The 57671-nt window shown below is 53.2% G+C and carries 52 protein-coding genes (1 of these 52 running past the window's edge); 15 read left to right on the top strand and 37 right to left on the bottom strand.

Annotated features, from left to right (window positions below):
• Positions 1–996, top strand: partial view of an aminopeptidase P family protein gene (locus GX030_01595; GenBank protein NLV91074.1) — the 3' portion only. Its footprint begins 201 nt before the window's first position; the window shows 996 of its 1197 coding nt (coding positions 202–1197); its start codon lies off the left edge, out of view; it ends in the stop codon at positions 994–996.
• Positions 997–1013: 17 nt separating this feature from the next.
• Here the strand turns inward: GX030_01595 and GX030_01590 are convergent, their stop codons facing one another.
• Positions 1014–1436 (bottom strand): NUDIX hydrolase, encoded by a 423-nt coding sequence (locus GX030_01590; protein ID NLV91073.1) that lies wholly within the window; start codon positions 1434–1436, stop codon positions 1014–1016.
• 165 nt (positions 1437–1601) lie between these two features.
• Here GX030_01590 and GX030_01585 point away from each other — a divergent pair, with 165 nt between their 5' ends.
• On the top strand, positions 1602–2822 hold the full coding sequence (locus tag GX030_01585; protein NLV91072.1) for a sulfatase: 1221 nt from the start codon (positions 1602–1604) through the stop codon (positions 2820–2822).
• 187 nt (positions 2823–3009) lie between these two features.
• Here GX030_01585 and GX030_01580 read toward each other — a convergent pair whose 3' ends face one another.
• Together GX030_01580 and GX030_01575 are read right to left on the bottom strand one after the other, a co-directional pair.
• Entirely contained in the window at positions 3010–3273 is a 264-nt protein-coding gene (locus tag GX030_01580; GenBank protein ID NLV91071.1) for a hypothetical protein, read from the bottom strand.
• A 285-nt stretch (positions 3274–3558) separates the two neighbouring features.
• Positions 3559–4344, bottom strand: a complete 786-nt coding sequence (locus GX030_01575) for an HAD family phosphatase (protein NLV91070.1) — start codon at positions 4342–4344, stop codon at positions 3559–3561.
• A 276-nt stretch (positions 4345–4620) separates the two neighbouring features.
• Between GX030_01575 and GX030_01570 the strand changes: the two genes are divergently transcribed.
• Positions 4621–5682 carry a hypothetical protein gene (locus tag GX030_01570; GenBank protein ID NLV91069.1) on the top strand — a complete coding sequence of 354 codons (1062 nt, stop codon included), beginning with the start codon at positions 4621–4623 and terminating at the stop codon, positions 5680–5682.
• Positions 5683–5777: 95 nt separating this feature from the next.
• Here GX030_01570 and GX030_01565 read toward each other — a convergent pair whose 3' ends face one another.
• The 13 genes from GX030_01565 to GX030_01505 form a co-directional block, all read right to left on the bottom strand.
• Positions 5778–6626 carry a carbohydrate ABC transporter permease gene (locus GX030_01565; GenBank protein NLV91068.1) on the bottom strand — a complete coding sequence of 283 codons (849 nt, stop codon included), beginning with the start codon at positions 6624–6626 and terminating at the stop codon, positions 5778–5780.
• Positions 6627–6712: 86 nt separating this feature from the next.
• Positions 6713–7999 (bottom strand): ABC transporter substrate-binding protein, encoded by a 1287-nt coding sequence (locus GX030_01560; GenBank protein ID NLV91067.1) that lies wholly within the window; start codon positions 7997–7999, stop codon positions 6713–6715.
• A gap of 141 nt (positions 8000–8140) precedes the next feature.
• Complete coding sequence (locus GX030_01555; GenBank protein NLV91066.1) at positions 8141–8995, bottom strand: sugar ABC transporter permease; 855 nt, start codon at positions 8993–8995, stop codon at positions 8141–8143.
• Positions 8996–9214: 219 nt separating this feature from the next.
• A complete protein-coding gene (locus tag GX030_01550; protein NLV91065.1) occupies positions 9215–9898 on the bottom strand; it encodes a PAS domain-containing protein in 684 nt (227 codons plus the stop codon).
• 45 nt (positions 9899–9943) lie between these two features.
• Entirely contained in the window at positions 9944–10456 is a 513-nt protein-coding gene (locus GX030_01545; GenBank protein NLV91064.1) for a ferritin family protein, read from the bottom strand.
• A gap of 100 nt (positions 10457–10556) precedes the next feature.
• The gene (locus GX030_01540; GenBank protein ID NLV91063.1) at positions 10557–11354 is read right to left on the bottom strand and encodes a class I SAM-dependent methyltransferase; all 798 of its coding nucleotides are present in this window, start codon (positions 11352–11354) and stop codon (positions 10557–10559) included.
• Positions 11355–11511: 157 nt separating this feature from the next.
• The gene (locus GX030_01535; protein NLV91062.1) at positions 11512–12462 is read right to left on the bottom strand and encodes an aldo/keto reductase; all 951 of its coding nucleotides are present in this window, start codon (positions 12460–12462) and stop codon (positions 11512–11514) included.
• A gap of 81 nt (positions 12463–12543) precedes the next feature.
• Positions 12544–12915, bottom strand: a complete 372-nt coding sequence (locus tag GX030_01530; protein NLV91061.1) for a CoA-binding protein — start codon at positions 12913–12915, stop codon at positions 12544–12546.
• Between the two features lie 115 nt (positions 12916–13030).
• The gene (locus GX030_01525; GenBank protein ID NLV91060.1) at positions 13031–13813 is read right to left on the bottom strand and encodes an ABC transporter permease subunit; all 783 of its coding nucleotides are present in this window, start codon (positions 13811–13813) and stop codon (positions 13031–13033) included.
• A complete protein-coding gene (locus tag GX030_01520; GenBank protein NLV91059.1) occupies positions 13806–14744 on the bottom strand; it encodes an ABC transporter ATP-binding protein in 939 nt (312 codons plus the stop codon). Before GX030_01520 ends, GX030_01525 begins: the two co-directional genes overlap by 8 nt.
• 71 nt (positions 14745–14815) lie before the next feature.
• Entirely contained in the window at positions 14816–15709 is an 894-nt protein-coding gene (locus GX030_01515) for a GNAT family N-acetyltransferase (protein NLV91058.1), read from the bottom strand.
• Positions 15710–15837: 128 nt separating this feature from the next.
• Positions 15838–16482, bottom strand: coding sequence for a hypothetical protein (locus tag GX030_01510; protein ID NLV91057.1), 645 nt, complete (start codon positions 16480–16482; stop codon positions 15838–15840).
• A 218-nt stretch (positions 16483–16700) separates the two neighbouring features.
• Entirely contained in the window at positions 16701–18056 is a 1356-nt protein-coding gene (locus GX030_01505; protein ID NLV91056.1) for a hypothetical protein, read from the bottom strand.
• 244 nt (positions 18057–18300) lie between these two features.
• On the opposite strand from GX030_01505, the gene GX030_01500 reads away from it, so the two are divergent.
• From GX030_01500 to GX030_01490, 3 genes are all read left to right on the top strand, one after another.
• Positions 18301–19188 carry a transglutaminase domain-containing protein gene (locus GX030_01500; GenBank protein ID NLV91055.1) on the top strand — a complete coding sequence of 296 codons (888 nt, stop codon included), beginning with the start codon at positions 18301–18303 and terminating at the stop codon, positions 19186–19188.
• A gap of 189 nt (positions 19189–19377) precedes the next feature.
• Positions 19378–19908, top strand: a complete 531-nt coding sequence (locus tag GX030_01495; protein NLV91054.1) for a DNA topology modulation protein — start codon at positions 19378–19380, stop codon at positions 19906–19908.
• Positions 19905–20864, top strand: coding sequence for an aminoglycoside phosphotransferase family protein (locus tag GX030_01490; protein NLV91053.1), 960 nt, complete (start codon positions 19905–19907; stop codon positions 20862–20864). Before GX030_01495 ends, GX030_01490 begins: the two co-directional genes overlap by 4 nt.
• Before the next feature lie 86 nt (positions 20865–20950).
• On the opposite strand, the gene GX030_01485 is transcribed toward GX030_01490, so the two are convergent.
• Both GX030_01485 and GX030_01480 read right to left on the bottom strand, forming a co-directional pair.
• Entirely contained in the window at positions 20951–21757 is an 807-nt protein-coding gene (locus tag GX030_01485; protein ID NLV91052.1) for a GNAT family N-acetyltransferase, read from the bottom strand.
• Between the two features lie 51 nt (positions 21758–21808).
• Entirely contained in the window at positions 21809–22756 is a 948-nt protein-coding gene (locus GX030_01480) for an amidohydrolase (protein NLV91051.1), read from the bottom strand.
• Positions 22757–23025: 269 nt separating this feature from the next.
• Between GX030_01480 and GX030_01475 the strand changes: the two genes are divergently transcribed.
• From GX030_01475 to GX030_01465, 3 genes are read left to right on the top strand one after another with little or no spacing between them, the layout of a single operon-like run.
• Entirely contained in the window at positions 23026–24261 is a 1236-nt protein-coding gene (locus GX030_01475; protein ID NLV91050.1) for an MFS transporter, read from the top strand.
• The gene (locus GX030_01470; GenBank protein NLV91049.1) at positions 24258–24710 is read left to right on the top strand and encodes a hypothetical protein; all 453 of its coding nucleotides are present in this window, start codon (positions 24258–24260) and stop codon (positions 24708–24710) included. Before GX030_01475 ends, GX030_01470 begins: the two co-directional genes overlap by 4 nt.
• A 15-nt stretch (positions 24711–24725) precedes the next feature.
• The gene (locus GX030_01465) at positions 24726–25916 is read left to right on the top strand and encodes an MFS transporter (GenBank protein ID NLV91048.1); all 1191 of its coding nucleotides are present in this window, start codon (positions 24726–24728) and stop codon (positions 25914–25916) included.
• A 39-nt stretch (positions 25917–25955) separates the two neighbouring features.
• On the opposite strand, the gene GX030_01460 is transcribed toward GX030_01465, so the two are convergent.
• The 9 genes from GX030_01460 to GX030_01420 form a co-directional block, all read right to left on the bottom strand.
• Positions 25956–27242, bottom strand: coding sequence for a four-carbon acid sugar kinase family protein (locus GX030_01460; protein ID NLV91047.1), 1287 nt, complete (start codon positions 27240–27242; stop codon positions 25956–25958).
• A complete protein-coding gene (locus GX030_01455) occupies positions 27239–27904 on the bottom strand; it encodes a class II aldolase/adducin family protein (protein NLV91046.1) in 666 nt (221 codons plus the stop codon). The genes GX030_01460 and GX030_01455 overlap by 4 nt, the downstream gene beginning before the upstream one ends.
• Positions 27905–27907: 3 nt before the next feature.
• Positions 27908–28822, bottom strand: coding sequence for a class II fructose-bisphosphate aldolase (locus tag GX030_01450; GenBank protein NLV91045.1), 915 nt, complete (start codon positions 28820–28822; stop codon positions 27908–27910).
• A complete protein-coding gene (locus GX030_01445; GenBank protein NLV91044.1) occupies positions 28815–30317 on the bottom strand; it encodes a carbohydrate kinase in 1503 nt (500 codons plus the stop codon). Before GX030_01445 ends, GX030_01450 begins: the two co-directional genes overlap by 8 nt.
• Positions 30318–30327: 10 nt before the next feature.
• Positions 30328–30984 (bottom strand): hypothetical protein, encoded by a 657-nt coding sequence (locus GX030_01440; protein ID NLV91043.1) that lies wholly within the window; start codon positions 30982–30984, stop codon positions 30328–30330.
• A gap of 246 nt (positions 30985–31230) precedes the next feature.
• Positions 31231–32304, bottom strand: coding sequence for a hypothetical protein (locus GX030_01435; GenBank protein ID NLV91042.1), 1074 nt, complete (start codon positions 32302–32304; stop codon positions 31231–31233).
• 27 nt (positions 32305–32331) lie between these two features.
• Complete coding sequence (locus GX030_01430; GenBank protein ID NLV91041.1) at positions 32332–32712, bottom strand: cytidine deaminase; 381 nt, start codon at positions 32710–32712, stop codon at positions 32332–32334.
• 25 nt (positions 32713–32737) lie between these two features.
• Positions 32738–34222, bottom strand: coding sequence for an arylsulfatase (locus GX030_01425; protein ID NLV91040.1), 1485 nt, complete (start codon positions 34220–34222; stop codon positions 32738–32740).
• A gap of 79 nt (positions 34223–34301) precedes the next feature.
• The gene (locus GX030_01420) at positions 34302–36203 is read right to left on the bottom strand and encodes an ABC transporter substrate-binding protein (protein NLV91039.1); all 1902 of its coding nucleotides are present in this window, start codon (positions 36201–36203) and stop codon (positions 34302–34304) included.
• 351 nt (positions 36204–36554) lie between these two features.
• Here GX030_01420 and GX030_01415 point away from each other — a divergent pair, with 351 nt between their 5' ends.
• Positions 36555–36746 carry a 50S ribosomal protein L28 gene (locus tag GX030_01415; protein NLV91038.1) on the top strand — a complete coding sequence of 64 codons (192 nt, stop codon included), beginning with the start codon at positions 36555–36557 and terminating at the stop codon, positions 36744–36746.
• 105 nt (positions 36747–36851) lie between these two features.
• Here GX030_01415 and GX030_01410 read toward each other — a convergent pair whose 3' ends face one another.
• From GX030_01410 to trkA, 6 genes are all read right to left on the bottom strand, one after another.
• A complete protein-coding gene (locus tag GX030_01410) occupies positions 36852–37727 on the bottom strand; it encodes a GNAT family N-acetyltransferase (GenBank protein NLV91037.1) in 876 nt (291 codons plus the stop codon).
• Between the two features lie 120 nt (positions 37728–37847).
• Positions 37848–38657 carry a hypothetical protein gene (locus tag GX030_01405; GenBank protein NLV91036.1) on the bottom strand — a complete coding sequence of 270 codons (810 nt, stop codon included), beginning with the start codon at positions 38655–38657 and terminating at the stop codon, positions 37848–37850.
• Positions 38658–38898: 241 nt separating this feature from the next.
• Complete coding sequence (locus tag GX030_01400; GenBank protein NLV91035.1) at positions 38899–39732, bottom strand: mechanosensitive ion channel family protein; 834 nt, start codon at positions 39730–39732, stop codon at positions 38899–38901.
• Between the two features lie 27 nt (positions 39733–39759).
• On the bottom strand, positions 39760–42495 hold the full coding sequence (locus GX030_01395) for a calcium-translocating P-type ATPase, SERCA-type (GenBank protein ID NLV91034.1): 2736 nt from the start codon (positions 42493–42495) through the stop codon (positions 39760–39762).
• 96 nt (positions 42496–42591) lie between these two features.
• Entirely contained in the window at positions 42592–44031 is a 1440-nt protein-coding gene (locus GX030_01390; protein NLV91033.1) for a TrkH family potassium uptake protein, read from the bottom strand.
• Complete coding sequence (gene trkA, locus GX030_01385; protein NLV91032.1) at positions 43982–45379, bottom strand: Trk system potassium transporter TrkA; 1398 nt, start codon at positions 45377–45379, stop codon at positions 43982–43984. The genes GX030_01390 and trkA overlap by 50 nt, the downstream gene beginning before the upstream one ends.
• A gap of 212 nt (positions 45380–45591) precedes the next feature.
• Between trkA and GX030_01380 the strand changes: the two genes are divergently transcribed.
• The 4 genes from GX030_01380 (at position 45592) to GX030_01365 (ending at position 50395) form a co-directional block, all read left to right on the top strand.
• Entirely contained in the window at positions 45592–47031 is a 1440-nt protein-coding gene (locus tag GX030_01380; protein ID NLV91031.1) for a L,D-transpeptidase family protein, read from the top strand.
• Positions 47032–47051: 20 nt separating this feature from the next.
• Entirely contained in the window at positions 47052–47609 is a 558-nt protein-coding gene (locus GX030_01375; GenBank protein ID NLV91030.1) for a spore maturation protein, read from the top strand.
• 30 nt (positions 47610–47639) lie between these two features.
• On the top strand, positions 47640–48173 hold the full coding sequence (locus GX030_01370) for a spore maturation protein (GenBank protein NLV91029.1): 534 nt from the start codon (positions 47640–47642) through the stop codon (positions 48171–48173).
• A 1538-nt stretch (positions 48174–49711) separates the two neighbouring features.
• Positions 49712–50395 carry a hypothetical protein gene (locus tag GX030_01365; GenBank protein ID NLV91028.1) on the top strand — a complete coding sequence of 228 codons (684 nt, stop codon included), beginning with the start codon at positions 49712–49714 and terminating at the stop codon, positions 50393–50395.
• A gap of 294 nt (positions 50396–50689) precedes the next feature.
• Here the strand turns inward: GX030_01365 and cadA are convergent, their stop codons facing one another.
• From cadA to GX030_01350, 3 genes are all read right to left on the bottom strand, one after another.
• Positions 50690–52876, bottom strand: coding sequence for a cadmium-translocating P-type ATPase (cadA, locus tag GX030_01360; GenBank protein NLV91027.1), 2187 nt, complete (start codon positions 52874–52876; stop codon positions 50690–50692).
• A gap of 10 nt (positions 52877–52886) precedes the next feature.
• On the bottom strand, positions 52887–53261 hold the full coding sequence (locus tag GX030_01355) for a helix-turn-helix transcriptional regulator (protein ID NLV91026.1): 375 nt from the start codon (positions 53259–53261) through the stop codon (positions 52887–52889).
• Positions 53262–53440: 179 nt separating this feature from the next.
• Positions 53441–54547 carry a LysM peptidoglycan-binding domain-containing protein gene (locus GX030_01350; GenBank protein ID NLV91025.1) on the bottom strand — a complete coding sequence of 369 codons (1107 nt, stop codon included), beginning with the start codon at positions 54545–54547 and terminating at the stop codon, positions 53441–53443.
• A gap of 311 nt (positions 54548–54858) precedes the next feature.
• On the opposite strand from GX030_01350, the gene GX030_01345 reads away from it, so the two are divergent.
• The gene (locus GX030_01345; GenBank protein ID NLV91024.1) at positions 54859–57243 is read left to right on the top strand and encodes a hypothetical protein; all 2385 of its coding nucleotides are present in this window, start codon (positions 54859–54861) and stop codon (positions 57241–57243) included.
• 94 nt (positions 57244–57337) lie between these two features.
• Here the strand turns inward: GX030_01345 and GX030_01340 are convergent, their stop codons facing one another.
• A complete protein-coding gene (locus GX030_01340) occupies positions 57338–57511 on the bottom strand; it encodes a heavy-metal-associated domain-containing protein (protein ID NLV91023.1) in 174 nt (57 codons plus the stop codon).
• Between the last annotated feature and the right edge of the window lie 160 nt (positions 57512–57671).

Below are 57671 nucleotides of genomic sequence, written 5' to 3'. Positions count from 1 at the left end.
GACGGTGACATGCAAGCGGTACAGACCATAGGTTCCTTCCAGGAAGTCATCGGGTATACACAAGGGATCAAAAGGCCACTGGTTGACACACTGCGGCGGCTAAACCCCAGACACATTGCCCTAAACTATTCCCTGGACAACGTCGCTGCCGATGGACTAACCCATGGCATGTATTTGCTCCTTTGCAACCTGTTGGAGGACACGGAATTTCCCCATCGCTTTGTTTCCTCAGACCCCATCGTCACCGCAGTGCGGGGGCGTAAGACCCCGGCAGAGATAGAGGCCATCGGAAAGGCCATCGCGGTGGCTGAGAAAATCCTAGACGAGGTCTCTACCCACATCAAGCCAGGAATGTCGGAGCTAGACATTTTCCGTTGGTTCCACCAGCGAATGGAGTTTTATCAAGTGGAGCCGGCTTGGTTTGCTGCCTCCTGTCCAGGGGTGTACTGTGGACCGGATTCACCGACGGGGCACGCCTTTCCCGAAGCCGATATCATCCTCCAAGGGGGCCAGACCCTGGTAGTGGATTTTGGAGTTAAGGTGGAGGGATACTGCTGTGATTTGCAGCGTACCTGGTATGTGCTCAAACCCGGTGAAACAGCGGCCCCTCCCAGGGTGCAGCGTGCCTTCCAAGACATGTTGGCCATCCTGGAAGCCGGCGAAAAGGTAATTCGACCGGGGATTACCGGCGTAGAGGTGGATACGCCCATGCGTCAAGTCATCGCCGACCGGGGCTATCCCGAGTGGGGCTACGCCATGGGACATGAGATTGGCCGCTCAGCCCATGACGGCTCCCTCGTTCTTGGGCCTAAGTGGGAACGGTATGGCAGCAGTGTTCTGCTTCCCTTGGAGGTAGGCAACTGCTTTGCCGTCGAATGCGGCATCAAGCTGCCCGACGTAGGGATGTTCAATTTCGAGCAAAACATCCTGGTGACCGAAACTGGATTCCAGTATTTGTCCACGAAGCAGGAGGAATTGCTCTATATCACAGGATAGCAGAAGACGACGAAAAACTAAGGGGTAACGGCAAGGACTCGGTCCTGGTAGATCCGCACCTGCTCGACAATATGCCCGAGGTTACCTTCCCCGGCATACCGGGAGGTATCAAAGAAGTTTTCCGTCAACTCTACCCAGAGCAGTTCGTTTTTCTCTGGGGTCAAGGTCACCGGGCAGCGCAGTCGCCCGACATAGACCTCGAGATAAAGATCAGAAGCGTAGTAGGTCAAATCCATGAAGTGGTAGAGGGTTACGTCTTCCTCGGTTATCCCCGTTTCTTCATAGAGTTCCCGATAGGCGGCAGCCAGCCCCGTCTCCCCGGGCTGAATTTTGCCGCCTACCACATTACAAAGCCCCTTGTAAGGCTCCTTCGCCCGTTTGCACATCAACAGCTTCTCCCCAGAGGGATTGTAGATCAGGATTAGGTTATAGCCTTGCATATGTCCACTCCTTGCCTTGAGGTCCCATACTCCTTCCCGATAACCCCGATACCTTCCTGCGAAGGTAAGGAGGTCCCCAGGGGCTCTGGTCGTAAGAATACACCAACGCACTCTTGCCAAGTTCCAAGTCAAGGTACAAACCTTTCTGCCCAAGGAGTGACTAGTATGCCTATGGCAAAACCTAACATGATCCTGATCTTCATGGATGATATGGGTTACGGCGACATGAGCTGTTATTCCAACACACCCATCAGGACCCCAAATATGGACAAGGTAGCCGGGGCCGGAGTGAAGTTCACCCAGATGTACGCTGCGGCACCCATCTGCACACCATCCCGAGTGGGTATTTTAACCGGTAGATATCCCCAGCGCAGCGGACTGTCACGGGTGCTCTTTCCCGAGGACGAAGAAGGCTTAACCCAAGCCGAGGTGACCATTGCCGATTGCCTCAAAGCCCAGGGCTACGCAACCTGCGCCCTAGGCAAATGGCACGTAGGTTGCCGACCAGAGCATATGCCCCGTCAACACGGCTTTGACTACTTCTTCGGACTTCCCTACAGCAACGACATGGACCCCCTTCCCCTCTACGAAAATGAAAGGGTCATCGAGTCACCACCGGATCAAGCCACCCTCACCCGCCGTTACACCGACAAAGCCATTGAGTTCATCCAAGAGCACAAGGATCAGCCCTTTTTCATCTACTTAGCCCATACCATGCCCCACATCCCCCTGCATGTAGAGGAAGAGTTTCGCGGTAAATCAGCGGCAGGCACCTACGGAGATACCATTGAGTGTATTGACTGGCATTTGGGACGACTTATGGATACTTTAGAGGAACTTGATCTCCTGGATAACACCCTGCTGATGATCACCAGTGACAACGGGCCGTGGTATGAAGGAAGTACCGGGGGATTACGAGGACGGAAGTTTGACGTGTATGAAGGGGGCGTGAGAATGCCCTTCGTAGCCCAATGGCCCAGGGTCATTCCTGCCGGCACCCTCTGTGAACAACCAGCCAGCCAGATGGACCTACTACCCACCCTGACCAAACTAGCCGGCGGAGAGGTGCCCCAGGATCGCATCATTGACGGTCGGGACATTTGGCACCTATTCCTCAACCAAGGCGGCAGCCCCCACGAAGCCCTCTACTTCTATGCTGCCGACAGTCTCAACGCCATTCGGGTGGGCAAGTGGAAACTCCATGTGGCTCGAGGCTTTCGTGGGGAAGACCGCAGGGAGATGCCCCAACTCTTTGACCTCAGTATCGATCCCGGAGAAAGCTATAACCTAGCGGATCGCTATCCCGGCTTAGTTGAGAAATTAATCGCCAAGATGGAAGTCTTCGATGGAGAAATTAGAGAGCAGCGTCCTGCTGGGAAGCACTAAAACTACAAAATGCGGATAGGCTCAGGCAGCCTATCCGCATTCCCCTAACGGAGTCAAAGCCTATTAGGCCTCACTCCACCTCGGGTTGATCATATCAACCACCTCCTCGTCGGGACCAATCTCGGCCTGATCCCAATGATAGCTTACCAAGAATCCGCAACTCCAGCGTACCCAGTTTTCGTAGGAATCATTCTTTCGCTCTGACAATCTTGCGAATACTGTCATAGCTGAGATGATATGCCTCCATCAAGGCATGAATCGGCTCACCTTCCTGGTAACGCCTGCGAATCTCCTGGTTGCGCAACTGCAGCTTTCTTCTGGTTCCGTTGCGCTGTCCCCATCCGACCCGTTCCCCGGATTCCCGAGGGATATAAAGTTCCCGTCCACTAACATACTTTTGTACCTGTCGGAGGAGACTCGGTGGTAAGACATCTTCTGCGTTCAAGTACATGGGCCAACATCCTCCTGTAGATTGTTGCTGCGTTGGCCCCCACTAGACTGCGACGACGCAGTCTATCTGTGATGGATCCCTTCCATCACCTTGATTTCGGCGGGCCAATCCATTGTGTTTGCTTTAGCGACAAGGCCAAAAACTCTCACCCTGGCCCACCTCCTTTCTGCGTATACTCTGCCTTTATCTCTATTTATACTTTATTTCCAAGCGTCCTTCACGGAAAATCCCCTTCGGAGCTATTTTTTCCGGAATTAGCTTCTGGAAATACTCGGCGCGTTTTCGCTAGGCAATCTCTTCTAGGCGGGTGACAATCATCTCGAGGACATCACCCACTCCTTCACTGCGCTCTCGCTGAGCAATAATACCGCCCCGGGCTTCTACCAACTCCTTAACCTCTTGGTCAGCATTCCCGGTAGTTGCCGGAAGGAATCGCTGCAGCATTCCCATATCGTTTTGTGAGTCACCCATGGCCAGCACCAACTCCGGGGGAATACCGAGATGTTCGCTGAGTTTGGCTAGAATGGGGCCTTTGCCAAGGATGGGAAACCGCAGGGCGATCCCGCGATGGTTTCTTACCGGGCGCAGGTTATCGGCACCCATTAAATCCAGTAGTTTGGTATGAGCCGCTAAAGCCGTCTCGGGATCGGGAAAGACGGCTTCAACAAACCCCCTTCTCTCCTGGGTCGCCTCGTCGTTGAGCCTAAAGGTGAGGTGGGGATACTGCCGGGAAAACTCCTGGATAATCTCCCGGGCCCGAGGCAGCAGGTCCCTTTCCGTGGTCAAAGCCTCCTGATTCCAGGGGCACCAGGGTTGATACTGACCATCCTTCAACTCATATATATCTCTTTCCTCACAGATCAGAAACTCGGGATAACCGGTGCTTCCACCGATGCCATTGCCCTCCATAAACCTAAGGGTATCCTCGGCTGGTCTTCCGGTGGCAATAGCGATAATAACTTGGTGCTTGTGCAGTCTTGCCAGCTGCTGCAGGGTCTTGGCTGCAATGGTGGCGTCGGGGTTAATCAGGGTTCCATCCAAATCCAGTGCAACAAGGTGTGGGATTTCCATCTTTGTTCTCCTCCTGGTTCCATGCTATGGACTTATTTAGCAGCAAGGCAAAAGGTTCCTGCTAGGCCAGTCATCAGTCGCATTATCACCTGGTCTCAATCCCTTTTTGGTCGGCCAGAAGCCATCATGCAGATCTTCGTTGTAATTTTACCATTATTGGCAATCTTTCCAGGGTTTTGCCCCGGGAAGCGGAACCCTATAGGCAAACCTACGTCCCAGCAACCAGGGATGTAGAGAGCGCTACGGCACTTTCATATCTGAGTAAGAGGTGAGATTATGTCACTAACGCCCCGGGAGCGAGTGTTAGCCGCCCTATCCCATCGCCGTCCCGACCGAACTCCCTTTGAACTGAGCTTTACCCCGCCCATGTTAGATAAATTCCGGGAGGAAACCGGTGCCACCGATCCCGACGACTACTTTGACCTGGATATTCGCACGGTAGGATTACAACCCACCAAACACATGAGTGACTTCAGCCGCTATCTGCCGGAGACAATGCCCGAGGGAACCGTCGTTGACGAATGGGGAGTAGCCCACCGACCGGGATCGATGTATCACTTCACGAAAATGATCCACCCCCTCCAGGCCATGACAACGATGGCTGAGCTGGAGGAGTATCCCTTTCCCGATGTAACTGCAGAGTATCGCTATGCACACCTCCCGGAGCAGGTAGAAGGGCTGCATTCTGCCGGTTACTTTGTCCAAGGCTTTGCCGGCCATATCTTTGAGATGGCCTGGTATATGCGGGGCATGGAAAACCTCTTGGCCGATCTCGTTCTCAACCCAGAATTTGCCACTGCCCTTCTGGACAGGATCACCGACATCAACAGTGTGACCGCCAAGAAGCTGGCCCAGGCCGGAGTGGATATGCTCAAGACCGGAGATGACGTCGGCACCCAAAAGGCAATGCTGATGAGCCCCGATATGTGGCGTCAGTGGTTCAAGCCTCGCCTGGCCAGGGGCATTGCCGCCGCTAAAGGGGTAAACCCCGATATTCACGTGTGGTATCACAGCGATGGCATGATCCTACCCATTATTCCCGACCTGATTGAAATTGGGGTTGACGTTCTCAACCCCATACAACCAGAGTGTATCGACCCAGAGATGATCAAGCGAGAGTATGGGGACCAAATCAGTCTCTGGGGCACCATCGGAACCCAAAGCATCATGCCCTTTGGTACCCCTCAAGAAGTGCGGGAGTACACCAAGGACCGCATCCGACGCCTAGGTTACAACGGCGGGCTGGTACTGGCCCCCACCCACGTCCTTGAACCCGATGTGCCTTGGGAGAATGTAATCGCCTTTGTCGAGACGGCCAGAGAGTTTACCGACTTTTAATCCCCAACCAAGGGACAACACAACAACAGGGATGCCACCGCCTTTTGGGCGGTAACATCCCTGTTTTTCCTTGTCACGTTGGATCAGCGTCCTTCTTATCCCTTGATGCCAGTCAAGGTGATTCCCTGGATAAAGGTCCTTTGGGTGAAGAAGAACAGGACGATAATCGGCACCGTCATCATGGTGGCTGCTGCCATCAGCAAGGCCCATTCTGTCTGATAACCACTTTGAAACTGCTGCAGTCCCAGGGACAGGGTGTATAGGGTCTGATCTTTGAGGTAAATCAAGGGCCCGAGGAAATCATTCCAGGTCCAGATAAATTGAAAGAGGGCTACTACCGCCAAGGCCGGCTTGGCCAAGGGCAGAATTACCCGGCGGAAAATACCGAACTCCGTACACCCATCAATCCGGGCCGCATCCGATAGTTCCTGGGGAATGGTCATAAAGAACTGTCTTAACAGGAAGATGAAGAAGGGGCTCCCAAAAAAGCTAGGGACAATTAAGGGCAGATAGGTATTGGTCCAACCAAAGGCGTTGAACAACAGGTAGACGGGAATCATCGTCACCTGGTAAGGAATCATCATCGTAGAGATGATTATGATAAACAGGATATTGCGTTCCGGCCAATCAATCCGGGCCAACCCATAGGCCACCAAGGGACTGGACAGGGTTACCCCGATCACACTAAGGGCAGTGATGGTAACGGTGTTTTTCGCGTACACCAGCATGGGGACAAAGGTCAAGGCCCGAGGGAAGTTGCTCCACATCAGCGGACTGGGAATCCAAACGGGAGGCCAAGCAAAGATCTGTTGGTCTGGTTTCAATGCCGTTGTCACCATGGTGACCAAGGGTAGGATAAAAACAAGGCCAAAGGTGATGAGAACAAAATGGGAAAGCACGCGACGAATTAAGTCCCGTTGTTTGATGCTGGTTCTAGCCGACATAGTGTGTCCCTCCTAGTTCCTCACTGATGAAAGCACCGGAGTAGGTATGACCGATATGGTCATACCTACTCGCGGCCCGAAGCAGCTTATTTCAGTTTCGCCAGTTCTGCCTCTACCTCTCTATCTACCTGATCTAGGATGCTCTGGGGAGTACCGCCCTGCAAGAGGCGAATGCGGTCCCGAGCGTTGTTGATTCGGTCGAGGTAGAAGAGCTCAACGGGAGTGGCAAATCCTGTGGGCTCGGTATTGCGAAGAATCTCGCTGAATACGCCCAATTGCGGATACTGCCGGATATAGTCTTGGTAAATCGGCTCCTCGGTGACTTTGTCCGCCAGCGGGAACCATCCACCCATCGTAAAGATCTTGGCTCGCTGCTCCTCAAAGCCCTTGCCTACCCAGAAGAGCAGGTACTGCAGAGCTTCCCGAGGATGCTTGGCGCCCTTGGGAATTAAGCCGTATCCCGAGGGAACAATCATCGCGTTCTTCCGCCCTCCTGGAGGTGCAGGTAGGGGAACGACGCCATAGTCGAAGTCGTCGGCGGCGTAACGGGCAATGTCCAGTACCTTCCACTGACCCATCAGCTGCATGGAGAACTTCTCAGAGATGAAGGGATCCAGCGCCTGGGAACGCTCAGTGGCCAGGCTGGAGTTAAAGGCTACAATCCGGCGGACATCGTACTTCTTCGAATAGGAGGCAATCCACTCAGCCGCCTCCACGTTCTTGGGATGGTTGGCGGTGATCTCTTCACCATCTAACCACTGACCGCCGAAAACGTTGGCCCACTGGTACAAATCATCGGGAAGGAATCCTGCCCGCTCGATTTGCCTAGCCTGGTTATACTTCGTTAGCTTCTCGGCATAGAGATCCAGGGTAGCGATATCCGTCGGTGGGCTATCGGGGTCCAGACCCACTTCCCGGAAGTGGTTCTTGTTGTAGTACAAGCCCATCACATCGACAAACCCGTGGAAGGACCACAAATGCCCAGCATACTCGTTGGCAGTCCACAGGGGATACTGATACTCCTTGTACTCCCGCAGCTCATCCTCGGTCATCAGCTCATCGATGGGAATGATGGCTCCCCGAGCTGCATAGGAGATGACGTTCCCCATGGTGTAGATAATGTCCGGGGGATCTCCCGCGGCAATGGCTGCCATCAACTTCGTATCCCGCTCATCATAGGGAACCACGAGGGCATTGACTTTGATCCCAGGATGGGCCTCCTCAAACATCTCAATGACCTCGTCGATGACGTGGGTCCAGGCACCGGTCCAACCGTGCCACAATGTAATAGTTACTTCCTCCGCTGCGGCGACGACGGTGGTTGCCAGCAGCAATACCAAGAGAATCGGAACCAACAGGCTAATCCGTTTCACTGCATGCTCCTCCCTTTCCTTGTGATATGGTGAAGACAAGAATGACCAACTAGTGTCCGATGTCTCACCTCCCACCCTTAGAGCAGTCTTCCGGCTTGACGAGATCGAAAGAGCTTTCTTTCTTGACCCGTTTCCAAAGCCCTAGCGCTCACCGGCGTAGTACACCCAGGATCGAGAACTGCGCAGTAGCAGCAAGGTGAAAAACATAATGATCACAAACAGGATCCAGGCCTGGGCCGATGCATATCCCATTTTGAAGTAACGGAATGAGTTGTTATATAGGTAGAGGGAATAAAAGAGGGTTGAATCCGCGGGCCCTCCGTTGGTCATGATATAGGCTTGGGTGAAATACTGGAATGAGTTAATTAGACCCATGATCACGTTGAAGAGAATGGTGGGTGTGATCATAGGGATGGTAATGTGGATGGTCTTGTGCCAGGCACTGGCTCCATCAAGTTCCGCCGATTCATACAGGGAAACGGGAACATCCTGCAAAGAGGCTAGATAAATCAAGGTTGCATTTCCTACTCCCCACAAGCTCATGATAATCAACGCGGGTTTTGACCACGCCGGATCGGCAATCCAGCCGGGACCTTGAATCCCAACCAACTCCAGCAAAGCGTTGATCACACCGTAATAGGGGTTAAAGAGCCACATCCAGACAATAGACGAGGCTACAATGGGAACGATGGACGGTAAGTAATAAACCGTTCGATATACCGCCATTCCCCCGACGTTCTGATTTAACAACAGGGCCAGGAGCACGCCGATGATGGCACCCAAGGGTACCGAAAAGGCACAGAAGTAGAAGGTATTGTATAATGAGGTCCAAAACAAGTTGTCCCCAAAGAGAGTTCGGTAATTGTCCAACCCAATAAACTCGGCAGGGGCCAAGACACTATACTTGGTCAAGCTTAGGTAGATGGACATCACAAAGGGATAGAGAGTAAAAACAGTAAATCCGATGATCCAAGGAGAGACGAAAAGCAGACCCATGAGTCGATTTCGTTTGGTTATAGCAGACCCTCGTTTAATGGCAATCAACCCCTTCCGGATAGCTTTGAGGATAAGGTTCCGTCCCAAGATTCATATTCCTTTAATCTTCTCACAATTTTTTCTATTCAGTTATCCGCTTTGCTATGGGGCCCTCAGAATTGCATAATAAAAAGCCCTCCGCAACAACGGAAAGGGCTATGACCGCCTAATTAGATTCCCCTAGCACTGCCTCGAAAGGATAGATTGGGCTGCTGCGCGCAAATCACTGAAGTCCAAACCGGCACAATGGTCTTCTATCGACTGAGAGAATCGGTTAATAATTCCCGTCATCTTGTCAAGTTCTGCGATGACTGAAGCTAAGGTGTCTTCGAGGTCACGATGGCGACGCTGGAGAATAATTAACTGCAGGACACTCCTCATGCTGGCTAAGGGATTGCGCAATTCATGCTCCACGATCGGAAGTAAACTGTGGAGTAAACGTAATCCTTCTAGACGACGCACCTCTCGCTCCAGCTTCACTCTTTCAGTCACTTCGTTAAGAGACAGCACCAGGTACTCCACCTCGCCGTCAGAAGAAAGCAGCGGAACTAGTGTCCAATCCCAAAAGGTTTCGCCCTGTTCTGGGCTGTTTTCATACACAAAGGGGCGCTCGTAGGCTGTAAAGGGGCGTTTGGTAGCGACAACTTTCTCGAAGATCTCCCGAGCATCGGAGGGGTAAAGCTCAAAATGGTTGAGCCCAGGGAAATCCTCCGGACGCCTTCCGTCTCTCCGAGCGTACAGCTCATTAACTTCTATAAAGTTAAAATCTCGATCTAAGATTGCTATTGCGGTCAAAGAATGATACCGAAACCATTTCTGCACACAATCTCTATTGATTTTGGGTCCGTGCCTAGCTACAAACAATTCCCTTCTCCTCAAGTGCATAGTGTTCATCCTATCACAAGCTACCTACTGGGCCAGGGCTTGCCACTGCAGAAATTCTTCGCTCTCTGTCCAGCGCAGAGGTTCCGTCACTGTCTTGAATAGGATATCTACGAGGATCATATGGCGGGCTTCTTCGTCGGCTAACTCTAGGAAAACATTTTCTGCAATCTTATCCTTCTTCTCCCGGGCCTTGGCGGCAAAGTCGAGATAAACATCTCGATTCTTCCTCTCCACCTCATAGGCATGCCGATATGCCTTGGCATACTGCATCGCCAGGGGCGTTGTCGGATCCACTTCAAAGCCTTCATCGATGATTGCCGCAAAGGCAGCCTTGGCCTCGGGAATTAGGTCGCTTTTAGGGCCCCAGGGCCGTTTTTCAATGAGACAGTAGATGGCATGAATATGACGTTCCTCTTCCTCTGCCAAGACCTCGAAGATGCGTCTGAGCCGCCGATGGGGGGCTTGTTTAGTCAGTTTCCGATAGTATTCGATCCCCTCTTCCTCCATTTCAATTGCAAAGGTGTAAATATCCCTCACCTTATAAGCCTCCTTCTTGATCCTCTACGGTCGCCAAAAGACCATATCGGTATCGGTTCGTGCTTAGAGACTGGATCCCTGCTTGTTCTCCCCTAGCTTATTAGCGGCTCTTTGCTATGGCCATTCCTGTAGCCGTCGGCAGAAGAAAATGACCATCATCGGATCTCTTGGTCTCCAAGAAACTGGCTAAGCTATCTAACTTGGCGGCTATCTCGGCTAGTTGCTTCTGAGATAGCATCGACAGCGCGTAATCAAGTAATGACTCCAAGGAGGGTACTTTGAGTTCATTGGGAAACAGCCTAACTTCAACATCCTCAAAGTGACGCAGCAGGCTATCTTGGCAGTTTTCCAAGGTGAAGGGGGAAAGGAGCAGAGAGTCGATCACCAATCGGGAGTCGAATTCCTGCAGCCACTCCTTAATGTCGGCCAAATGTCTATTACCCACGGTAGTTGCGTACAACACCCCTCCAGGCTGCAATACCCTGCAAAATTCCGATAAAGCCACATCTAGATCCGGCACATGATACAGCATGTGATTGGCGATTACTACCTGGAAGGTCCCAGCCTCATAGGGAATGTCCATGGCATCGATGATCCGGTAGCTAAACCGAGGATCGTCGCTGCTGAGATCCTGTCGGGCTTCCTGCAGCATCCCCGGCGAGAGATCGGAGAGAACTACATCCGCATCCTCGGGAAGGGTACCCAGCAGGTGCTTCCACAAAGCACCGGTCCCACAACCCAGCTCCAAAACCCTACTTCCCAGATCAATCTTAATGTTATCGGCCACCCAATTAAACCAGGGCTGAGGATTGGTGGAGTAGCGGTAAATCTGTGCCCTGGCCGACAATCGAGAGCTATCCCGGTACTGCTCCTTGCTCAAGTCAAAATTTGCAGTCATTGCTCTCCATCTCTCCCCCTTGCGGGAAGTCAACCACTTTATGTAGACAATCATTCTATCGCAACTAGGTTCGTCTCAGGTTACCGACTTCCTTGAGAAAAATAGCCAGGCACTGGGCCCGGCTATTGCAGCAAGATCTTACAGTATGTTACATCAACTATCCTTGCATGATGTTTTCAATTCGCTCCAGTACTTCGGAGGAAAGCTCGATATCAATGGCCTTGACGTTCTCCTCCACTTGACTGGGTTTGCTGGCGCCAATCAAAGCACTGCTAATTCCCGGTTGATGCAGAATCCAAGCCAAGGACAGTTGAGCCAGAGTAACGCCTAGTTCCTCAGCGATTTTGATTAGCTGCTCCACCTTCTCCAGATTAGCATCGGTCAACATCCGGGTAATGGACTGGTTGGCCTTGGGGTCCGCGGCCCGGCTGTCCTGGGGAATCTCCTGACCCTTACGATACTTACCGGTCAACAACCCCTGAGCCAGCGGGGAAAAGACTATCAACCCGATGCCATTGTCAAGACAGGTGGGCACTACAGACTCCTCGATGTACCGGTTGAAGAGGTTGTAAACCGGCTGGTTAACCACGATCCGGTCCAATAAGTACCTATCCTGCACCCGAAGTCCCTCGACGATCTGGGCTGCAGTCCATTCACTGACGCCCATGTAGAGCACCTTACCCTGCCGGATCATGTCCTCAATGGTTCTAAGGGTTTCCTCCAGTCTCACCGTGGGATCGAAGCGATGGCAATAGAGGATGTCGACATAGTCGTGTTCTAGCCGTCTGAGGCTGTGGTGCAGCTGCTCAAAGACGTGTTTTCTCGACAGACCGCGATCATTGGGGCCATCACCCATGGGCCAGAAGACCTTGGTTGCCAGGACATAGGAATCCCGATTAAACTGTTTTAGGGCCGGTCCGACAATCCTCTCGGCCTCACCCTGGGCATAGACATTAGCGGTATCAAAGGAGTTGATTCCAAGTTCGTAGGCCTTCTCGATGGTTCTGACGGCAGTGTCCCTTTCCACGGAATTGCCATAGGTCAACCAGCTACCGAGACTAATCTCACTAACCTTGATCCCAGCTTTCCCCAGCTGTCTGTACTTCAAACCATACACCTCCGCGTGTGTCTTGAAAAACCAAGTTCCCACCACCGAAGGAATTAATTCTTGAAGGGTTAACTCCCTCGGTTACTCAGACTTCCCCAGTTGCACCAGAACACAGTCATACACCGTGTTCATTCCTAGTTCCTTGGCCTTTTCCTTAACGGCCTCATCGTAGGTTCCAGGTTGAAACCACACATTCTTGATCCCCAGTTGATGGGCCTCCTGCAGTGTCTGCAGGGTGATGTTCCGTCGAACGACAAAGTCGATGACCGCCGGCTTTACGGGAAGCGCCGACAAAGAAGAGTAGCAGGGTTCTCCTTCGATCGACTCATATTTGGGATTGACGGCATAGACATCGTACCCCCGGTCCTTGAGCCGCTTCCAAATCTTGTAGCCAAACTTATCGGTATTGGGAGTTACCCCGATTACCGCCCAGGTTTTCTCCGCCAACATCATTGCTATGTTTCCATCCATCGGAAAATCCCCCCTTACTGACAGCTACGATCATACTTACCCAGCTTCTCTTGGTTTAACCATTTAGCTGCCTACCCATCCGATAAGTCTTAAATGCTCACTTGTGATCTGCGTACCGCCACCAGCAGACGGTTGCACCCATTCCCACCAAACCGGTGACTAAAAGGATATGGATGCCCAGGGGTTCGACGGCCATGCTCCCTTGGCCAACAGTTTGGCTGAGCAGAGCCGGAACTGACCAGGGAAAATACCAACCATAACCGGTCACCGCAACGACTTGCGCTGTAACCAGGGTGAAAACGATAAATCCCAGGGGAGAGAGATATCCTCGACCAATACTGGCCAACAACGCAACGGGCGTGGACAGGAATAAAGTCAAGATTGCGCACAGCAAAAATGTGAGCAAACCCTCACCGGCAATGGCCGTGGACCACTGGGGGATATCGACGATGCGGCCGACAATGAATCCCAGGACAATCACCACTACACTTAGGCTCAAGGACCACAACCCCACTACCAGGAACTTCCCCATGACAATGGCTCCCCTCGAGATCGGCAGAGCCAAAAGATCGTTGATAGTCCTGTCGGAATACTCCCTGCCAAAGACCCAACTGGTGATAAATCCGAAGATAAAGAGCCCGCCAACGGCTATCGCCTGGGACAACAGCCCAAGATAGGAGGGCCAATCGGCGGTCCCCATGATGTGTGCCTTGGCGGAAATTACGCCCATTTTCTGAGCCAGCTCCGGATCCTTTAAGATAAACATAAATAGCCCACCGACAAAGGGAATCATCAGACTGGCTAAGAGGGAGACCAGCGGTACCTTGGAGCGGAAGAGTTTCTTACTTTCCACCAAGAAGGCGGTAGCTAGCTTATTCATCGACCTTCCCTCCGGCTTCTTCTATGGTGCGCAGAAAAAAGGCTTCCAGGTCTTCTTCCACAACTTGCAGCAGAGTAGGCGGAACCTTAGCATTAACCAGCAAAGTGGCGACTTCATCGGGAGACTGCACTGCTCTTGGATCGGTGATCAACAGCGGTCCCCGGCCTCCATCTCCTGGCCCCAGATCCACCTGATACCCCGCCTGGGCCAAAACCGACAGCATCCCTTGGCGCTCCCTTCCATCCAAGACCAGCCATTTTTTCACTTGCTCCTTGAGACGGATTCCATCGATTGTCTTGATCAGTTTTCCGGCATGAATTATTCCAATGGTGGTGGCCACCCGGGCGATCTCATCGAGTTTGTGGCTGGAGATCAGGATGGTTACCCCCTCTTCTGCCAGTTCTAAGAGAAGCTTGCGTACCTCGACAATTCCCGCGGGATCCAGCCCATTGGTGGGTTCATCGAGAATCAGGACTTTAGGCCGATGGATCAAGGCCTTGGCAATGCCCAGCCGCTGGGCGTTACCCAGCGACAGGTGACGGGCCTTGCGGTGGGCGTATTCCGTGAGTTTCAGCTTCTCCATGATCCAATCGACACACTTAGAGTCCCCCATACCCCGCAGCCTTCTGACAATGCCCAAGTTCTCCCGCACCGTCAATTCCGGGTAGGAATAGGGGGTTTCCACGATATAGCCCACTTCAGCCCAGAGGTTGGTAGCGCCAGGGGAGACAGGCTTGCCAAACAAGTAACACTGACCTTGCGTGGGAGTGACCATTCCCAATAGCATCCGAATCGTTGTGGTCTTGCCAGCGCCGTTTAGGCCCAAGAAGCCAAAGATCTCACCGACCCGAACCGATAGGTTTACGTCCTCGACGGCATGGGTGGAGCCAAACCATTTGTGTAGGTTAACAGTCTTAATGACTTCTTCCATTTAGCCAAGTTCTCCTTAGAAAATATGTCGTTGCAGGACTAGGGCTGGGTGCCCAAGGGGACTCCAATGCCCTACTTCGTCAAATCAAGAGAATACCAGAAGGTCGCAATCTGTTCTTGAACAAATCCCGTGCGCGAATAAAGATTGCTGGCCCGGGTATTTGAACTAATTACGAAGAGCTTAACCTCTCGGCATCCCCTCTGGTAAAGGGAATTTACCAGCTGGAGCAGCAACCGCTTTCCTAGGCCCTGTCCCTGCACCGAAGGTGAGATAGCTAAAAACTCAATCCACCCAGTGTCCCCCTCCACCTTCAGTTCGTAGGCCCCCACGGGTTGCCCCTTTTCGAGGGCAATTCCACAGATTAGATCACTGTCGGGGCGCAGACGAGCCTCCAGTTCCTCTTCGGCTAGGCAGCCAGAGTTAGGGGAATCACGGAAGGCATCGTCGTGAATCCTTTGAAAGACCCTGGAGTTGTCAACCGTTAACTCCTGCAGGGATAGGCTGGAGAAGGGCAGTTCATCCAAACTAGCAGCGCCCTGATGCCGAAAAACCAAGGCCCGGTAGCTCTCCTCAAAACCAGCCCTCTCAACTTCTGATGCAAGATAGCGATGCTCCCAGGGAACGCCCAAACGGATTACCCTGGGCTGAAAAGCCCTAGTGTATCCAATGACAGCATCCAAAAGCTGTGGGAAGTTTTCTTGCTCTGCCTGGGCACAGGTCAGGCCGGTAATGAAGGCCTCCCCCCGACTGGCGATCTCCTCGGTAATGACGCCAGCAGTGGCAATGACATCTTTGCCCTTCCACAGGGAGAAGTGTCCCTTCCCCTGGCTAAAGAGAAAACCAAGGTAGTCTTCCAGCATTTCTCCATAGGAGCTGAAGTAGTAATCCGGCCCTACTTGAACTACAAACTGATACAGCTTCTGCCTTTCGGCTTCACTGAGTTGATCGAAAGATTTCACCTTCATATGCAAAAGGCTCCTTTAGTGAGTTAGGTGCTTATTACAAAAAGGGCTGCTCCTGCTGGGCACCTATCCCCACTTGAATTTAGTCAGGTGGATGCTGTAATTGTACCTCGGAACCAGCAGCATGAAATCTACTGGTTCCCGGCAAATCCTCTTAACGTGAAGAGAAGCCCATCTTGGTCAAGCTTTTTTATTGCCTTTGATGATACAGCGTCAATCAAGTCTTCGAAGGTGGAAAAGGCGATCCCATGGGAATTCAACTGCGCTATCCATGCCTTCTTTCCATTCTGGGCATCATAAAGGGAAACCTCAAACTGGACCATAGGGCTTTGAATAAAGTATCCTCCATAGGTTTGCGTACTTTGATGGTAATCGTACGTATTGCCAAGAACATATACGGTTCCACTAGTCGAGGTTGTGGGTGGAACATAGGATTGCTGAAGTTGAGCATCAAGCACCCTGAACTCCAGTACGCCATCTATCCCGTGAGCCGTCAATAATTCCGTGGCTTGCTCCGCAGAGTAAGTCCTTGTTGGTACGAGAATTTCATATGATGGCACACCCTTAACTCCCAGCTCACTGAGGACTGAGACCGCCTTAAGTTCAGAACTCTGCCTGAGGCCGATATCGGAATATGGCATGTATACCATTAGGCGTGAGAACTTAGCGAACCGGTATTCTGGATCAACAAAGGAGTTGACCGTTGTATGGGTACAACCGGAAATAAGTACCATGACAAGCAGGATCGGAAAAAACCATAGTTTACGCAGCCTCATGACATCCACCTCGCATAAGTACAGCCCAGTTCCTCAGACTCTAACGTGTTGAATTCTTCGGACAAGGGATGCATTCCCTCCAAGGGTACCGTCAATTTGACGGTCATCATTAGTGCTCCTTGGCATAAAGACTAAGAGCCCTATGACCAGTGCCAGCCCTAAGTATCCGGCCGGTAAGTAACAAACCTAGCCCTGGACCAGTTACAAGAGCTGCCCCGTTAGTCGTGACCACCGGCGAGAAACTCCTCTACCGTGGCATATTCCGCCAAGGTAATACCCTGAGCCTTGATCACCTGGATAACAGTCTTCTGAATCAATGCTGCCCGGGACTGCAGCTGATTCAAGTCATCGGCAGCATAGGCACCCATCAAATCCAGTGAGCCCAAGCCATATTCTGCGGCGATTCTATCCAGTTCCCTTTGCAGACAAGTACCAGACAGGTAAGCTAAAACAGTGTTTCCCGTCGCGCAGGCTACCTTGATCTTATTCCAGGTTGATACCAGCTCCTGATACCAGTTGGCCAGGGCAGAGTAGTCGGGATTGCTTTCTCTTGCGGAAGTTGGCTCTTGCTCTGCCTCAATTAACTCCTTGGTGTTTGCGATCATTTGCTGACAGATCCCGCGCAGTTCCTGGGTCGAATTGGCCTTTGCCACCCCTTCATACAAAAAGATGAAGTCCCTGGGAAGGGCTGCCATGCCCTTGAGGTCCTCCAGCTGGGTCTTGAGTCCCCGAGCAAAGTAGGTCTGATTGGTATAAGCCACGGCCTCAGCCAGGAACATGGCCACGTAGCCCGAAAGGGTTCTGGCCTGACCAAGATCATCGGCAAAGACCAATTGGCCATAGAGCCTCACTGCTTCCTCCAAACGCTGGCAGGCCTTAGTCAGCATGAATTTCTTGTCAGCCAGATTAGCCTGCAGGCGGGCCTGCAATTGCTCAAATCTTTCTCGGTCCTCCGGTGAATTGCAGTACAGGATCTTGACGTTGCCCAGACAGGGTGTCAGATAGTCATTGAAGTCAGCAATATCCTTCACCCTTGACCAAGACATGGGAAACAGATCATAACCTACCCCTTCGATAATAAAGGTGGTGCTCAGTTCCTGGGCCCCTTCCGTCTTAGGGATGAAATACATGTCCACATCAGACAAGGGATTGGCGGTCCCATTCTCATAGGAACCGTACATTAACAGCAAACTGACATCCTCGTGATACTCCCGCTGGACTTTATCTACCGCCCACTGAATAACCGAGTCGTTGCGCCGCTTCATTCTGTTTACTTCCCTTGCCGGACCTAAGTGCTTAACTACTTTCACCCTTAATTCCCGCCGTGTGTGCCATTCCATACCCGGCTCCATGGTGGAGTTGGGCACCGGCATCAGATCTTCGGTCACCGATATCGGTTCATCGATAATGTACAAATAACCGGAAGCCGTGCCATTATGCTGGATTGAACCGTCATCTTCAATCATCAGCCAGGTGGGCTGGTGGGAAAAGGCTATTGCCAGGTCCTTGTTCTGAGTTATGGTGCTTCCAGGACGCAAAACTTCGAATAATTTGTCCGAGCCATGGTACCACATGCTGATCAGCCTCCTTTACCGGTGTCGATTCTGGACCGCATACTTCCTGAGAGGTTTGAGTGAAAAGGCGTTGGTCTGTCAGTTAATTAGGCGTATTGAACAGGAAAATACTTCCTCCAGGTGAGCCCTTCCACCTGCCGTCGCCTACCGAGAAAAGCAGGATATCCAACCCCACAGGGGAACTCTCTGCAGAAGAAAACATCCTTTAGTTTTCAAGGCTATCTAAAAAAAGGAGTGACACCCTGTGCCGAAAGAAAACTACCGCAATCCCGCTGAGTACTACGCAAGCCACAGCCTGATTACCGATCCCAAGGAGTATCGGCATCTCTTGGCCGATATTCCTTCAAGTGTATCGGAGATGGTAGAGATCCTTCAGGGGCTCTTTCTTCACATCTTTTGGGCAGAACGCTACGGAGTCACACCTACTCCGCAGCAAAGGGAACACGTGCAGGCAAGAAGTGTGCGGAATATTCTCGAGGCTATTGACAATATCGATCCAGCCCCTCTTACTGAGCCCAGGCCACTGGAGAAGCGGTTTTTCGGCAACTGCCGAGACCATTCGGTTCTCCTCTGTGCCATGCTCCGCGCCCAAGGAATCCCAGCCCGGGTTCGCTGCGGATTTGCCACCTACTTTATCCCGAATCACTTCGAAGATCACTGGATCTGTGAGTACTGGGATGGGCAGTCAGACCGCTGGATCCTGGTCGATCCCCAACTGGATACCCTGCAGAAACAAGTCCTGGGGATTTCCTTTGACACCTTGGATATGCCCCAGGGTCAGTTTATCACCGGGGCTGAGGCTTGGAAGTTAGCCCGCAGCGGCCAGGAGGACCCAGAGAAGTTCGGCATTTTCGATATGAAGGGACTGTGGTTCATCAGAGGAAACCTGATCCGGGATCTCGCATCGCTTAACAAAGTTGAGCTTTTGCCCTGGGACATCTGGGGACTCATCGAAGGTCAGGAGCGAGAATTAACTGAGGAAGATTATACCCTCTTAGACGAGGTCGCCGAGCTAATCATAGGCCACGACCCCAAGCTTTACGAGGTATACCAAGAAAACCCAGCGCTGAAGGTCCCTGATGTCATCACCAGCTGGACCGATAATGGACCAAAGCCAGTTACTCTAGAGTAGGGGTGTTGGCTAAATCTGATGCCGTCACACCGCCATCTGGCTCTGTCAACGTGGTGACACCAGAACCCGCCTTCAACAGGATTCTCACCCGCTATTTCCGAAGGAGTATAGTTTGCAGCGCACTTCATGAAGCACAAGCTGGTCTTCTGAAGCGTAAACGAAGGCCGCGTCGTACAGGTGGTGGGAAACTTGCAGAGGGTCATGGTTATTGGTTCACCGGGAGCCGGCAAGTCGACCTTCTCCCGAAGGCTCGGCGAAATGCTGGACATGGAAGTCATCCATCTGGATAAAGAGCACTGGCGGCCAGGGTGGATGGAGCCGACGGATGATGAGTGGGAAAGGATTGTCAAGGGTCTGGTGGCAAGAGACCGGTGGATCATTGACGGAAACTACGGGGGAAGCACCATGGATCTTCGCCTGGAGCGGGCAGATACGGTAGTTTTCCTAGACTTCCCCCGCGTTGTCTGTCTGTGGCGAGTGATGAAAAGACGTTGGATGTACCGTGGCAGAACCCGACCGGACATGGCTCCCGGGTGTCCAGAGAAACTGGACTGGGGCCTAATCCGGTTTATTTGGGGTTATCGGAAGAAAAGCCGCCCCTCCGTTCTGCAGAAACTGGAAAGACATAGTGGGAAGAAGGTATATATTCTCCGCTATCCTTGGCATGCCCAAGCTTTGCTCCATAATTGTTCACAGACCATCGGGAGGGAAGGACTATGAACAACCAGTCTACAGGGGAATCAGCGCCCATAATCGATTACCTGCAAGAACGGGGTCTCTTTACTGCTGTTCAGTCCCTCGAACCCCTTCGAAATGGCGCCAGTGGTGCCAAAGTATACCGGGTCATTGATCAGGCGGGTTCCTATGTGGTAAAGCATACCCACCCATCCCTTTGCGGCGGTGACCAACACTTGCTGTCCTCCTATGAACGAGAGCTGAGATTCTACTCTGTGGTAGATAGCGGCACCTTCCCGGCAGTTCCTCAAGCCCTTCATGTGGAGAACAATCCCGAACTGGGTTTCATCCTGGTGCTCCCCAACTATGAAAGGATCGAGTTTGACCAATGGAGCCCAAAACTGCAGGAGCGCGCGGCTGAGCTTTGCGCCCAAATTCATAGTCTTGACCCCGCCTGTGTGGAAAGTCTAGGGCTGGAGTTTGAAGAGATTACTGTTGACACCGATATTTTAGATCAGGCACTGGAAAACTGGATCTATGTTCTTAACCGACATTGCCAGCAGCTTGACACCAAGCCCCTACAGAACATCCGTGACAGCATGTCCAGTATCTGCAGCATTCTCAATGCCCCCCCGCACCGGGTGTGCCATGGAGATTTCCACGCCGAGAACCTCTTGCTCAATCAAGGGGATTTGGTAATCTGTGATTGGCAGAACGTTAATATCGGGAAGGGAGCCGGTGATATCTCCTTTTTCATCAGCAGGGGTAAGGCTGCCGGTATAGACATCGATGCAGCCCAGCTGATTGATCGCTACTGCGAGAAACTCTCCTTCTATACGAAACAAGAGGTAGAGAAAAAAGACATATACGATGTGATTAACGCATCTACTGTGCACATATCCTTCAGGTTTTGGCCCCATTACCTCAGGGATGCCAAGGCTGACCGGGTTTTTCAGATATATGATGCGATGGTGGAAGCCTACCTCCAGTTGGGGCTCTAGGAAAGATACGCGGCAGACCCCAGGCCCATTTTACCCGCGACTTCGGGTTTATGACGGGATCAGGGCCCTCACGGGGTCTGCCTGATTTATTTACTTTCCTCGTCAACCATCACAACCCGCCATTGACAAACCTCTTCCATGCCGAGATTCTTATACACCCGGCGGGCCGCGGGATTGTTGTAAAACAGATAAGGATACTTTCCTTCCTCCAGCAAGGATTCAAACAGACCGATCAGCACTTCCGTTCCATAGCCCCTGCGGCGATAGTCGGGGTGAGTCACTACGCCGATGACAATGGCGCTGTTTCTGCTTTCCTTCACAGTGCCGCAGGCACAGACCATTTTGTTGTCTACACTGAGATAAACCCTTCGATCCTGGGAGCCTTGCAGTCTTTTCAGCTCCTTGGCGACATACTCATCTCTGCTTACCTCCAGGTTGTACTCCTGGGTAGACTGGAGCAGGTCGTAGTGCATCTCCAGTTCCCCCTCGCTGGATATCCTCCGCACTGAAAGCTGGGGGTATCGTCGCTGCGCGACAATGTTCTTGACCACTCCCATGTAAGACAGGGTATCGGATTTGACGGGCACCAAGGGTAAGAACTGCGCCATCAGCTCACTGGGTCCCGACAACTTGAAGTAGCTAAGTCGAGGCAAGATTTCTTGATACACCGCAACATCCCGAAGGGTTTTTGCGTAATAGGTGAGATTACCAAAGTTGTTCAGCAGGATTGAGACCAATTGATCGCCTTCATATTCCCCGTATACACGAAAGGCCTCGCCACTATAGTTGTTGTCCAAGAGCTCATTGATGAGGAAGTAGTAATATGGAGTCTCATCGGCAAATAGATCCAGGACCTCTTGATGATTCTCACGGGATAGTTTTCTAATCTCCAAGGTTTGCACTCCTTGCTCAGTAACTCTGACTTGACCTTCCTCTTTCCCGTCCTAGGCCTTCCTCTCTAAGGCCAATAACCGGGAGATGTTCCCAGAAAAGATCTTCTCCATGTCCCCTTGCGACAGGTTGAGACTATGACAGATTCTCAGTTGTTCGTCGAGGTAGGGTTGACTAAATCCCCGGGGAAACCAGGAGGAATCTGTGGCGAAGATGATTCGCTCCGGTCCGATAGTCTCGAGAAACTTCCGAAATAGGTCCGTTAAAGTGGTATCGGGAATCATCCAGCGAACCCATTCGTTAGAACCGGATGTGTCGGTATAGATGTTGCTGCAGGCCCAACACAGGCGCAGCAATTCCGTGGGAAAGCCACAGCCAAAGTGTGGAATGATAATCGGAATCGTCGGAAAGGCCTTAGCCACATCATGGATTTTCAGGGGATTGATGTTGGGATGATCCGCGATTCCTCCCACGCCGCCTAAGGGACCAAAGTGAATCAATACCGGAATCTCCAGCTCCTCCACCGTTTCCCAGAGGGGCCAGAGCTCCTTGCTGGCTATATCCCCCTCGAGAGCGGGAGCAATGATCTTGTAGCCCTTTAGCCCCAATTCCTCAACTGCCCGACGCAGCTCTTCCTTGGCATTGGGCAAGAAGGGATCATGATGGGCGTAGCCGATAAACCGGTCGGGGTGTCGACTGACGATTTCCGCTAAGGTATCGTTCCCACCGCCGGCAGCAAAGACAATTTTCTCAATGCCTTTGGCGTCTAGATCCTGGACCCAACGCTCGGCTTGGACGAAAATCCCCGGTGGGTCTGCTTCCGGCAAAGGAAATCCCCACATCTGTCGCCACTTAGCTTGAGATGCTGCCCGAGCCTGGGCCAAGGCCTGGCGACGGCGCTGTGCTCTCTCATCGCCAGCTGCTTGCGGCGGTTTTTGTTCCTGTCGAGGAACGGGGAAATGGGCATGTCCATCGATAATCGGGATTCCATATGAGCGCATAGGTATCTGCTCCTTTAGCTGCATATAGTTGGTAAGGCATCTATTGAAGTCATTCTCTGGAAAAGGACAACGTCCTTGTCTTGTATAACCAAGGGGGAACCTAGAAGCTTCCGCCAATGGCAAGGAGAACCGGGCTTAGCTGCGAAGAATTAGGTATGAGCATTAGCTGGTGAATGGAGGAGAAGGCAATCAAACCATCAGTCACTAGACCGACCAACAGCACCTTTTTTCACGGTCTGAGGAAACGATACCAAACTGCAACGGAAGGAATGAGCAGCAACGTTAAGTTCCTGCTGGCCACAGAACCACTCTTTGGTATTCCAGTAAATTGGACCAGGACCTATGCTTCTTTATTCATGGCCGCCCTCGGGATGAGTGGGACTCAAATCGGGGCCGTGGCGTCATTGACAATGGTTACCCAGATGCTGGTCGCACCTCTCGGCGGATACGTCGCCGATCGTTTTGGACGCAAGAAGATCCTGATTACCTTTGATACCATTGCCTGGATTATCCCGACCTTTCTGTGGATGATCGCGCAAAACCCCTGGTACTTCGTCGCCGCGGCGATCCTCAATGGAATGAGCATGATCATCGGTCCTTCCTGGAATTGTCTCTTGGTAGAGGATACCGCCCCCCACCGCCGGGCCACGGTCTTTGCTGCCCTTCAACTGGTGTTACTGGGAGCGGGACTCTTTTCACCGGTGGCCGGCTGGATCGTGCAGGGATACTCAGTGGTCATGGGAGCTCGAATCATCTACGGCCTGACACTGATCTCGGTGACAATAATGGTGATCGCCAGACACTACCGGGTCACGGAAACCAGCGTGGGAAGAAGTCGAATTCAGGAGATGCGCAACTCCAAATTCAGTGATGTCTTTGCTAATTACCGAGAGATCTTTGCCATGGGGGTCAAGAACAGGAACCTGGTCTATCTGTTTTTCCTATATACCATCAATTTCGCTTACAACACCCTATGGCATACTTATTCCGCTCTGTATATGACGGCAGAGCGGGGATTACAGCTAACACCGGCAGTGGTGTCCATTTGGCCTACCTTTTCATCCCTGGTGATGATCCTAGCTTTGCTGCTGATCGTTCCTAAGGTCAAACCGGAGAAACTGCCCCAGTGGTTAATCCTCAGTTCCAGTTTGCTCTGTGGTGGTATGGGCATTTTCATCCTTTCCCCGGCCCAGTCCTATCCGGTTCTCGCGGTGGCCGCGGTCCTAATCGCCTGCGGTATGGCCCTGATTAACCCGGTGCGGGACACCTTTATCGCCAACGTCATCGATGATCGGGCCCGGGCAGTACTCTTGTCGGGAATGAACTCCCTGAGCATGCTGCTGATTATCCCGATTACTCCTCTGGCAGGATGGCTCTTTGAAATCAATCCAAGGTTTCCGATCTTGGTGTTGTTAATCATGCTGGCAATCGCGGTGACCCTATCGATTCGTCTGGCCATCACCGCCAAGGAAGCAATTAATCAAAATGAAGAGGGTGTAAAATGAAACTAGTCCTCCACACGCTTTTCTTTTTCCACCTCTATGTGGGCATCGGTGCTCTGTTCGGAGGAGCCGCGGCGATGATTAATCCATATGATCCCCTGGGGGTTTCGGCCGAGAGCTTGGTCAACTCGCCCTTTAGCAGCTTTCTCATCCCAGGGATCATTCTCTTTGGGTTACTGGGAGTGGGAAATATTGCCGGGGCCTTGGCGTTGAGGAGAAGGTCAAAATATACGGGGTATGTCAGCGCCACCTTAGGCGGCGCCCTGGTGATCTGGATCATCGTCCAGTGTCTAATGCTGGATACGGTGGTCTTTCTCCATGTCCTCTATGGCATCATTGGTTTGATTCAGGCTATCCTAGCGACAAGGCTCCTGGTCGCTCAGCGTATGTTTCCCTTCAATCTCCTGGTTGATTTTCTCAACCACCGAAGGGACAATACTAGAGACGCATAATTGGGGGAGGAATTCTTGTTGTTGACGCTACTCCTGGTTCTTATCTATATTTCCTTTATCAGTCTGGGACTGCCGGATTCCATATTGGGAACGGCCTGGCCAGCGGCCTACAAAGATCTAGGAGTTCCCATATCCTGGGCTGGGATTATCTCAGCTACCATCTCTGGGGGAACCATCATCTCCAGCTGGTTTAGTAACAGGATTATCTCTCGACTAGGTACCGGCGTAACCACCGTGGTCAGCGTTGCCATGACTGCCGTTGCCCTGCTGGGGGTTTCCCTCTCCGGAAGCTTTTGGTTTCTCCTCCTGTTCGCAATTCCCCTGGGACTTGGTGCCGGCAGTGTCGATGCCGCACTGAATAACTTCGTGGCCCTGCATTACCAGGCAAAGCATATGAACTGGCTTCACTGCTTTTGGGGTATCGGTGCCAGTGCCGGGCCGGTAATTATGTCCATTAGCCTGACTAGCAGCAACTGGCAGACAGGATACGCGGCTATTGGCTGGCTGCAAGTGGCTCTGGTGATCATTTTGCTCCTCTCTTTGCCCCTATGGAAACGGTTCTCGTCGGGGGCGCAGTCAGAAGGGAGTAGGGCTCAGGTGCTTTCCACCAGAGAGCTGCTAAGGATTCCCGGAGCAAAGCCCATCTTGGTTGCCTTTTTCTGCTATTGTGCGGTGGAGGCCACCGCCGGGCTTTGGGGAAGCAGCTTTCTCGTTCTCACCAAAGGTATCTCTCCCCAAATAGCGGCCCGTTGGATTTCCCTGTATTACTTTGGCATTACCTTCGGCCGGTTCCTCTCGGGGCTTTTGACCTTGAAGATTGCCAACCGGGATCTAATCCGCCTTGGCCAGGGAATGAGCGTCCTCGGCATTTTGCTCCTGTTGCTTCCTGCCTGGGACTTTGTCTTCTCTGCAGGCTTTTTTGTCATTGGATTGGGCTGTGCACCGATTTTCCCTGCCCTTCTCCATGACACCCCGGAGAATTTCGGTGCAGAGTTATCTCAGGCCATCATGGGAATGCAGATGGCCTGTGCCTATGTGGGAACAACGACAATGCCTCCCCTCTTCGGTTTCTTAGCACAACGGGTATCGATGATCCTGTTGCCCTTCTATCTGTTGGTGATTGCCCTGTTGATGGTCGCCATGGTGGAACTGCTCAACCGGCTCAAAGCCCAGGGGCTCACCCTTGGAACAAGGGTTCAGAGATAACCAGATATCTCTTGCCTCTAAGTTTGAAGGCTCCCGACCTCAGTTAGCGTCGGGAGCCTTTAGGTGTTCTATCGCTTGGATAAAAAAGTCTGGTTGACCAAAACTGCCGGATTTCAGGACAAAGAGACGGGGCTCGCCATCGAGGGAGTAGCAGGAGGGAACCCCAGCCTGAATCTCCCGCCATACCCGCATCCCCTTGATTCCCAATTCAGCACAAACCGCTGCGGAGGTATCGCCTCCGGCGATGAGAAACCGCCTTTGTCCCGTGGCCTCAAGACAGGCTTTGACTACCTGGGCCATACTCTCGGAAACCAAACGGGACACCGCGGTATTAGATAACCCCCTGGCCGTCCCAAGCTTCTTGGTCACGGCGACGGCTTCCGGCTCAGAGCTGGTGTGTACCACCACATCCCTTCCTGCTTGCATCTCCTTGACAATCGACTCACTGAGCTTTGCCAGCAAGAAGCTGCTGTCGTCACTTTCCATCAGTCTCACGGTGTCCAGCTCAAAGGCCAAAGCCCCCCGGTCCACTGCCATCTCCACCTGGGCTCTGGTTTGGGGCATCAGGCTTCCCGCGGCGCACAGGATTCCCGTGCCATCATAGGGTGCCACGGGCAGACTGTGGCTGCCCAGGGATGATGGGCCCAGTACCGAGGGCAGTTCTTCACCCAGGGCGGAACTGCCACCGATGAGGTAACGATCCCCGACAGCTTCAGCAATTGTTTTCAGGGAGTTTTGGTCCACCACATCGATAACTAGATAGTTACACCGGGTTCTAGCCCTCTCAATGTGCTGTCTTAAGAACTCTGGCCCCTCTGACACAACACGGTGATCCACAAAGTCTACTTGCCGCCGAGTCTGCGCCGTCAGGATCTTCACCAGATTCGACTCCCTCATGGGATGCACTGGGTCATTGCGAAACTCCGACTTGGCCAGCTCTACCCCCCGGACATAGTGAATGCCTCCGATGGTTTGCCGTCCGTTCTTGGGAAATCCCGCTGCAACTATGGCAAAGTCCTGACCCAGTTCATCCAGCATTCCATCGAGCTCCGGCCCGACATTGCCTCGAAGAACGGAACAGGTTTTCTTGTAAAAGAGGGTACATCCAGCATCGATGAGTTTTCTAGTGGCCTCCCGCACCTTTCTGTAGGCGGTGGCAGGATCATCGAGCCGTGAGTCGGTATCCAGGACCACTACATCGGGCCGCCCCAAGGGGAAGGTCAAGGGCAGATCGTAGGAGTATACATCGGCGGTATACCCGCCGGCGGTGAACATCACGCCAACATCATTGGCGCCGGTAATATCGTCTGCTACTACACCAATCATAAGGCCGACCAGTCCCTTCGGGGTTTGTAACCGGATTCTTCGAGAAACTCTCGGACCTGCTCCTCGGGCAAGCCCGCCACCGCCAGATTAGCCCCTTTACAGGCAACATCCATCCGGCTGACCAGTTCAAAGGTTTGTAGGGTCATCAGGGCCTCTTGGGGACTGTGATCATAGGCAATGATTCCATGGTTATTTAAGATCAACAGATTAGCCTCCCGAGCCTTGGCCCCAACGGATTCTGCCAACTCCTTCGATCCAGGATGATAGTAATCTACTCTGGCGGTTCTTTCGAGATAATACATGTTTTCAATAAACCAGTTCTGTGGAATCTCCTCACGACAGCAGGCCATGATTAACCCGTAAAAGGGGTGGGAGTGAATAACGGCATTGATATCGGGACGCTGCTTGTAGATAGCAGCGTGCATCCCCGCCTCCTTGGAGGGCCTTTTCTCCTCGCCGGCCAAGGGTCTACCGGCCAGATCGCATTCCGCAAAATCCCCTGGCTCCAAACTGCCCAGAGAAGTCCCACTGGCGGTAATCAGAAAGCTATTAGTACCGGTTCGGACACTGATATTTCCCCCGTTGCCCCAGGTCAATCCCAGCTCCACCAGCTGCCTGCCCAGTTGCCGCAGCTGTTCCACCTTTGCGGGGTCTCGCGCCATGCTCTATCCCTCCACCTCTGCCTTGCCTGCGCTGCAGACAAAATCTTGCTTCTTGGAGCGTACCACGGCCTCGACGGCGGCCTGTCCTTGGACCAACACCGAGCTAGGTAGCTTCATGCACTCCTGGTTGGTCAGTCTTTCCTTGCTGCCGACGGCCTCCAGGAAGGCCAACTCCAGATCCGTAGCGATATTAACCTTGCTGATGCCCCCCTGGGGTCTGGCAATGGCCTGATGAAGCATGGAAGCTGGAACACCGGAGCCGCCGTGTAGAACCAGATGCACCGATGTTAACTGCCGGATGGCATCGAGCCGAGCATAGTCTATCTTTGGCTGCCGCACCTTGTACACTCCATGGGATGTCCCTACGGAAACCGCCAGGGCATCGACTCCCGTCTCCTTCACAAACCCTTGGGCCTCTTCCGGTTCTGTGTACAACTCCTCATCGGTATCGGTTTCGATGAAGTCACTGGTCCCGATTCTTCCCAGCTCAGCTTCCACGGACACATTGTGGGGCAAGCTGTATTCAACCACGGAACGGGTAGCGGCGATGTTTTCCTCCAGGGGCAGCTTCGAGGCATCGATCATCACCGAAGTGAAGCCCGCGGCGATGGCCTCCTGGATCACCGCCAACTCCCAGGTGTGATCGAGATGGAGAACCACCGGAACGGTGATTTTCTCTGCCTCCAGTAACTCATAGAACTTGGCGGCAAATTCCTCAGCGGTAATCTTGTAACGGTCAAACTCTATCTGTGAAATCTGGACAATGACCGGGGAGGCCAAATCCTGCGCCGCCCTGAGAATCGGTTGAATCAAAGGAAGGCAGCGGGGGGAAAAGGAGCCCACGGCATACTGGCCCCTCTCCGCCTCGGTTAAAATCTCACGCAAAGTAATTAGGTTTTCTGGTCTTCGTCTAGACACTGTAATCTCTCCCAGCTAGTTTCTGGTAATATTGCCGCAATGATTGCTGTAACCCAATAAAGCCCTCGGCGAAAATCCACCGATAGGCGTCATGAACCGCAGGATTGGGGGCTATCACCCGTTGAGCACAGGCTAGGGCTGCCGCCTGGACATCAGCAACGGTGATTAACCCCGTTTGCATTCCAGCAAGAAGTCCGGCACCCACCAAGGTAGCCTCGGGAATATCCACCACCTGCAGGGGGCATCCAAGGATATCGGCTTTAAGCTGGAGCCACTGGCGGTTCTTCGCTCCACCGCCGACAACGACGATGTCATTTAGGGGAGCCCCCGTGACCCGGCCGGCCTCTTGCCGCATGAGTTCCATAGCCATGCAAATTCCTTCAAAGACAGCCTTCAAGACATCCCCCCGGGTATGCCTTCGCTCCAATCCAACAAAGGAGCCTCGAGCATGGGGATCGGGCCAGGGCGCCCCGCTGCCGGACAGATAGGGATGATACACAATCCCTGTCGGACCGGGGGGTAAGCTGGCCAGCATGTCCTCGATGTCATCATAGGTTAACTGGGGCTCAGCCAGGATGTGGCGAATCCACTCCACGGAACCACCGGAGGCTGACAGTCCTCCCATCCAGGCCATCAATCCCGGCAGGACATGGGGACCAAAGGACAAACCGGAATCATAGGCGGCATCGTCTAGCTCCACTTCCTCCTCCACCCCAAGGAGAACTTCCGCGGTGCCCATGGAATTAAGCACCCGACCACTGGTGAGCATCCCCAGGGCAATGGTTGCCACGACGTGATCGTGGCCGCAGATCCCAACGGGCACACCGGCTAGGCCCGTCAAGGGCTCCTCTCCTCGGCAATAACCGATGGGGGCCCCACTGGCTACCACTTCTGGGAAAAGCTCTTCGGGTAAACCCAGTTGACTCAACAGAGCCTGATCCCAGTTCTTGTGGCGCAGGGAATAAGCAAAGGTCCGGGCCGCCAAGGTAGGCTCCGTGGCCATCCGTCCCGTCAATCGCATCGCGATGTAGTCCGCCGCGGATAACCACACCTTGCCGGTGAAATCCACTCCCTGGGCCTTAAGCCACAGGAGCTTGGCCAGACCGTATTTGGGGCTGGGTCTCAGGCCAGTAACTAGGAAGCGCTCCCGGGGATCAAATTCCCGGCTCCAGCGATTCATCTCCTGCTGTGCCGAGGTATCATACCAAGGGAGCACATTGCTCTGGGGTTGCCCCGTGCGACTATCCACCAGCAATCCCGTTTCTGCCATACTGGCAATTCCCAGGGCGCTAATCTTTACCCCGGCCTGCTCCCAGGCCCTTTCCATCACCGTCACCGCGGTCTGCCAGAACACTTCGGGAGCGTAGTAGATTTGCCCATGGCTGGTTCTTTCCGTGGGCGTGGGCTGTTGGCTGCTGGCCACTATCTCCCCGGTGGCAGTCACCACCGCTGCTTTGCAATGGGTTGTACCGACATCTAAAGCTAGGAAATACATAGGCAGCTCCTCACCGCAATAACTGACTGACCTTCATCATCCCGGAGCGGGGACTGGTCAAGAATCGGCTCTGATCTAAGTCCGACAGGTCCTCCACCACTCGGGCCATCGAGGCCTGGGCCAGAACCACTACATCGCTGTCTTCGTAGGCCCGACGCAAAGTTTCCGCCAGGATCCTGTCATGGGCTTCATTGTCCCCCCGGACCAGGGACCAGTAGGCCTCTTGGGCTAAGTAGGGGACAAGCTCCACCTCCTGCCCCAGTTCCGCCGCCTTTTCCTTCAGTAGGTCCGTCGTGGGTTTCAGGGTGGTGCCCAAGGTAGCGGCAACGGCGATGCGGGATCCCCTTTGTACCGCGGTCTCAGCCATCGCTTCATCGATCCGAACCACCGGAACCTCCACCCTTTCCTGGGCCAGGGGCATCAGGCCGCCAATGGAGGAGCAGGCATCGAGAATTAGGTCCGCTCCTTGCTTGGCGGCAATCTCTACATAGGTGATTACTCGCTCCTTCACCGTCGACAGATCCCCGTCGGAGGCAATTAACTGAGGAAGGATGGAATCATCGACAATATTGTAAACGGTACAGTCGGGGATTAACTCCTTTGCCAGGTCCTTCAGCGGCTGTACCGTCACCGGTGTGGTGTGTAGAATAAATAGCCTTTTCTGCAATTTTACCTCTCCCTTTACCCCTACCGTTATCCTTCAGATTAATGGGATCGGCCCCTTCTTCCCTACGGCGTTGGTAAACTCCTTTTTCCTCTAAGACAGGCCACTGTCCTTCGGCGCCCACTGCCCGGTACCATTGGCCGTAGAGTCTTAGCGAAATAAGAAAACCCCCCCCAGTCCTCCTATTTCACTACGAGAAGACTGGGGCTTCACAAGCTCCTGTTCCAGCGGTGATCGCCTTTGCCGGCCCTAGAGTACTCCCGGAGGATAGCAGCGAACCACCGATAGCTCCCCGGCAGACTGCCAGGACAGATCCTGAATCCCCGCGGGCAGGAAGATCTCATCCCCTTGCCGGATCGGCATTCTCCCCGCGGCACAAACCAGTTCCCCTTCGCCGGCAAGGATGATGGCGATGGAGAAGGTCCCTCGATCTGCCGTTGTCATCTTGCCATGAACATCCAACCGAGTCACGCTGAAGAAGGGAGTCTGCTGGCTGCCCAAGAGGAGGGTCTCCGTGCCTGCTTCCGTTTCCACCAAGACCGTAGGCGGGATGCGATAGGCAGCCAGGTTCTCCTCGTAGCTGCGCCCGATGTAATGATAGCAGCCCATGGTTTTCTCGATAAACACCTGCTCCTCATCAGGATCGGGGAAATGGCGCATCCGGGCGCCGACGGTAATGTCCGAGGGTTCCTGGACCTCAATGACAAAACATCCTGGACCAATGGCGTGGGGCACTCCGGCATCGACGAAGTACATTTCACCCACGGATACCGGGATCTTGTGACAGCATTTTTCCATCTCGGCCACGTTCCCGGCTAGAAACAGCTCCTCGAAGTGCTCCCGGGTGATTCCCTCCTTGAAGCCCAGCAGCACATAGGGCGGCTCCTCTTGGTCGGTGCGGGTGCCGATGACATACCAACTTTCCACTTTGCCATAGTCGGAGTTGAACATCTTCTTGGCAAAGTCACGATCGGGATGGGTCTGTAGGCCCAATTGCTTTTGCGCATCCAGCAGTTTAACCAAGACAGCCGTGTCCGGTCCATGGGCGGCAACGTGTTTTTCTCCCAAATAGGCTGCGGGATCGGTGGCGATCACATCCTTGAGGAAGACTTGCTCACCGGTATCGGTATACATCTGAGCCAACCCCTGGGTAGAGGTGGGGTCTGTTTCCCGTTGCCGGGTATATGTAGTGGAACCTACCCAGGCCTCCGGGCGCAGGTCATCCTGGGCCTGGGCCAACCCTCGGAAGCGGTCGATCTCCCTGCCTCCGGGATAACCTCGATGAATGCGATTGGGCACCAACCTGATGGGCCGATTGTACATGTTGTCACCACCGCCTTATGAATTCATCTATCCTCGCCAATCAAAGGGTAAGAGCTCCTGCAAAGTGCAGACAGTATCCTCAGCCACCATCACCTCCGCCCTGAAATTATCGGGATGAAGCTGGCTGATAAACTCCCGACAACGACCACAGGGCGGCATAATCCGGCCATCCCGTCCCACGGCAATCATCTTCACCACCTTGTTTTCCCCGGCGGTGACCATTGCTGCAGCCGCTGCGTGTTCGGCACAAAAACCCATGGAACAGGCGGTGTCAATACATACCCCAAGATAAACATTACCGGCCTCGGTCAATAGTGCCGCTCCGACACCTCCAGCCTCGGCCTCCTCCGATAGCCTGCGGGGGTTTAACACCGATTTTGCCCGTTCATATAGTTGTTCAAAAGTCATTACTTTCCGACCTTCCTTCTTTTCGTCAATTGCCCTTGGACTCGATTTCCTCTGCCCGCTGCTTCCATTGGTAGTAATTAGGTGACAGTTCGATTACTCCCTCGGATTGGGGGACAAGTTTGCCGCCCTGACCCCGGGGATCTCCCCGGTTTTCGTTGATCTCCGCCAAGAGTTTGCTCCAATAAGCGATTCGCCCTTGGTATGCGGGATCCTGAGCAAGGTCACGGCACTCCTGGGGATCTGTAGTCAGGTCAAAGAACATATACTCCCCGGTGAAATGAAACCAAATGAATTTCTCTTTCCCATCGGTGATATACTGCATCGAGTCCTCCCGGGTATAGGACCAACTGTGTTCTCCCTGGATGTATTCCCTCCACCCTGACTGATCTCCTCGGCACAGCTGGAGCACGCTCTTGCCATCGACGCAGGCCGGGATGTCTACCCCTGCGGCTTCTAATATAGTGGGCATGATATCTCGCAACTCCACTACGGCATCACAGGTGCCACCCTGAGGAATTCCCCAGCTTTCAGGGTAGGAGACAATAAAGGGAACATGGACTGAACCCTCATACCCATAGGTTTTGCGCCAATGGTAATGATCTCCCAGCATATCTCCGTGATCTGACGTAAAGATAAAAAGGGTGTTGGCAAAGCCCTTAGGATCCATCCGCTTGTACTCGTAGATAAAGCGACCGATTTGGTGGTCTATAAAGGTGATGCTGCCGTAATATGCTGCCCTGGCTCGCCTTACCTCCCGGTCACTGCGGTGGGAGAAGGCGGCATTGACATTGTCATCTCGGATATCGTACTTATCGGCCCACTCCCCAATGGGCGGCATCGGGATGTCCTCTCGATCCCCGTACATGTCGTAATAAACCTGAGGTGGGTCATAGGGAGAATGGGGACGGGCGAAGGAGAGGAACAGGAAAAAGGGTTTCGTAGGATCCCGACGTCCTAGGAAATTGACTCCTTCGCTGGCGGTCCAATAGGTTGGATGCAGGTGCTCCGGTAGGTGACTGGGGCGAGCCATCCAACTGTTCCAGTCTAGGCTGTGGTCCCGATAGCCAACTTCGGTATAGACCCCTTGTTTTTGCTTATCGAACCACAGATGATAGTCACTGACAAACCCGTCGTATCTGCGACCACTTTCGTCTAGGATTGTATTGTGAAAGCCATAGAGCTTTCGCTGAGGAAAGACATGCATTTTCCCCACTGCCTGGGTGTGGTACCCCGCCTTGGCCAACTCCCCGGGCAAGGTGGCGGGAAACTCCAGGCTGTCATAGCCTGCGTAGGTGAGCCTACCGTGGTTCCACTGATCCATTCCCGTCAAAATCCCAGCTCTAGCGGCAATGCAGGAAGGAACCGCTGAATAAGCTCGAGTAAAGAGGGTTCCCTGTTGCGCCAACTGATCGAGGTAGGGAGTTTCCACCACCGGATGACCGGCTCTGCCGATGCAGTCTCCCCGATGCTGATCCGTGGTAATGAGAACTATATTCGGACGTGGTGCCAATGCTATCCCTCCATAATTGAGGGCCGGTCCTTAGGTAAGGCCGGCCCGCTCTTCTCTCACAAACAGAGTCCTGAGAGTATCACTGCCTAAAGAAGAACTGCTCGGGATTGTACCTACCTATATAGTACCAATCCCAAGAAAGGACTCCTTCCTCAGGGACGTTTCTCAGGTTGGCAGCAACCACTACCGGCTGAGGAATCAGGCCTACGGTACCGATGGTCCGGAGATTGGTGACATGATCCCGGATCATTTCCCGAGCCGCGGCCACCTGCTCCTCTTCACTGCCCCGATTCATGGTATCCCATAGAGTATAAAGATGCTTGATCTCCGCTGGAGGCTCCTCTCCCGCGGTACCTCTGGAGTTGTACCAGCGGGCCCACTGGGGAGCATAACTGTTATACGTAAACATCGGCACATAGTGCCAAGGTTGGCTCATAAAGGCCGGGTCCGTTAACAAGCCTCCGTGCCACAGCGTAAAGTCGTGCTCAGCGGCTTCCACCCGTTGCTGCCTCAGACCCCGCTCTTGGGTCTTCATCTGGGCATTGATCCCCAGGTCGTTCCAGTAAGACACCACCAGTTCGGCGATGGCGGTTTTCGCTGGGCCAGACTCGCCGGGCCAAAATTCCAGGGTCAACCGCAGGACTTGCCCGTCCGGACGAAGCCGGTATCCTTCCCTATTCCGTTTATCTAATCCGATAGAGTCCAACAAGGCGTTGGCGGTGTCGGGATCATACTCGGTATAGAGCTTGGCAATGGACTCATCCCACAGTCTCCCGCCGCGACTGAGGACCACTGTCTGCAAGGGCTCCCCGAGACCGAAGAAGACGAGATTATTGATCTCCTCCCGATCGATGCCTAAGGACAGTGCCTTCCGAAAATCGACGTTGCGAATTAGATCCCGCATCACCGGGTCGGGATGGTTGAAGTTTGGCTGCAGTTCAGCCACCGTGGGCCAAGCTCCTGACCACAGCAATACCCGATAGCCGCCTCGCTGGGCATTCTCCATGTACACAGGGAAGTTGGCCAAGTCGGTATTCCACTGCGCCAGATCGACCTCGCCGGCCACTACTTTGAGGTTATACATCTCAACGGTGTCCACCAAGGTCATCTCAATCCGATCAACGTAGGGCAATTGATTACCGTCAGGGTCGACCTTCCAGTAGTAGGGGTTTCGCTCCCAAGAGGTGGAGGTAATACTGCTTCCCCGAGGACGGAAGGCCTGCAAGGTAGGCAGATCCGGCTCCATCTGAGGGCCAATGGAGGCCTTCTTGTTAAAGAGCTGCCACCACTCTTCAAAACCTGCCTCTCGGGCCATGGCCTTTAACTCATCCCCAGACGCATAGTTGGGATGAAACTGCTTTAGATAGTGCTTTGGATGATAGAACAGCCCCTGGTAAGAGGACCGGGCCAGTTGGACTAAGACCAAGGGATAGGGCTCCTTGAAACTGAGTCTGATCGTGTACTCATCGATTTGCTCCACCTGCATCAACTCTCCACCGGAAACCCAGCTGGCAGGTTTCGCAGGGGTGAGCTCGTCATTGAGCACCACGTCTTGATACCAAAACAGGATATCCTCTGCCGTAAAGGGAGCGCCGTCGGACCAGCGAATTCCTTGACGCAGGAAAAGGGTCAAGGAGGTGAAATCGTCGTTAAACTCCCAAGCCTCAGCTAGGTTAGGCAAAACGGTGTACCCGTCGTCACGATCAAAGGTCAAGATGTTTTCATACATGTTGACGTTAACGCCGCCGTCTTCCGAGTTCATCATGTTGGTATGCATTACCCGGAAAGTGCCACCATATTGGCCGATTTCTTCCACCGGGGTAACTACCAGGGGATTAGCTGGAAGGCGCTCCTCCACTGGCGGTAACTGTCCCGATTTGACAGCCTCATCCAGCATTGGAGCCTGATTGTAAGCCTGCGCTCCTGCGGTGAGCAACACCATCGTCAGCAATAGCGCTAAGAGTACTATCTTTCTCTGCATGGTTATCCTCGCTTTCTTCGTTGGTTTGTGATACGAATTGTATTCCTTTGCTCAACGGTTCTTGCGTAGCCCAGACTGGACGAGTCGTCGCAGGCTGCCCTTCTCAACACCCCCATTTTTGGTTGCTTCCAGACGAAGGATGGCCAGACACACATAGTGCATAGATCTTGCCTGCATCCATCGCTGCTGTAGCAGCAGCGGTATCGCCCGGAGATGTCGCAATGGTCATGCTTCCGGCTCAATTGGTGTTTTTCTGCAAAATTGGGAATTTTCTCCATGTATATTCGGTTGTAGATGACTGGTCGACCATAAGTCTATAATTGGGGGGTAATTCCATGGCGCAGATGTGAAATGTGCAGGAAGGGTCCGCATAGTGCGAACAGCGTTCCTCGAAGGGGACAGAGAAAACACGTACTTGCTCGAAGCAAGGGTGTCCAGAAACCCAATGTTCAAGACCGACATGTGATGATTGACGGGCAGTATAGGAGGATGAGACTGTGCACAAGGTGCATACGAACTATCACACCTCGGGCCCGCACATGATGAACTAACTGAGCAGAATAAATGACTAAGGCAAGGCGGGATAGTTGGCCTTGCCTTATTTTCATTTCCGGGTACCTGCCATCGGCCTTCTCATATGTACGACGGCTAGGCTTGAGCGGTAATCGGGTGTGCGAAATTACCGGTTACGAAATTCGGGCTGGGCCATAGGAGCATCAATTGGTTAGGCCTTGCCTGACAGACCCCTACCGATAGATCAGGGAAGCTCGGGGTAAAATAGAACACAACCTCCCTGGTTTTTTCTGTAGAGATCAAGGGCAGAACCTGCTGGGCCTCAACGGGAGTCCGACTAATGATATCATACACATGCAGGGTTTCGCCTTCAGCTTTAAAAATGACCACTATGCCTGGTTCTAGGTAGTAGATGTGCTGACGAAAACTTGTCAGACAGTGGAAGAGCAGAACGTGTTCAGCCCCGCTGAACCCCATAATCTCTGAGACAGGCAGACGGGCGGCGGCAAGTTCCTGGAGAAACCCCTTGTCCTTAGCGTCGGTGATATCCAGTCGCCGTAGACTCCCATGGTCTGTTGCTCTCGGTGTCATGGTACAGCTGAACAGGCTATCCCGACACCGGGCGAACCCCCACTGCTGGTAGAAGCTGAGCGCTTCCTCATTAGGAAACAGATAAATTAGCTGGCTGTTTGGCCCATACTCCCTCAGGACCGTGTTCATGAGAAACCCCGCCAATCCCTTTCGTCGGTAGTCGGGATGGGTCATGACGGTCCCGATCTGGACTGCCTTTTTGATTTGCCCTTTCCAGATCAGATCGATTGTACTGACAGATACATTGGAGACCACTTGGTCCCCATCCAGCAGTGAATAGCATATATACCGATCGTTCCAAAACCCAGCCCGATAGTAGGCCTCAAAGTCGATCCCGAAGGTCGCCTTGGCAAGCTCAACGAAACTCAGCCGGTAATGATCATTGTGCTTGTAATCATGAATTAGTCTTAGGCCCTTCACAGGCATCCCTCGCAAACTATAGGAAGTATCGGATTCTGGCAACAAGTATCTAGGGCGCCAATAATTGCTTGCCAAATCTGGCAGCTTCGTCCCTTCCAGTTACTTGCCTCGACGCAAACGCTATTTCCCGTCAACAAATGCCCCAGATAATTCGAGGAAACGGCGAATAGAGGGTATCGCTTCTTCAGATACATCAACACCACGGGCTCTGGCATGGGGAACCAAGCTGTCGAGGCAGTTTACCAGATCACGAATATACTTCACCTTGACTGCCGGCCTCCCAAAGGCCTCCAGGGTAAAGCTAGGAGAGTCAACGCCAAGCCAGAAACACAACCTTTCTATCCGGTGTGTGTCGGGAATACCCTCTAGCCACGGATCACGCACGTAATATTTAAGGGCATGGGGAATGGAGTAGACACACATATTCCAGTCTCTTTGGTAGGACTCTAGCTCCGTTAGTTTTGGACCCGGTTGCAGGTCCCAAGTCAACGGCTTCTCCGAGCGAGGGAGATTTACATGGTCAAACAACACTCTGACTTGAGATGGGATGATGGCCCCAGAACACTTCTGCAAGTTACAGTCTAGCAGGATGGGACCGGTAGAACTGTCATACACCATGTGGAAAAAGGCTCCACCCGGCGGTGCCACCTCTGGTACACTCTGCTTTACAAGCATGGAGTCTGTCGAGATGGAGCTACCCTTGAAATCGGCAACGGCGTCAAAGTGGTCATCGAAGACCACTACGAAAATATCGATGTCGCTCAGGTGGTCTCCTTCGCCGCTGCCTAATGAGCCCAACAGCCAGGCAGCAGCAATGCGCTCATCGGATTCGAGTAACTGGGTGATCTGTCTGAGCAATCCCTCGTGGTTTTGCATATGAGGTTCGAATATACTGTGTGTTACTTTTCCTTGGAGTTCCATCTGCTTCATCGACCCCCTTCATCAATCCTCATATGTTAGTTGTCCTTCCTCACGCAAAGCCTCGCTCCTGCGCATAGTCCCATCCAGGCTGCTCATTCCCCGGTCATGCTTCTAAGCGGGTCAGCGGAGCTTTTCGCTGCAGCTGCTTCCCGGTAAAGTATGAAATTAGGGCCGGTCCCCTTGTCAGGACCGGCCCGTCATTCTTGTAAGTAGGACTATCCTGAGAAAACCCACCCAGGGCTTCCTCTCTCTAATCCTCTTTTTCCCTTATCTTCAGAGCCTCCGCGTTTTTCAGGTGAACGTCGATCTGCTGGAAGGGAATCTCAATTCCTTCCCGGTCAAAGGCCTTCTTGACCTGCTCATAGAGGGCAAAGCGCAGGGGCCAGTAATTATCCGTCGTCGCCCAACACCTCAGTGAGAAATCGATGGAGCGAGGAGAGTGATCCCAGACCACTACCTGTGGCTCTGGCTCTGGCAGCACCAGATCACCCTGATCGGCAATTACCCGCTGGAGCACTCTACGCACATGGTCAAGATCCGCACTGTGGCTCACACTAAAGATCAAGTTCACCCTTCGACTGGAATTGGCCGAGTAATTGATGATGTTGCTGTTGGCCAAATCAGAATTAGGTACCACTACCCTCTGGTTGTCAGGAGTGTTTAGGTGAGTATAGAACAGTTGGATGGCTTCTACCGTTCCCCTGTGTTCCCCCACTTCAATAAACTGACCCACCTTAAAGGGTTTGAACACGAGGATTAAGACACCACCGGCTAAGTTGGACAGGCTTCCCTGCAGGGCAAGGCCGATGGCCAATCCTGCCGAGCCCAACAATGCCAAGACCGAGGTCATCTCAACCCCTAGAGTCGAGGCGACAATGACCCCGAGGATGGTGTAACCTACGGCCTTAATCGCTGACATACCAAAGGTCCGCAGAGAACTATCTACATTGTGTTTGTCAAACCACCGCTGGGCAAACCGAATTGAGTATTTCACTATCTGCAGACCCACCACTAGGATGATGGCTGCTCCCAGCAGCCTGCTGCCGGCAGCAACAGCCCAGTCCGATAACTGTTCCCAACTCATCGAGACACCTCCCACAGACTACCCAGCCTAGGCCTCTTTGCTAGTGGTGATCCACTTGACGGACTCCACCAGGACAAAGGGCATGATCGCCAGGAGCGCCACAACCTGGAACTCTTTCCAGCCCAGGGTGACGGTATCAAAGATAGACTCAAAGGCCGGTACCGTCATCACAATGATTTGCAGGAAAGCGGAAGCCACAACGGCCCAATTCAGCCACTTGTTCCCGAAAATTCCCGCCTTCAGCAAAGGCTGACTGGAGGTCCGCATATTAAAGGAGTGCACTAACTGGGAAAAGGCTAGAACTCCAAAGGCCACGGTACGGGCCAGGGTCATATCTCCCCGGGTCGATAGGGCCCAATAGTAACCAATCAAGGTCAAGCCACCGACCATCAAGCCCTGCAGAGCAATTCGCTTGCCAACTCCGCCGCTAAAGACACCGGCCTTGGGATCCCGAGGAGGTCTATCCATAATGCCTGCCTCAGGAGGCTCCACTCCTAAAGCCAGGGCCGGCAAACCATCGGTGACCAGGTTCACCCATAGGATTTGAATCGCCGTCAAGGGTCGCCCTAGGCCCAGCATGATGGCGGAGAAGATAGTAATAATCTCCCCGACGTTACAGGACAACAGATATTGAATCGCCCGCTGAATGTTGGCGTAGATAGTCCGACCTTCTTCCACCGCCGACACGATGGTGGCAAAGTTGTCATCGGTCAAGACCATGTCCGCGGCCTGCTTGGAAACATCGGTTCCGGTAATACCCATCGCCGCACCGATATCCGCGCGCTTCAAGGCCGGGGCATCGTTCACCCCATCACCGGTCATCGCTACCACTTGGTTGTTAGCCTTCAAGGCTTCCACAATGCGCACCTTGTGTTCCGGCGAAACCCTGGCAAAGACTCCCGTTCTCTTGATCTTCTCCCGCAGCTCATCATCACTCATCGCATCGAGCTCCGGTCCAGAGATGACAGCGTCGCCCGGTTCGATGATCCCCAGCTCCTGACCGATGGCCACCGCGGTAGCCTTGTGGTCACCGGTGACCATGATGGGACGAATTCCCGCCTGTTTGGCCTGTTTCACCGCGAGCTTCTCCTCAGGACGAGGTGGGTCAATCATCCCGGCAAAGCCCAGGAAAATCAGGTTGGTTTCCACCGTCTCAAAGGTGAGATCCTCGGAGCCAGGCACCTGGTCCCAAGGACGAAAGGCCATGGCTAGGACCCGAAGGGCGTCTCCAGCCATCTGCAAGTTGACGTCAAGAAGAGCCGCCTTCTCATCTTCCGTCAAGGGGACAATCTCCCCATTCCGATAAATACGATCACACAGACTCAACAATACATCGGGACCACCCTTAGTAAAGGCCACCACTTCCGTGCCAATCACTGGGGCAAATTTGCTCTCGGCGGGAACCCGATGGAAGGTGGTCATCCGTTTGCGTTTGGAGTCAAAGGGCAGCTCCGCGATGCGAGGCCAAGTCCCATTGAGCTCCGGCGCGGTCAAACCAAACTTCTCCGCCGCTACCACCAGGGCCCCTTCCGTGGGGTCACCGATCATATCGTAGCCGGTCTCGCCTTTCTCCAAATGGGCATCGTTGGCCAAGGCACCGGCAGTGAGTACCAGTTCCAGCGCGGCTTTGTCTTCGGCACCAAGTTCTTTGCCAGCAATGGAAAAGTCCCCCTTGGGCTCATACCCATTGCCGGTAACGTCTATATGTTGACCCTCGACATACATCCGGGCCACGGTCATTTCGTTCTGGGTCAGGGTTCCCGTTTTGTCCGACGCGATTACCGTTGCCGTTCCCAGGGTTTCCACTGCGGGAAGTTTACGAATGATGGCATTGCGCTTGATCATCCGCTGAACGCCTAGGGCCAAAACGATAGTCACAATGGCAGGCAAGCCCTCAGGAATCGCGGCCACCGCTAGCCCAATGGAGGTCATGAACATCTCGAAGGGTGGCTCATTGCGCAGCAATCCAGCAAAGAAGATGACGACCACTAAACCTAAAGCCAGCCAGCTGAGCACCTTCCCTAGTTCCGCCAATTTCCGCTGCAAGGGCGTGGTCTCTTGCTCCGTGGTCTGCAGCAAATCGGCAATTTTACCAATCTGAGTGTTCATGCCCGTGGCGGTAACCACAGCTTTCGCTCGTCCATAGGTTACAGTGGTACTGGAAAAGACCATGTTGACCATATCGCCAAGCCCAACCTTCTCTTCCACCACTGGATCGACGGTCTTGTCCACCGGCACCGATTCTCCGGTCAAGGCCGCTTCCTCGCATTTGAGGTTAACCGCCTCGATTAACCTTGCATCCGCAGGCACACTGGCTCCTGCCTCCAACAGGATAATATCGCCGGGGACCAGTTGACTGGCAGGAATCTGTCGGGTGTGTCCATCACGGATTACCCTAGCCTCCGGCGCCGACAGCTTCTTCAAAGCTGCCAAGGACTGCTCAGCTTTGTTCTCCTGAACTACTCCCAATACAGCGTTAAGGATGACAATGGCTAGGATCACGAAGGTGTCTACAATCTCACCCATTAACCCGGAAATCAGGCCAGCAACTATCAACACGAGGATCAAGGGTTCACTGATCTGACCCCATATCATGGACCAGAGAGAACGTCCCGGTTCCTCAGCCAGTTCGTTACTGCCGTACTGACTCCGTCGCCGCTCAACCTCCTGCTCGCTCAATCCCGTACTCGGCGTAGCCTCTAGATGCTGTAGCACTTCATCCACCGATACAGTGTGCCACTGCGGACTACCATTTGGTGTCATCAACAAGCCTCCTCAAAGAGTTAAGATTGTGATTGCTATAACCATCAAGTCTTCGTCACAGGATGATAATTCCCTATTACTTCCCAAGAAAATTACCTATTTATGCCAAAACACTGGGGAAAAGAGCACTAGGATAGTGTAAATCTCCAGTCTCCCTAGGATCATTCCCATCGAGAGGGTGATTTTTGTCCAGTCTGAGAGACCGGCATAGGTAGTCGCCGGACCAACCAATCCAAATCCTGGACCAATATTACTAAGGCTGGCGGTGGCTGCCGACAAAGCACTCACCAAGTCCATTCCTTGAGTTACCAGCGCCATACTAAAGACTGCCAAGAGCAACTGATAGATAAGGAAGAAGCCCACGACATTATGCAGGGTATCCTCGGAAACAACCTGATCGCCCACTCGCAGAGTCATCACCGCGTTTGGGTGAATCAACCGATATACAGTGCGCCTCACGTACTTCAGCAGGATCAGCACCCGGATCACCTTGATTCCGCCGCTGGCGGAACCGGCGGAACCTCCAACCAACATCAGGAGGAAAAGAACTACCCGACTCAGGTCAGGCCATTGATCATAGTCGGTGATCACAAATCCCGTACTGGTGATGGTGGATACCACCTGAAACCCCCCGTGTCGAAGGGCCGCAACCACCGATGGATACAAGGGGGTGATATTGGTCGTAATGATCCCGGTGGCGACAACAATGAGCAGCAGATACAAACGGAATTCTTCGTCCCGCCACAGTGCCTGGGGCTGACCATGAATTGCTTCATAGTACAGGGCAAAGTTTACTCCCGCGGCCACCATGAATCCCCCGATAACCCATCGGATCATCGGGCTGGAAAAGGCCCCCAGGCTGGCGTTGTAGTTGGAAAAGCCCCCAGTTCCCATGGTTGCAAAGGTGTGGGTCAAAGCATCAAACCAAGACATTCCCGCCAGCTTCAGGGCAATTACTTGGCCCAAGGACATCATCAGATAGATCCCATAAAGAATTCGAGCGGTCTTTCCAACCCTTGGGACCAGCCGTCCCGGGGTGGGGCCGGGACTCTCGGACTGGAAGATCTGAAAGGAACCGGTGCCAAGGGCAGGGAGAATCGCTAAGGTTAGGACAAGGATTCCCATTCCTCCCAACCAATTGGTCAGAGCCCGCCAAAAGAGAATCCCATGGGGCTGGCTTTCGATATCTACCAATACCGTTGCTCCCGTAGTGCTAAAGCCCGACACCCCTTCAAAGAACGCGTCAATTACAGAATCAAAGGTACCATGAAACACGTAGGGCAAGGAGCCAAAGAGGGAAACCAGCAACCACCCTAGACCAACAATCAAGAAACCTTCCCGGTATCGTACCACTCCCCCCTTTGGGGCGATCCAATAAAGTACTACTGCAACGAGCAGGATCAACCCAATGGACAGGGCAAAGGCAGCAACATCACTCTCCCCGTAGTACAACCCCCATCCTAGGGAGGGGAGCATACAAACGGCTTCAATTCCGAGAAGTAAGGCGAGTACGTGCAAGACGCTTCCAGAATCCATCTAGAATCCTTCCTTGTTCTCCAAAGAGGCGACGAATTGCTTCATTTCGCTCCACCTTGCAAATGACAATCACCCGATCCTGGGGTTTAATCACAGTGTCCCCCCGGGGAACAATCACCTCGTCACCCCGCACAACGGTGGTCACCAACGACTCTCGGGGCATGGGCAAGTCCCGTAGTCTGGTATTCGCGGCCGGGGCCGAGGGATCTACCGGCAATTCCATAATCTCCGCCTCTCCGCCGAAGATGAGAAACAAAGACATGATTCGACCGCCCCGTACAATCCGCAGGATTTCTGCGGTGGTGATCAGACTCGGCGTCACCACGCCATCGATCCCGATGGTCCCCGACAAGTGGATATAGTTGGGACGACTAACCTTGGCGATGGCTCGGCGGCTGCCCAGTTGTTTAGCCAACAGCGCCACCAGAAGGTTCTCTTCATCCCTTCCCGTCAAAGCAACAAAGGCGTCCATCTCAGCAATATTCTCAGCTTTGAGCAGATTGACGTCGGTACCATCGCCATGGATCACCAGCACCTGGGGTAGTAACTCCGACAGTTCTTGACATCGAGCAAGGTTACTCTCGATGATTTTCACCGCTAAACCCTGACTAACCAAATCCTTCGCCAGATAATAGGAGAGGCGTCCACCGCCGACGATCAGCAGGTTTCTAGGCTTGTGGGGAGCCATCCCCAAGCTATCACAAAAGGCGGTGACATCTGCGGATTTTCCTGTAACAAACAGTTCATCGCCACCTTGAATGCGATCGGCGCCGCTGGGTATGATCAGCCTTCCATCCCGGGAAATGCCTGCTACCAGGATCGGGGCAAGCTGACCGACTGCTTGGATGGGCATACCAGCTAAGGGACTGGCGAGCTTCACCGGTACCTGGACAATCTGGACTCGTCCCTCGGCAAAATCCTCCAGCTGTCCTGCCGGCGACAGGGTTATCCACCGACTGATTTCCCGAGCAGTGGAACCTTCGGGATTGATGACATAGTCCACCGCCACATCTTCTTGGGAGATCGCCAGATCATTGATCAGTTCCGGATCGCGAATTCGGGCAATGGTCTGCCCCACCCCAAGGTTCTTGGCTGCCAGGCAGCTAATCATATTTCCTGCGTCGTTTTCCATCATGGCAATGAGCCAATCATCCTTATCGACCCCCAACTCCTTCAGGGGTTGCTTGCCCAATCCATTGGCCCGAATTGCCATCACATCGAGGTTTTCACTTACCCTTCTGATCACATCTTCGTCCTTGTCGATTACTACTACGTTGTACCCTTCCAAGGACAGGGTCTCGGCAATGCGATACCCTACTTTTCCGGCACCAATTACAATTACCCGCACAGCCCTCACTCCAGACAAAAGTTCCTTCCCCCGGCAATTGGTAGTATCACCTATGGCCAACTGGGGAATGCCGACCCAAGTACCAATCGACCTTTCTGACATTTCCCAAGCACTGGGCGCATAGGATCCCTTAGTACGACGTTATCTTGGATCGATTGGACTAATACCTGCCCCTAGGGGGCTTCCGTAGTACATGGCTTTGAGGTGACACCATGAGAGCTACCCAAAGGGTGATTACCGCTATTGCTATTGGCAGCATCCTGTTAGCCGCCTACCTCACCGGCGGGATCCTGTGTATTGATCTTTCTTACCATGATGGTCCCTGTGGGCAGGGTACCGCCGCCAGCGCCACCTTTCTGTCCCTCATTCCCCTGACAGAGGAAGCCCTGACCTCACGGCTAGCGGTTGCCAGTCTTGACCCAAGGCAGGAGGTCACCTACAGCATTGATTACCAGGGACGTCACCGATTTGCCGTTAGTTTTCAAGAAGAGCTTAGCCCCGTGGGCAGTCCCGTGGTGGTAACAATTCCCCTTTCCCTTCCCTGGTCCCAGGCAAACCTAGTGCGCACCCGGCAGTTCACCACCCGGCCACAGCCGGAAATTATTGGGCCGCCCCATAAGTATGTAGGCACGCAGCAAACCATTGAGCTGCAATTCAACACTATGATGGATCCACGCAGTGTTGCAAGAGCCCTCTCCGCGGACTTTGCCTTCACCTTGGAACCAAAATCCGTGAATTTGACGGCAGCACCCTTCACTGACACTTCGACATGGTTGCTTACCCCAAAAACTCCGCTGGAACATGAGTCCAAATATCGGCTCCGCTTGGATGCCTCGGCCCGTACCACCCAAGGTGAGACCCTGGGGCAGTCCATCGCCTGGGAACTCTCCACGGTGCCGCCCCTGGGGATTACATCGGTCACACCCAAGGATAATTCCATGGGATGTCCCTTGGAGACGATGGTCAGGGTCGAAGCCACAAGACCTCTTGAACATTGCGAAATCAAGATAGCGGACCAAGCTCACCTGGCGATGCTGCAGGGCAATGCCGCCATTTTCGTCCCGAAAAATCTTCTGTTACCTAACCGGGAGTATCAGATGGAGATTTACGCCATCGATGAATACGAAGAAGAAGCCACCAAGACTATTACCTTTCACACCGAGGATTTCGGCGATGCAATCTGGGTGGATGTCAGCCTGTGGGAACCCCACTCCGTCAGGGTCTATCGTGGGAGTACTCTACTTAAGGAAATGATCGGCTCTGGCGGCAAGGAAAGCGATCCCACACCCTTGGGAAGGTATCGCATCAACGGTCGCGGCTTCGCCTTCTTCTCCCAAAGGTATCAAGAGGGCGCCTATTACTGGGTGCGATTCTTGGGCAATTATCTTTTCCACTCTGTGCCCTTTGGACCCGACGGTAATTTCCTCACGACTGAAGCGGAGAAGTTAGGCCAGCCCGCCAGTCACGGCTGTGTTCGACTCCGTCTCGAGGACGCCAAGTGGTTTTACCAGACCGTTCCCGAAGGGGCCTTGGTGATTATCCATGGACCGCCACGCACAATGAGCTCCATCTCCTTCCGAGACGATCGTCTCATCTTTATGGAAGACCAACGAGCCATCGATGAATTGGTGAGAAGGGGGGCCCTGCATTGAGTACTGTCTTTGTCGTCATAATGGCATTGGGGATCGGCGCCGCCTTGGGTAGCGGTCATCCCGAGCTGCTCACCCAGGCCTTGGTCAACGGTTCCGCCACCGCCATCGAGCGGGCCTTGACCTTGCTGGGGATCGTCAGTATCTGGTTGGGAGTAGCTAGGGTAGCGGAAAAATCCGGTTTTCTCCAGTCCGCCGCCCGCCTATTGTCGCCTTTGTTGGTAAGGCTTTTTCCTGACGTACCCAAGGGGCATCCCGCCCTGTCTTATATCACCATGAATCTCACTGCCAATGTCTTTGGCTTTGGCAATGCCGCTACACCCTTTGGCCTGAAGGCAATGAAGGAACTGCAGAAGCTGAATAGGGAGCCAGACACCGCGTCTCGGCCCATGTGTACCTTCCTAGCAATTAACACTTCCAGTGTGACGCTGATTCCAACGACTCTTATTGCGATGCGGACATCACTGGGTTCAACTAACCCTGAAGCAGTGGTAGTCTCAGGACTAATTGCCACCACCATTTCAACGATAGCTGCGATTATCCTAGATCGGTATTTTGCCCGTCGATCCCAATCCCGCTAAGGGCTCACTTCAGTGAAATGAGGAATCAACATGGTTGAAACCTTCTCTACGATAACGGCCTGGGTCATCCCGATTCTCATCGGTTCCATCTTGGTCCACGGTTACTGGGCCAAGGTGGATGTCTTTGCCGCCTTTGTCGAGGGGGCAGCGGAGGCTGTCGGTCTGATCGTCCGCATCTTACCCTATATTGTCACTATGTACTTTGCCCTGGAGCTATTGCAGACCTCCGGTGCCCTAGAGCTGTTGATTCGCCCCCTCCAGGGACTTCTAAGTTACCTCCATGTTCCGAAAGAAGTTATTCCCGTAGCCCTAATTCGTCCGTTGTCAGGACCGGCGGCAATGGCCGTAGTACTAAAACTCATGGAAGAACACGGCCCTGACTCCCTAATTGGGCTGATGGCGGGAACCATCGAAGGAAGCACCGATACCACGATGTACATCGCCACCGTTTATTTTGGTTCCGTCGGGATTAAGTACACTCGCTATGCCATTATTGTGGGCCTCGGTGCGGATCTGGTCAGCTTCATCGCCTCTGTAGTTACCTGTAATTTGCTCTTTGGTTAGATCTACCTGCGTCCCCCGACAAACTTTCTCGCGAATGAAGCAAATAGATGAGAGCATCAAAAAGGGCAAGGCCGGGTAATTAACCTGAGCCTTGCCCTAGGTTTATGTCCAGCAGTTATCGGGATTTCATCCCTGAATCAACACTATTCGAAAGGGAAGACGAGCCCATAAATTCTGCAAAAAATCTTCCTCCCTATCGATTCAATTTGGACACATAACATGTCACATCCTTACTTGGTGAAGACAAGACTAATTTCCATAATGTAGTTGATTTTTACTTTTTTTTTGATTGGGAAGCGTTATTGTTCTCATGGAAGCAAGACTCAATAAGGAGGAATTTGGTGTGAGAAAGGGTTTGGTTTTGACGTTGATGTTGATATTGGCCTTGGGAAGTATGGCCTTGGCAGCTCCTCCCGACAACTTCGGCGCACTGCCTAACGATTTGGAGTTTCCCAACCTGCTATTCCTATCGATCTAACCGTGGAGAAATTCGCTCATGTTGGTATTCTAGACAATACTGCAATAGAAATCACGTTGACGGCCCCTAGCAGTACCGGTGACACCGATCCAAGAGTAGAAAGACAGCTTGTCTTTGCCACCAACACTCCTGTTCACGTTGTAATCGAGGAGGATATTTCTAAAGCTATCTATGATAGCATACCCGCTGAGGAAATTAGTGGGGCAGGTCTACCTCTCCACGTCTACCTTACCCTCGAAGGCAGAAACCCAGAAGGTGGTTACAACTTTGGTGCTTTTGCGAATGGTGGCGTTTCTGGGGCAAGAAATACATTCGCCTTTTCCCCAGGTCGATATACGGAAACCATTAAGCTGGGATACGGCTGGAATGCATATCCCTTTTCCGGAGCTCCTTCAGACCGTTCTTGGGATGATTATGCTTGGTGGCTTGTTAAGGGCCAGGACTACACCGGTGAGTTAGTAGTGACAGTAAGCGCGCAGTAGAAGGTAATATCGCTAGACCCCACTCTGCCGAGGAGGAGAGTGGGGTCCTTTGTCGTGCAGATGAAACACAATAGGTATTTTGATACTTTTTCCCAAGCTGTTCCTAATCCAATATTGTGACCCAATCTAGCAGAATCGCAAAGGCGCCCCTGACAAAACAGGGGCGCCTGCTGAATATCTTCATCTGTCTCTCTACCCAGCCATGCTCTTGGCAGGGGCCATGGAAGCTGAGGTTAGTGGTTGGGATGCACCTAATCCTAGGCCCGAGTTGAGTTGCCAATGGCAATCAAGGAAGCGACCACATCGGCGAAGATGGCCATCCACATTGAGATCAACCAAAGGCTCCTAGGACGATAGCCAACCCCTTAGCGACAAGGGTGAAAACCATGGTTGGATAACGATTTTCCGGGTTCCCCGGGCACCTCTCTGGCAGTGGCCAACGGACTGGGCCGATCGTCCATAATCACTGCGTCGACAGCTTCGATACACCTCTCTCTTTCCCATTCATGCAAAGGTATATCGCAGTCCCTGTAGAAGAGCTCCTCCAAACTGGTTGTCTGGAGAGGGGAATTTTTTCGATGGCGAAGTTTGAGAGACTTATTGTGTACCCATTGCTTTTCATAGCATTGTTCTGCAGCATGACGGGCCTTCCTGTGCTAAAGGCTGCGGGCGGCGGCGAAGGGAATGGGGATGCGCATAATTTCCTGCGACTCTTTCAAAGCAACCCTGAAGGCGGGAATAGTAATGAGGAAAAGGTCGTAGTAGACGAAGTTAGGGTAAAGCGAATAATAGCCGAAGAGATCGTCGTCGGGAAGCCAGTAGATGGCTCTGCACTAGAACAGTACGTAAGAATAGGGACAGATGAATCCGGAACAATGGTATTCGAAAATGTCGAAGGTGACGGAAGGTTCTTGATCGAACCGTCGGGCTATACGCTTTACAACGAAGACATGGTAAGTGCGTCATTGTGGTACTCACCTTGGTTTGGAACGTCTCTTAGAATTTGTCACAACAATGGTGAGGATGGGATAACGCTTGCAAGTGGGGACCTGTACGAAGGTTCAGAGCTCAAGATTGGCGGGAATGATAGACACGCCTTTCTAGGGACAAAGCCATCGAAGAGCTTCTTAGTACTTACAGGACCTGAAAATACTCGCTCACCTACTTGGGAGATACTGGTGATGGCAAAAGCTCACAGCTTAGAATTAGTGGAAATAATAGGGAGGCTATCTTTGGGACAACACAAGAAAATAGCTTCCTAGTACTTGCAGGGCCTAAAGACAAACCGGTCATTGCCATGGGAGATGCTGGCTATGGCGGAAGCTTGGTTACCTTTAATCGCTATGGAGATCCGCTGGTATCTATCAGTGTAACTGACGAAGGCCAGCATGGTGGTATCTGGGTACACGACCGATACGGTGAGAGCGCGCAATTCTACGGTCATGATCGTGACTAACAGGCTTTTCATCTATTGAAATCAGCCCTCAGGCTACGAGGGATCGCAAAGGCGCCCCTGGGTTTGTCGGAGGCGCCTTGTGACGATATCCATCGGGTCTTTACCCAGCCACGCTCTTGGCAGGAGCCATCGGGGCTGAAGTTGGCGGTTGGGATGCACCTAATCTTAAGGCTCGAGTTGAGTTGACAATGGCAATCAAGGCAACGCCCACATCGGCGAAGATGGCCATCCACATCGAGGCCAGGCCAAAGGCTCCTAGGGCGATAACCACTCCCTTGGCGGCAAGGGCAAAGACGATGTTTTGGACAACGATTTTCCGGGTTCCCCGGGCCACCTCGATGGCAGTGGCTAGCCTACTGGGGCGATCGTCCATAATCACTGCGTCGGCGGCTTCGATGGCAGCATCGGAACCGAGACCACCCATGGCCACACCCACATCGGCCCGAGTGAGAACCGGTGCATCGTTGATGCCATCGCCTACGAAGGCTAACTTGCCCCGACGGGAAGGACGAGCTAGAAGCTCCTCCACCCTGGCCACCTTGTCCTCGGGCAACAGTTGGCTCTGAACTTCATCGATACCCACTTGAGCAGCCACCTGTCGGGCTACTCCCTGGTTGTCTCCGGTGAGCATCACCGTCTGACCTACTCCTGCAGCCTTCAGCTGGGCAACGGCCTCAACAGCATCGGCCTTAATCTGATCGGAAATCTGCAGGTAACCTTTGTACTGGCCGTCCACGGCAACGTAGACCACCGTTCCCCCTTCCGGGACCTGCGGTACATAGAGATCTGCCGCTGCCATCATCCGCCGATTTCCCGCCTGGATCAGACGACCCTGAACCCGGGCTTCGACGCCATGGCCGGCAATCTCCCGGTAGTCTTCCACATCATCGGCGGAAAACTTCCCCCCGGTATGGGTGGCATAGGCGGAGAGGATCGAAGTGGCAATGGGGTGCTTCGAATGGAGTTCCGCCGCCGCAGCCGCGGCCAAGAGTTCCTCGGAGGTCGTTCCCGGTGCCGGGACTATTTCCGTTACTTGGAAGACCCCGTGGGTCAAGGTTCCCGTCTTATCGAAGACAACGGTATCAAGATCCGCGAGGGCCTCTAGGAAGTTCGCACCCTTCACCAGGATGCCCCGCTTTGATGCTGCTCCAATTCCTCCGAAATACCCCAGGGGTATGGAGACCACCAGAGCACAGGGGCAAGAAATAACCAATAGGATGAGTGCACGATTAATCCACTGGCTCCAGCTGGCTCCTGCAATCACCAAAGGAGGGATGATCGCTAGAGCTGCGGCGGCCGCCACCACCGCCGGGGTATAATACCGAGCAAACTTAGTGATAAACTGCTCCGTCGGTGCCTTCCGGGAAGTGGCGTTTTCCACCAGATCCAAAATCTTCGCCACCGAGGACTGACCAAACTCTTTGGTCACCTCAATGGTTAACAACCCCGTGGTGTTCACCGTTCCTGCCAATACCGATTTACCGGGCTGCACCTTGACCGGTACCGATTCACCGGTTAACGCAGAGGTATCAACGAAGGATTCGCCGGCCAGCACCTCACCATCGAGGGGAATCCTCTCTCCCGGTCTGACCACGATGAGGCTTCCCGGAGACACCTGGGTGGGAGATACCCGGCGAATATCCTCCCCTACCTTGAGGTTGGCATAGTCGGGACGAATATCCATCAGAGACTGAATCGAACGGCGAGAGCGATTCACTGCCATATCCTGGAACAGCTCGCCGACATAGTAGAAGAGCATTACTGCCACAGCCTCCGGCAATTCCCGCAGAGCAATGGCTCCTGCCGTGGCTACAGTCATCAGGAAGTTTTCGTCAAAAACTTTGCCTCGGATAAGATTTCTTGCCGCGGCTCGCAATACATGCTGGCCAGCTAGTCCATAGGCGCTTAAGAAGACCAGGTATTCACCGAGGTGATAGGGGGTTGCCTGCAGCTGCTTCCGCCAAATCAAGCCAATGACAAATAGTACTCCCGATACTACCAAGGGAAGCAGTTGCCGCCAAAGTTGAAAACCATGGGATTCCCCTTGCTTCCCATCGCCCTTGACCGATATGGTCACTCCCTCTTCAATGGAATCGATAATCGCCTGGGCCTTGGCAATTTGGCTTCTGGGAATGATGATGCTCCCAGCTGCGAAGTTTACCCCCGCCCCTTCTCCAAACTCCTCTTTGAAGCAAGCGTCAATCTTCCCAGCACAGTTGGCACAGGTCAATCCCTGCACACCAAAGGTCTCCAGCTGATCTACGGCGGGGCTAGTTAACTTTGCCATCCTCTGTCCCCTACCTTTCCTCGGCGAAGTGGGCTTGGGCTTCTCGAATCAAATTGACTATATGATCGTCATCGAGACTATAGAAAACCTGTTTGCCCTCTCGACGGTATTTGACCAACCGCATTGCCTTGAGTAGCCGTAAATGGTGGGATACCGCCGGCAAACTCATCTCCAACAACTCTGCCATATCACAGGTACACAGTTCTTGATAGGCCAACAGGTAAAGGATCTTAGTCCTGGTCTCATCGGCCAAAACCTTGAATAACTCCGACAAGCCGGCAACTTCCAGCAATTTGCTCTGGAGAAACTCCGCTCTGTCACCACAGGTGGGACAAAACTGATCACAAACATCGCTCCGGTCCCTGCCGCATCCTGACGTCGCCATCGGCATCGCCCCCAGTCTTCCTAATAACGATTAAGCAACCGTTTAATTGTATTTTAGTCGGGAGACGCTGCTTTGTCAACAGTTGCCAGGAGAAAATGGGAATAAAGAAAAGGCAAGCATCGCGGGTCCCATTGGACCTTTCCCGTGATGCTTGCCTAATTCACCATTGGCTTGTTCAGTTATTTGGCAAAAACATGACTGCCAACTCGATAAATTACCGGCTTACTCAACAGCCATTGGTTTGTGATCTTAGTTGGTTCAAAGAAGAACAGCGCTCCCCCAGTGGGATCCCAGCCATTGATGGCATCGATGACTGCCTTATACACACTCATCGAGGCTACAACCCGGTAGTAATAGCCATTGATTACCGGTTCAAACTGACGGGGTTGGAGCAGAACTCCATCTAAGGTGTTAGGAAAATCTGGGCTCTTGATGCGGTTGAGAATCACCGCAGCCACGGCAACCTGTCCGGCATAGGGCTCTGCCCCGGCCTCGGCATAGGTCATTCGAGCCAACTTATTGAGATCCGACACCGAATAACCGGACTTGAGCTGCACCTTAGTTAGCTGCCACTGATTCTTCGTCGGGTTGGGGATAATCAAAGCCATCGTGGAATTCAAATTCCAACTGGGTAGTGAGTTAACGGAAGCGATGGCATTTGCCGATACGCCATAATTGCCGGCGATAGCCTGCAAGGTTTCTCCCCATTTTACCTGGTGAAGGTAGACTGCCTGTCCCGACGACGATGGTGGTGGCGTAGGATTACTTCCTCCACTGCCCTTGATCCGCAGGACTTGTCCAGGATAAATGAGAGTAGAGTTGAGTCCATTTAGCTGCTGAATCTGGACTACCGTGGTACCAAAGCGTTTGGCGATGGCAGATAATGTATCCCCGCTCTTGACTGTGTAAGTACTAGTAGCCGATGAGCCTGAGCCGGGAATCATAAGCCTTTGGCCTACGCTTAGGTGACTTCCCGATAATCCATTAGCAGCCTGAAGGGCACTAACGGAAACCCCGAACTGAGTTGATATCTTCCACAGGGAGTCTCCCGGCTTGACTACGTATGTCTGCCCGCTACCACCGCCACCGCTTCCCCCGGATTGACTAATCACCAGGGTCTGTCCAGGATAGATATTGTTAGTATATAGATTATTGGCGGTGCGCAGTGAAGCCAGGGATATCCCATGCTTCTGGGCAATGAGATACAGACTATCGCCGGGTTTGACTGTGTAGTAGGTAGCAGCCAAAACTAAAGAGGACATCGCCAAGACTAACGATAAGACCAAGATGAACACCGATAATAACGTAAACCTCTTCAGCGTTAATCCCCCTTTACACTCACGTGTATTGGTTGTGATTCAGTTTTTCCGTTGCTGTGGTTTTCTCTCCACTCAACTCCTTTCCGGCCAAGCTATGCCATGCTTGGTTATCATTTTACTCTGAGTACCGAACTTGGAACAACCCCCAAAACCTGGAATTCCCCTGGAAAAGCCTGATACGATGCCTATTTCCGCTCCCGGGAGGTGGTGGATCTGGTAAGGACTAGTCATTGATACCCCTCCGGTAATCCACTATCCTGGATACAGGGGAGTTGGCGATGAATTCAAACAAGAGATGCACTCAGATAAGCACTAGAGCATTCATCCACACCAAAACCAAAAACCGAACCTACATTGACGGCAAGACAGGTACCAACAGTAAAATCCACACCCGCAGCAATTTTACTAGCCCAATTCTCATCTTGCTGCTTACCCTCAGCTTCTGGCTCGGCACTCTGCAAGCAGTGTCCGGGTCAGAAGCTTTATCTCCTACTTGGCTTGAACTAAATCAAATCGACCTATGGGCAACCTCCTATTCTGACAGTCGGGATTACGGAGTTGTCTTATCTGGGACCCTTTCCCAGGATACCCAATTTCAGCTGGAATATGATTCCGGTTGGCCTCATCTTGAGCGGGATTCCGGGAAGAACCAGTGGCGAGAGCTCTTTAAGACTGGGCATCTAGGCATGTCCGATGTCGACAAACAAGCACCGGCCGGTCCCTGGCTTGGCTCCCTCAACGGGCCCCTGGGGTCAGCGGTGGTATCCACCCAGTGGAGTCAGTCCCCTTCACCCCTTTTTGATTACAGTCGACCGGTAAGCGGTATTCATCTGTCGGGCAGCGCCAATCAGATTGGGTTTTCGGGCTTCGCCGGAACCCTTCGCCAGCGGCCACAGGTGGATAGCTTCACGATCAACAGCGGGAAACTCCATTACGGACTAAGGGAAGCTGGCATTATTCCCGGCAGTGAGATGGTACAGATTACCGTCTACGCCGCCTGGGACTTTGACGAAATTGTCGACGTCTTTTACCCCGATTACACCATGGACTACCAACGGGGAACGGTGACTTTGACGGAATCTCCCTTGGCTAGAATCGGAAACAACCCCGCTCGATTGGTGGTGGGGTATGAATACCAGACCCACCAAGGGATCGGGTATCCCATCGCAGGAGGCCGCCTCAGCTTGCAGCAGGGGCCCTACTCCGGGGAACTGGGATATCTCACAGACTCCGATCCCTTGGGCACCAAGCAAGTGGTCTCCCTGGCCGGTGAATGGGTTGAGGCGGGGCACCGGGTTCGCCTGGCAGGGGCAATACCCCTGTCAGAACACAGAAAGAACCCCGATTCTACCGCTTGGTCGGCTCAGGTTAGTACTTGGCTCGATGACTCCTTGCAGATTTCTGGAGAAGTATTTCGATATGGGATCGGCTTTCCTGACTTTGACGGCTCCCTGTACCACCCCGGTGAAGGGGGTTGGGCCATTGACGGGCGCAAGTACTGGGAGGATACGGAGCTTGCCCTTGGGTACACTCTAACCACCGACGACAGCCACAACGAATACCCCGGCAGACTGCAGTCCGATTCCCGCCGGGTGTTGTTGGGGCATCAGCTGACGGAAGGGGTTAGTGTCGCCTTGGGGCAGACCACCACGTCAACCTGGGCTCCCCAGGACCCCACCTACCTAGGAGAAACTACCTTGGATCGGTGGATTACCTTGACCAACGAGGGTATTTGGGGGCAGCGGTTCACCTATGGTTGGGGCCACAAGACCAATACCTTCGTAGCCGATACCGGATACTCTCGGCTCAACACTAGACTTCTTAGCGGCGAGCTCTTCCGGGAACTGGCCCCAGGGCAGCAGCTGTTTGTGGGGGTGCAGCGGGAGGATAGTACCCTACCGGGGCTTGGCACCTTGGTCAACCGCCGAGATTCCCTTCTAGCAGGAGTGACAACGGCCGGGGCTGGATATCAACTGGGGCTTGATGGCAGCATCTATCAGGTGCAAGGAGAGGCTTGGAGGCAGTCGCAGCTGGGAGGAAGTATCACCGCTTCCGGTCAATATCAACCCTGGCCGCAGCTGAATCTCCTTGGGGCCGTTACCTTAGACTGGTTTGGTCAGTGGCATTGGCAGGGGGATCTGGAAGTCGCCTGGCTGATGCAGCCGAATCTGAACACCAAGGTCAATCTCAGTCAGACGCCCTCGGAGCGTCTCCTTCAGCTGCAAGCGGTTTGGTACCCAGCAGCAGAAGGGTCCCAGTACCCGCTGTCCCTCACTCAAGCTGCCGCTACTCTAGGCAGGAAGTGGGGACCCGATGGCCGCTCCCAGCGCTACGGCCTGGAGGCAGAAGTGGAACTAGCAGACCTGGTCGACTTAGCACCCTCCTACCAATGGGAGTACGGCCCTGGAACCTTAGCTACCACCACTTGGGGTGTCGAAGTCCGAAGGGATCTGAATCAGCGAATGCAACTGGCGGCCGGTTATCGGCGTAAGTCAGGGCAGGATGGTCTCGGCGCCTTGCTGGATCAGAGGGTCATCGGACTTAAGGGACGCTATACCATCGCTCCCGGTGCCGCCATCGCCTTGGGGCATTCTTGGGGCCTTGGCTTTACCTCTGAAACCGAGGACAATCCCACCGGTTGGTGGCTGGGAATTGAGATGTAACTTCAAAGAGAAGAGTCTCTATACGAAAGGGGAAGGCTGCGATCCACCATGGATCTGGCCTTCCCCTGTGTTTTCTCTAGCTCTTCAGCTTTTCTTACTCTACTTCGTATCCCGCATCTTCGATGGCCGCTACAACGCTTTCATCATCGACGGCACCGGTGAAGGTTACCGTCACCTGCCCGGCATCGAGATCCACTGCCACAGACTGAACTCCCTCAATTTTACTAACGGCCTGCTTAATTGCGTTGACACAATGCTGACAGCTCATACCCTTGACCAGATAGATCTTTTCCAAGGTCACTGGTGTCGCCTCCTTCTCCCATAGCCCACTCCCGGGTCCAAACTAGTCTAAGTACCGTTTACAGTCAGATTACCCGAAACTTTCCTTGTATATACCCTGCTACGGTATCATGCAAACAGTCTATGAT

It is taken from the genome of Bacillota bacterium, assembly GCA_012727955.1.
GTDB lineage: Bacteria > Bacillota > Limnochordia > DTU087 > JAAYGB01 > JAAYGB01.
The sequence above is the reverse complement of the archived record's forward strand: the minus strand, read 5'-3'. Positions and strand labels throughout refer to the sequence as shown.

Bases quoted from the DNA above. Each gene is read 5' to 3' on its own strand.
- GX030_01345 (NLV91024.1), top strand. From the start codon at position 54,859: ATGAATTCAAACAAGAGATGCACTCAGATAAGCACTAGAGCATTCATC.
- GX030_01405 (NLV91036.1), bottom strand. From the start codon at position 38,657: ATGAAGCAGATGGAACTCCAAGGAAAAGTAACACACAGTATATTCGAA.
- GX030_01530 (NLV91061.1), bottom strand. From the start codon at position 12,915: ATGATGTTGGCGGAGAAAACCTGGGCGGTAATCGGGGTAACTCCCAAT.
- GX030_01515 (NLV91058.1), bottom strand. From the start codon at position 15,709: ATGAAGGTGAAATCTTTCGATCAACTCAGTGAAGCCGAAAGGCAGAAG.
- cadA (NLV91027.1), bottom strand. From the start codon at position 52,876: ATGGCAAAGTTAACTAGCCCCGCCGTAGATCAGCTGGAGACCTTTGGT.
- GX030_01375 (NLV91030.1), top strand. From the start codon at position 47,052: ATGGCATTGGGGATCGGCGCCGCCTTGGGTAGCGGTCATCCCGAGCTG.
- GX030_01510 (NLV91057.1), bottom strand. From the start codon at position 16,482: ATGAGGCTGCGTAAACTATGGTTTTTTCCGATCCTGCTTGTCATGGTA.
- GX030_01340 (NLV91023.1), bottom strand. From the start codon at position 57,511: ATGAGCTGTCAGCATTGTGTCAACGCAATTAAGCAGGCCGTTAGTAAA.
- GX030_01355 (NLV91026.1), bottom strand. From the start codon at position 53,261: ATGGCGACGTCAGGATGCGGCAGGGACCGGAGCGATGTTTGTGATCAG.
- GX030_01430 (NLV91041.1), bottom strand. From the start codon at position 32,712: ATGACTTTTGAACAACTATATGAACGGGCAAAATCGGTGTTAAACCCC.
- GX030_01490 (NLV91053.1), top strand. From the start codon at position 19,905: ATGAACAACCAGTCTACAGGGGAATCAGCGCCCATAATCGATTACCTG.
- GX030_01470 (NLV91049.1), top strand. From the start codon at position 24,258: ATGAAACTAGTCCTCCACACGCTTTTCTTTTTCCACCTCTATGTGGGC.
- GX030_01540 (NLV91063.1), bottom strand. From the start codon at position 11,354: ATGACTGCAAATTTTGACTTGAGCAAGGAGCAGTACCGGGATAGCTCT.
- GX030_01525 (NLV91060.1), bottom strand. From the start codon at position 13,813: ATGAATAAGCTAGCTACCGCCTTCTTGGTGGAAAGTAAGAAACTCTTC.
- GX030_01585 (NLV91072.1), top strand. From the start codon at position 1,602: ATGCCTATGGCAAAACCTAACATGATCCTGATCTTCATGGATGATATG.
- GX030_01420 (NLV91039.1), bottom strand. From the start codon at position 36,203: ATGCAGAGAAAGATAGTACTCTTAGCGCTATTGCTGACGATGGTGTTG.
- GX030_01365 (NLV91028.1), top strand. From the start codon at position 49,712: ATGGCGAAGTTTGAGAGACTTATTGTGTACCCATTGCTTTTCATAGCA.
- GX030_01505 (NLV91056.1), bottom strand. From the start codon at position 18,056: ATGTGGTACCATGGCTCGGACAAATTATTCGAAGTTTTGCGTCCTGGA.
- GX030_01380 (NLV91031.1), top strand. From the start codon at position 45,592: ATGAGAGCTACCCAAAGGGTGATTACCGCTATTGCTATTGGCAGCATC.
- GX030_01555 (NLV91066.1), bottom strand. From the start codon at position 8,995: ATGGGTCTGCTTTTCGTCTCTCCTTGGATCATCGGATTTACTGTTTTT.
- GX030_01460 (NLV91047.1), bottom strand. From the start codon at position 27,242: ATGATTGGTGTAGTAGCAGACGATATTACCGGCGCCAATGATGTTGGC.
- GX030_01575 (NLV91070.1), bottom strand. From the start codon at position 4,344: ATGGAAATCCCACACCTTGTTGCACTGGATTTGGATGGAACCCTGATT.
- GX030_01390 (NLV91033.1), bottom strand. From the start codon at position 44,031: ATGGATTCTGGAAGCGTCTTGCACGTACTCGCCTTACTTCTCGGAATT.
- GX030_01590 (NLV91073.1), bottom strand. From the start codon at position 1,436: ATGCAAGGCTATAACCTAATCCTGATCTACAATCCCTCTGGGGAGAAG.
- GX030_01370 (NLV91029.1), top strand. From the start codon at position 47,640: ATGGTTGAAACCTTCTCTACGATAACGGCCTGGGTCATCCCGATTCTC.
- GX030_01520 (NLV91059.1), bottom strand. From the start codon at position 14,744: ATGGAAGAAGTCATTAAGACTGTTAACCTACACAAATGGTTTGGCTCC.
- GX030_01565 (NLV91068.1), bottom strand. From the start codon at position 6,626: ATGTCGGCTAGAACCAGCATCAAACAACGGGACTTAATTCGTCGCGTG.
- GX030_01435 (NLV91042.1), bottom strand. From the start codon at position 32,304: ATGTACAATCGGCCCATCAGGTTGGTGCCCAATCGCATTCATCGAGGT.
- GX030_01570 (NLV91069.1), top strand. From the start codon at position 4,621: ATGTCACTAACGCCCCGGGAGCGAGTGTTAGCCGCCCTATCCCATCGC.
- GX030_01455 (NLV91046.1), bottom strand. From the start codon at position 27,904: ATGGCGCGAGACCCCGCAAAGGTGGAACAGCTGCGGCAACTGGGCAGG.
- GX030_01415 (NLV91038.1), top strand. From the start codon at position 36,555: ATGTGCAGGAAGGGTCCGCATAGTGCGAACAGCGTTCCTCGAAGGGGA.
- GX030_01400 (NLV91035.1), bottom strand. From the start codon at position 39,732: ATGAGTTGGGAACAGTTATCGGACTGGGCTGTTGCTGCCGGCAGCAGG.
- GX030_01580 (NLV91071.1), bottom strand. From the start codon at position 3,273: ATGTACTTGAACGCAGAAGATGTCTTACCACCGAGTCTCCTCCGACAG.
- GX030_01480 (NLV91051.1), bottom strand. From the start codon at position 22,756: ATGCGCTCATATGGAATCCCGATTATCGATGGACATGCCCATTTCCCC.
- GX030_01395 (NLV91034.1), bottom strand. From the start codon at position 42,495: ATGACACCAAATGGTAGTCCGCAGTGGCACACTGTATCGGTGGATGAA.
- GX030_01445 (NLV91044.1), bottom strand. From the start codon at position 30,317: ATGTATTTCCTAGCTTTAGATGTCGGTACAACCCATTGCAAAGCAGCG.
- GX030_01475 (NLV91050.1), top strand. From the start codon at position 23,026: ATGAGCAGCAACGTTAAGTTCCTGCTGGCCACAGAACCACTCTTTGGT.